The sequence below is a fragment of the Micromonospora violae genome, from assembly GCF_004217135.1.
GTDB lineage: Bacteria > Actinomycetota > Actinomycetes > Mycobacteriales > Micromonosporaceae > Micromonospora > Micromonospora violae.
Genome location: NZ_SHKK01000001.1, coordinates 6748012 through 6803539, shown reverse-complemented (window position 1 = coordinate 6803539; position 55528 = coordinate 6748012). Strand labels below are relative to the sequence as shown.

Below are 55528 nucleotides of genomic sequence, written 5' to 3'. Positions count from 1 at the left end.
CGAACAGGTACAGCCAGTAGGCGAAGCTGTTCAGGCGGGGGAAGGAGACGTCAGGGGCGCCGATCTGGATCGGCACGATGTAGTTCGCGAACGCGAACACGATCGGCGTCGCGAAGAACAGCAACATGATCGTGCCGTGCATCGTGAAGAGCTGGTTGTACTGCTCGGGCGAGAGGAACTGCAGCCCGGGTCGGGCCAGCTCAGCCCGCATGACCAGGGCCATCAGGCCACCGATCATGAAGAACACGAACGCGGTGATCATGTACATGATCCCGATTTGCTTCGCGTCCGTGGTTCGCAGCAGCCGCGCGATGGCCGACCCCTTGACCGGCTCCCGGACCGGCCAGGGCCGGGTCACGACCGGCTTGGGTGCGACGGTGGTCACGAGTGGCCTCCGGTTCTCGGTTGTCCCGCTCGGCACACGCTGGTTATCGGCGGGCCGTCATCCGCAAGGAGGATAGTCCCCGGCAGGTCGCAGCGCCGCGTGGGGTGGCGTGACACGATCTACAACGGGCCTACAGCGGGCCGAGCAGGAGCCGGTAGTGCTCCCCGAAGATCCGGTGGCCACGTCCGCGCAGCAGCGGGTCACGCAGCGCGGGCGGCACGTCCCGGGTCCGGTTGCGGTCCCGGGTCCGGTCCCGGACCCAGCGGGTACGCGGGCGACGTCGACTCTCGTACGCCACCAGCGCCGCCTCCACGCTGTTGGCGGCGCGCAGCGACTCGGCCAGCACCACGGCGTCCTCCAACGCCATGGCCGCGCCCTGCGACAGCGTCGGCGCGGTGGCGTGCGCGGCGTCGCCGACCAGCAGCACGCGCCCCCGGTACCAGCGACCCAGCTCCACCTCGTCGGTGATGCCGACGTGCACCTCGTCGAGGGCCGCCAGCACCTCGGGCACCGGGCCGCGGTAGTCGGCGAAGAGTTCCCGCAGCCGCGCGAGGGGGTCGGCGGGTTCCTCGGTGCCGGCCTCGTCGGCGTAGATGTGCAGCCGCCCGGCACCGATCGGCACCATGAGAAACCCGGACCGCTGGCCGAGCAGGGCGGTCCACTCGGTGACCGGTGGACCGTCGCGCAGGACGGCCCGGTAGACCACCTGCCCGACCGGGCGGGGCGGTCCGCCGAGTGCGGCCAGCGCCCGGACCGAGGAGCGTGGCCCGTCGGCGCCGATGACCAGGTCGTACTCACCGGTGGTGCCGTCGGTGAAGGTGACGCCGACGGCGCCCGGACGCAGGTCCAGGGTGCGGACCTCGGCGCCGTGCCGGACCGCCCCGCCGGCACCGCTGAGCAGCACCCGGTGCAGGTCGGCCCGGGGTAGCGCCCGGCACTCGCCGACGCCGGCCCAGAGGGCGTCGAGGTCGACCTCACAGAGTTGCGCGCCGGCGGCGTCGAAGAACCGCTGCCGGTGGATCACCTGGCCGACCGGCCGGACCGGGTCGTGCAGGTCGAGCCGGTGCAGCGCGCGGGCGGCGTTGCCGGGCAGGTAGAGACCGGCCTCGGTGGACTCCCCCGGTGGCAACTTGTCGGTGACGTCGGGCCGGAAGCCCGCGAGGCGCAGCGCCCGGGCTACGGCCAGGCCGGCGATGCCCGCGCCGACGACGAGGATGCGCAGGGGGGAGCCACCCATGGTGGTGTACGCCTCCGGAGGGGGAGCGGCACGCGTTGGAGGCAACACGCTACTCGGAGCTATTGCCCCACACCAGGCCCCAATCGGCCGTCCCGGCGGCGCCCGTCGGCGGTTCGCGGCGCTTAGCTGGCCGTCGGGCGACAGCCGTCCGGTCGAGGGCGTGGCAATCCTCACAATTCGCCAGTTTGACGCATGCGGTTGCGCCTCAATTTCAGGCATGTAAATGTGTCGTTGAGCGTGGGAGCGCTCCCGCACTGCCCCACCACATCCGGCGCCCGGGCATGCGCCGCAGTCAAGGAGCGTCATGAAACGTCAACTTCGGGCCCTGGCCGCCGCCGGGCTGCTCGTCGCCAGTTCGCTGGTGGCCGTCGCCCTCGGCGGCAACGCCTCCGCCGACACCCAGATCTGTGAGCAGTACGGCTCGACCACCATCCAGGGCCGGTACGTGGTGCAGAACAACCGCTGGGGCACCACCGCCCAGCAGTGCATCAACGTCACCAACAACGGCTTCGAGATCACCACGCTGAACGGCAGCAGCCCCACCAACGGGGCGCCCACGGCGTACCCCTCGGTGTTCTTCGGTTGTCACTACACCAACTGCTCCCCCGGCACGAACCTGCCGATCCAGGTGAGCCAGATCAGCAGCGCGACCAGCAGCATCTCCTACCGGTACGTCAGCGGCGCCACCTACAACGCGTCGTACGACATCTGGTTGGACCCGTCGCCCAAGCGGGACGGGGTGAACCAGATGGAGATCATGATCTGGCTCAACCGGCAGGGCCCGATCCAGCCGATCGGTTCGGTGGTCGGCAGCACGAACCTGGCCGGCCGCAACTGGGAGGTCTGGCGGGGCAGCAACGGCTCCAACAACGTCATCTCCTACGTCGCGTCGTCGGCGATCTCCAGCCTGAACTTCAGCGTGCTGGACTTCATCAACGACACCCGCAACCGGGGAGCGATCACCAACTCCTGGTACCTGACCAGCATCCAGGCCGGCTTCGAGCCGTGGCAGGGTGGCGTCGGTCTCGCGGTGACCTCGTTCTCGGCCAACGTCAACGGCGGTGGTAACCCCACCAACCCGACGACCCCGCCGCCGGGCGGTGGCTCGGGTTGCGCGGTGAAGTACACGCCGAACTCGTGGAACAACGGCTTCACCGCCGACGTGCAGATCACCAACACCGGGTCCAGCGCGATCAACGGCTGGACGATGAACTACAACCTGCCCAGCGGGCAGACGGTCACCAACGCCTGGAACGCCACGGTGAGCCAGAGCGGTTCCGCGGTGACCGCCCGCAACGTGGGCCACAACGGGTCCATCGCACCGGGAGGCACGGCCAGCTTCGGCTACCAGGGCACCCTGAACGGGTCGTACTCGTCGCCGACCAACTTCACGCTCAACGGGGCAACCTGCTCCCGCTCCTGAGCTGAGGGTGGGGGCGTGACCACCGGTCGCGCCCCCACCGCTCGCTTCAGACCTCGCCGAGCGCGTCGATGTCGCGCATCTCCTCGGCGGTCAACGAGAAGTGGAAGACGTCGAAGTTGGCGGTGATCCGCTCCGGGGTCACCGACTTCGGGATCGCCACGATCTCGTGGTCGATGTGCCAGCGCAGCACCACCTGCGCCGGGGAGACGTCGTGCGCCGCCGCGACCCTGGTCAGCACCGGGTCACTGAGGTCGCTGGTCTTGAACGGGCTGTACCCCTCCAGCACCACGCCCCGGTCCCGGTGCTCGGCGTGCCGCTTCCGGTCGTACAACGCCGGGCTCCACTCGATCTGGTTGACCGCCGGGTTCTCCTCGGTGGACTGGATCAGCTCGTCGATCTGCCCGGTGCTGTAGTTGCTCACCCCGACCGCCCGGGCGAGGTTCTCGTCGCGGGCGGCGAGCAGCTCACGCCAGAGCGGGATGCTGTCGGTCGGCGACGACGGCGGCCAGTGGATCAGCCAGAGGTCCACCTGGTCGACACCGAGCGCCTCCAGACTGGCCTCCAACGTCGCCCGCTCCTGGCCCACCCGGTTCGGCGGGAGCTTGGTGGTGATGAAGATGTCCTCGCGGCGCAGCCCGCTCTCCCGTACCGCCCGGCCGACCTCCCGCTCGTTGCCGTACACGGTGGCGGTGTCGAGGTGCCGGTAGCCGGTGTCGAGCGCGGCCAGCACGGCGTCGTAGCCGGCCTGGCCGGTGGCCTGCCAGGTGCCGAAGCCGAGCAGGGGCATCCGCACGTCACCGGGGAGCAGGACGGCGGGCTGGTCGGTGAGGTCCATGAGGTCCGTTCTACCCCGCCGAGCCCGCTACCGCCGAGCGAACCGGACACTCCGGCGTCCAGCGCACTGGTCTGGTTTGCCGGAGAATGCTGAGCATCGACGCGGTGTGACGGCGAGGAGCGACGTGTACCTGACCCACCTGGACTGCCCACGCTGCGGCAAGGAGTACGCCGCCGACCGGTTGCAGAACCTCTGCGAGTGCGGATCGCCGCTGCTGGCCCGCTACGACCTGCCGGCCGTGGCGAAGGCGGTCACCCCGGAACGGTTTCCGCTGCGCCCGGCTGACCTGTGGCGTTACCGGGAGTTGCTGCCGGTCGCCGACCCCCGGCACGTCACCACGCTGGGCGAGGGCTGGACGCCGCTGTTGCGCGCCCCGGCGTACGGCGCCGAGATCGGCGTCGCGGACCTGATGGTCAAGGACGAGGGGCTGATCCCCACCGGCTCGTTCAAGGCCCGGGGCGCGGCGGTCGGGGTGAGCCGGGCCCGCGAGCTGGGCGTCGAACGGATCGCGATGCCCACCAACGGCAACGCCGGGTCGGCCTGGGCCACCTACGCCGCGCGGGCCGGGATGGGCGCGACGATCGTCATGCCGCTGGCCGCGCCGAGCATCTGCCGGCGCGAGTGCGTCGCCGCCGGTGCCGACCTGCGCCTGATCGACGGGCTGATCGGCGATGCCGGTCGGCGGGTGGCGGAGCTGGTCGCGGAGTCGAACGGGGCGATCTTCGACGCCGGCACGCTGCGCGAGCCCTACCGGCTGGAGGGCAAGAAGACGATGGGGTACGAGATCGTCGAGCAGCTCGGCTGGCAGGCGCCCGACGTGATCATCTACCCGACAGGCGGTGGGGTCGGTTTGATCGGCATCCACAAGGCGCTGCACGAGCTGCGCGAGCTGGGTTGGATCGGTGACAAGCTGCCCCGGCTGGTGGCCGTGCAGTCCACCGGCTGCGCGCCGATCGTGCGGGCGTTCGCCGCCGGTGAGCATCGGGCGCAGCCGTGGGCGGACGCGCACACGGTGGCGTTCGGCATCACCGTGCCGGCGCCGCTGGGCGACGAGCTGATCCTGGCGGCGCTGCGGGAGTCCTCCGGCACAGCGGTCGCCGTCGACGACGCGGACATCCTGGCCGACCTGCGCGACTTCGCCGCCCGGGAGGGGCTGCTGCTCTGCCCGGAGGGGGCGGCGTGCCTCACGGCGGCGCGACAACTGCGCGCCGGTGGGTGGATCCGGGCCGGCGAACGGGTGGTGGTGCTCAACACCGGTGCCGGGTTGAAGTATCCGGACACGGTCGACGTGTCCGGCGTACCCGTGCTGGGGTGAGGCCGCTCAGAAGCTGTCCGGCTTGGTGATCCGCCACGCCGCGTTGATCAACCCGATGTGCGAGAGCGCCTGCGGGGTGTTGCCGAGCTGCACCCCGGTGGACAGGTCGATCTGCTCGCTGAACAGCCCCACGTCGTTGGCGTACCCGACGACCCGCTCGAAAAGCGCCTCGGCGCGCTGCATCTCACCCGTCATCACCAGGCACTCCACCAGCCAGAACGAACACAGCGGAAAAGCGGCCGGGTCGGTGCTCCACCGCCGCAGCAGCCCTTCGTCGGTGCCCAGGTCCCGTTCCAGCACGGCGATTGTGGAACGCATCCGCGGGTCGGTGGCGGGCAGGAAACGCGCCACCGGCAACGCGAGCACGGAGGCGTCCAGCTCCGGCGACCCGAACGCACCGGTGAACGCACCGATCCGGTCGTTCCACCCCTCGCGCAGCACCACCTCGCGGATCTCGTCGCGGATCGCGGCCCACCGACGCGGGTCGGCCCGATCGCCGAGCCGGTCGGCGAGCCCCACCGCCCGGTCCAACGCCAGCCAGCAGGACACCTTCGACCAGACGTAGTGGCGCTCATCGTCGCGGGTCTCCCAGATACCCCGGTCCGGCAGACGCCAGGTCGCGGCCACCTGCTCGGCCAACCCGAGCACCATCTCCCGCAGCTCGTCCTCGAACGTCGCGCCGAGATAGTCGCGTAGCCGCCACACCGCCGCCATCACCTCACCCGGCACGTCGAGCTGCCGCTGCCGCCAGGCGTCGTTGCCGACCCGTACCGGCTTGCTGTCGTGGTATCCGCGCAGGTGGTCGCAGTGGTGTTCGGAGACATCCCGCTCGCCCTCCAACCCGAAGAGCACCGGCACGGGTTCGGCACCGATCCGGCCGATCGATCGGGTGACCCAGGCGAACAGCCGGGACGTCTCGTCGGGACAGGCGGCCACCCAGAGCGCCCGCATCGTCAACGAGAAGTCCCGCAGCCAGGAGTAGCGGTAGTCGTAGTTCCGGTCGCCGCCGATCTGCTCCGGCAGCGAACTGGTCAGCGCCGCGGCGACCGCGCCGCTGCGGGCGTAGGTGAGGCCGGTCAGGACCGTCGAGCTGTGGGTGACGAGGTCGCGGTACCGGCCGGAGTACGTGTGCGTCTCCCGGAACGCCTGCCACGCCCGCGTCGTCTCGGCGAGGGCGGCCAGCGGGTCCACCCGGGCCGGCGGAGCCCCGTACGCCTCGCCGAAGGCGACGTCCATGCCGATCACCTGACCGGCGGAGACCTCGAACTCGTGGGTCACCCGGTCGGTGCCCGCCCGCAGGCGCAGCCCTCCGGCGCGCAACATCAGCACGATCGGGCCGGCTCCGGCCAGCACCCCGCCGTCCGGCTGCTCGTGCAGGTACGGCGTGAGCAGGCCGTACTCCGGGCGGGGCGCGAAGTCCAGGGCCATTCGTACCCGCCCGGACAACCCCTCGACCACCCGGATCAGCACGGCCGGTGAGTTCTTGCCCAACTCGTGCGCACGGGCGCCCTGCTCGGCGGCGAGGGCGTCGGTGACCGCCACGCTGCCGTGCGGGGTGTGGTGCACCGTCCGCAGCACCAACGTGTCCGGCTGGTACGCGCGCTCGACCCGGTAACCCGGGCCGCCGACCCCGATCGGCGCGAGCTGGAAGTGGCCCGCTTTCGGGTCGAGCAGCCGCGCGAACACGGACGACCCGTCGAACCGGTGCGGACACCACCAGTCGATCGAGCCGTCCTTGCTGACCAGGGCACCGGATCGGGAGTCCGAGAGGAACCCGTAGTCGGAGATCGGCGGCTGCTGCTCCACCCGCCGGGGGTACCCGGATCGGCCCGGATCAGACCGGGTGGATCACCCGGTCGGTGGCTCGTCCTCGCCCGCCGCCTCGGCCGCGTCGGCCTCTTCCTTGGTCTTGTGCACGGCCTGGTCGGCGTGCTCGGGCGGCCCGTAGACCGTGTAGAGCACCAGCGGGTTGGGGCCGGTGTTGACGAAGTTGTGTTTGGTGCCGGCCGGCACCACGACCAGGTCGCCGGCGGCTACCTTCCTCGTGTTGCCGCCGACCCGGGCTTCGCCGACACCGCTGACGAAGGTGAGGATCTGGTCGATGCCCTCGTGCACCTCCTCGCCGATCTCCCCATCGGCGGGGATGGTCATGATGACCAGTTGGGTGTGCTCACCGGTCCACAGCACCCGCCGGAAATCCGGGCTCTTCTCGGCGACGGTCGCGATCGTAAAATGCTCCATGCCCACGCTCATACCCCGTCCGGCCGCGCGCCACGCCGGGACTCGCAAATGGTGGAACTCGCCACGGTTGGCAGGTTTGGATGTGCGCGGACCGGGGATCGACAACGCTGACCGGCGCGAACGGCCGGTCGAGCCAGGTCCCCGCCGACGTACCGCCGAACGGCTGCGGTGGTGGGAGACGGCCAGAGCACGGCGACGTTCCGACCAGTGTCGAAACGGCGCCGTGCGCTCTTTGTCCGCCTCGCGGCGACGACGTGTCCGCCTCGCGGCGACGACCCCTCGGCGATCATGGGGTGACCGGTCAGCGGTGCAACCAGCTGAGCAGGTCGGGTGGGGCCAGCCCCGCCACCCGTTGCTGGTAGCGGGATCGCGCGGCCGCGTCCAGCAGGTCGCGGCCCTGCCCGGAGCCGCCTCGGCGGAAGAACGCCTGGCGGTCACGCAACACCCCGAGGGTGTCCGGGGCGAGCCGGTCGGCCTGCTCCCGCATCCGACCGAAGGTGGCCGCTTCGACCAGGTCCGGCCCCGGCGTCGGAAGGTCCCACCGGTCGGCGAGCCGGCGCATCGCACCGCCCAGGTCGGTCAGCAGGTCGTCGTAGTGCACCAGCTCCACGTTCGGCTCGTTGCGGCGGGCCCACGCGTCGCTCAGGTGCATCAGCACGCCGGGCAGCGAATCCAGCTCGGCGCGCGGGTCCACCTCCCGGTCGACCCAGCTCGTCAACCATTCCCGCACCGGTGGCCGCTCGCGCGGTGGCCCGGCCGGGGCGGGCTGGCCGGTCAGCTCGGCGAGGCGTGCCCGGTCCAGGTTGGCGCTCTGGTGGTAGAGGGAGACCGCCATGTCCAGCGGGTGCCGGGCCACCACCACGTACCGCACCCGGGGGTCGAGCGGCACCCCGTCCAGCGGTGTGTGCGTCTTGATGAACCGCCGGTGTGGCTGGGCGGCCAGCCGGTCGTACACCGTCTCCCGCGGTTCGCCCAACCAGTCCAGCCACGGCGACAGCACGCTCAGCGGCGCCGGCAGCTCCGGGGTGCCGAACACCAGGAGCGCGCAGATCATCTGCATCCAGGTGGTGCCGCTCTTGGACCGGGTGCTGATCACGATGTCGCCGTCGCGGAACGGGAAACCGGCCCACCGTGCGCTGTCCTCGTCGTCGGATCGGTACCGGTGAACTGGTGTGGGCATCGGGGGATGGTAGTCGTCGAACCGACAGCGGAGCAGCCGAATTCCGACTCACCTCCCTGTGACATATGCGCATGCTTGGCTAGATTGAAGTATGGTGCCCGCCCACGGGGGCCGGGCGGCGGCACCGGTCTACCGTCCCATCCTCGCCAGCCGACGAGGTGAGCTTGAGGCCCTGAGCCACCTCGAACCCGGGTACGCGGCACTGGTCGCCCCGGTCCTGGAAGTCAACGCGATCGAACGGTCCATGATGGATGCCATGCGCCGGTTCCCGCCCGGCCTGCTGCCCGCCGTCGACGTCAGCGCGCTGCCCGACCTCCCCGAGGCCGAGCTGGGCCGCTGGGGCGTACCGGTGGTGCCGGTGATTCGGCTCGCGGAGAGCGACCACCGGTTGGTCGCGCACGGCGCGGCGGCGCGGGCGTGCGGCCGGCGCGCGCTCATCCGGTTGCGGGCCGGCCAGGACCGGGCCGGGCCGGACGCGAGCACCACCGCCGTGGAACGGATCTGGCGGTTCACCGACCTCGCCCCGGAGGAGTGCGACCTGCTGGTGGACGCGGGCGACGTGTGCTGCCCGGCGGACGTGCGGACCGCCGAGGCCCGGATCCGCCACCTGCTGGACTGGGCACGCCGACACGCGTGGCGGTCGGTGACGGTGGCGGCGGGCGGCATGCCACCGACGCTGTCCCGGTTACCCACCGACGAACCGGTCCAGCTGGAGCGTTGGGACTGGCTGTTGTGGCGACGACTGGCCGACGCCGGAGTCGACTACGGCGACTACGGCGTCCACCCGGCCGGGCCCGCCACCGGAGACCCCGGCGATCGGTTACCCACCGTGCGGTACACCGACGACGACAGTTGGTGGGTCTACCGCTGGGCGCGACGCGGCGGCCGGGGCGACGACCGGTTCGCCGACCTCTGCCGCACGCTGGTGTCGGCACCACACTGGCCAACCACCGGGGCCGCCTTCTCCTGGGGTGACCATGAGCTGTTGCGCCGGGCCCGCCGGGGCGCCGGCGCGGGCTCGACCGCCAACTGGGCGGCGTGGAGCACCTCGCACCACCTGGCCCACGTGCTCGCCACGCTGGTGCATCCGGCCGTGGACGGCGCGCCGAGGTGGCACCCCGGGCAGGGGCCACCGCAGCGGGGGCGACCGCTGCGGTGAGGCCCGGCCTACTGCTTCTCGGTGAAGCCGAACTGGATGATGCCCTCGTCGTCGACGGTGGCGTCCACCGACGCGTCACCGAGCAGCTCGGCGGCGTCCTCGTCCAGGAAGATCCGGGCGCCCTGGTTGTCGACCACACGATCGCCCTGCGCCGGCTGGGGCACCAACTCGACGGTGAGCGAACCGGCCTCGGTGTCGGCGGCGATCCGCACTCCGCCGTCCTGGGCGACGTCCTGTTGGTTGGCGAGGTCACGAATGACGAGCACGGCGTTATCGGTCATGGTGAGCATGTGGCTGGAACTCCTCGTGGATTCTCGGCTCGCGGTCGGATACCGCACGGACCGGACAGTCGGCCCGCGTACGAGCACACGTGGGAGGCGACAGAAGGGGCGAACGGTCGTCGCCGTCGCATCAGTTTCGGGGCAGCTGACGGCCCCGCCACTCCCACCGTGCCCGCTGGCGGACCATCCGTCAAATAGAGCCGGATCAGTGGAGTGCGGCGGCCGGGGCCAGCCAGGCGCGAATCTCGTTGACCGCCGCGCGGCCGGCACGGTTGGCCCCGATCGTGCTGGCCGAGGGGCCGTAGCCGACCAGGTGGACGCGTGCGTCGGCGACCACCCGGGTGCCGTCCATCGTGATGCCGCCGCCCGGCGCGCGCAGGCCCAGCGGGGCGAGATGGTCGATGGCCGCCCGGAACCCGGTGCACCAGAGGATCACGTCCGCCGGCACGAATCGCCCGTCGGTCCAGGCCACCCCGTCGGGTGTGATCCGGTCGAACATGGGTAGCCGGTCGAGGACGCCGCGTTCGCGCAGTCGGCGTACCTCGGGGGTGACCGGGAGCCCGGTGACGCCCACCACGCTGCCCGGCGGTCGGCCGGCCCGGACCGCCTCGTCCACCCGGGCCACGGCGGCGCGACCCAACTCCGGGCCGAACTCCTCGTCCCGGAACTCCGGCGGCCGGCGGGTCACCCAACTGGTCGCCGCCGCAACGGTGGAGACCTCGCCGAGCAGTTGCACGGCCGAGGTGCCGCCACCGACCACCACCACGCGACGGTCGGCGAACTCGGCCGGCCCCCGATAGTCGGCGGTGTGCAGCTGCCGGCCACGAAACGTCGACCGGCCCGGGTAGTGCGGCCAGAACGGCCGCGTCCAGGTGCCGGTGGCGTTGATCAGGGCTCGGGCGGTCCACGTGCCGTTGTCGGTGTGCACATCCAGTCGACCGTCGGGGCGGGAGCGCACCGCCCGGACCCGCACCGGCCGTCGCACCGGCAGGTCGAAGGCCTTCTCGTACGCGGCGAAGTACGCGCTGACCTGCTCGGACGCCGGGCGTTGCGGTTCGGCGGGCGGGAAGGGCAGCCCGGGCAGGTCGGAGAAGCCGTGCACCCGGTCGAAGACCAGCGTGGGCCAGCGGTGCTGCCAGGCGCCACCGGGCCCGTGGTCGGCGTCGAGGATGACGAAGCCACTGCCGGGCGCGAAGCCGGTGCGGCGCAGGTGATAGCCGGCGCTCAGGCCGGCCTGCCCGGCACCGATCACCACGACGTCCACGGAGTGGGTGTCCACGTGGGGTGCAACGCCGTGACTGTCGCCCCGCTGCCCGTTCTCGGCCGTCGCGCCGGTCACAGCCGACCATTCCGGCTTCGACCACCCGACCTGCGCTTACGCTGAGTGAATGAGCGACTTCCGTCGGTACGGGGCAGAGCTCCTCGGCACCCTGCTGCTGGTGTTCTTCGGCGTGGGCAGCGCGGTGGCCGCGCGGGTGCAGGGCGGCGTGGTGGTGGTGGCGCTGGCCTTCGGGTTCGTGATGGTGGCTCTCGTCTACACGATCGGCCCGCTCTCCGGCAGCCACGTCAACCCCGCTGTGACGCTCGGCGTACTGCTCTCCGGAAAGATCTCGCTGCTCGGGGCGGTGGCGTACTGGATCGCGCAGTTCATCGGCGCGACCGTCGCGGCCTTCGTGCTCTGGGCGCTCACCCGGTGGGGTGACGTCGCGGACCAGACCGGGGCGCTGGGCTCGAACGGCTACGGCGCGCACATCAACCGGGGCGGCGCCGCCGTGCTGGAGGTCGTGCTGACCTTCCTCTTCGTGCTGGTCGTGCTGGTGGTGACCAGCCGGAGCGAGAATCCGGGCACCGCCGGGCTGGCCATCGGGTTGGCTCTGGCCGCGACCCAGCTGGTGGGCGTGACGCTGACCGGCGCGGCGGTCAATCCGGCCCGCGCGTTCGGCCCGGCGGTCTTCGAGGGCGGCGTGGCTCTGCGGCAACTCTGGGTCTTCATCGTCTTCCCGCTGCTCGGCGGGGCGCTTGCCGCGCTGGTCGCGCCCATGGTGATGGGGGCGCAACGGCACTACTGGGGCGGTCACGAGAAATCGGTCGGCGGGCCGAGGTAGCCCAGACGGCAATATCTTTCGCCTGAGGGCCTTTTCTGGCGAATATCTCCGTGGCAGCATCAACGCATGCATCGCCGTCACTTTCCCCGGGCCCTCGCGCTGCTCGCGCTGGTCGCCACCGCGGCCACCGCCGGCGCGCCCGGTGCCACGGCCGAGTCGCCCACCCCCGCGACGACCCAACTGCGCGCCACCATCGACACGATCCTCGCCGACAGCCGGCTGGCCGGCGCGCAGGCGTCGGTGGTCGTGGTCGACACCGGCACGGGGCAGACGCTCTACGACCGCAACGGCGACCGCCGGCTGATCCCGGCGTCCAACACCAAACTGCTGACCTCGACCGCAGCCCTTGAGCTGCTCGGCCCCGGCCACCGCTTCACCACCGACGTACGCGCCAGCGGCAAGCGCCGCGCCGGCCTGCTCTCCGGCAACCTCTACCTGCACGGCGGGGGCGACCCGACGATGCTCGCCGCCGACTACGACGCGCTCGCCGCGCAGGTCGCCGACGACGGCGTGCGGGTGGTCACCGGAAACCTGGTCGCCGACGACACCCGCTACGACCGCACCCGGCTCGGCCCCGACTGGACCTGGGACGACGAGCCCTACTACTACGCGGCACAGGTCTCCGCGCTGACCGTCGCCCCGGACACCGACTACGACGCGGGGACCGTGATCGTGAACGCCGCACCGGCTGACCGGGCCGGTGCCCCGCCGGTGGTCACCACCACCCCCGCCACCGGGTACGTCCGCGTCGACAACCGCGCCCAGACGGTCAACGACGGCGAGACCTCGATCTCGATCGAGCGCGAGCACGGCGGCAACACCATCGTGGTGACCGGTCAGATCGCCGTCGGCGACGAACCCGCCAGCGACTGGGTCACCGTCTGGGAACCCACCGGGTACGCGGCCGACGTGTTCCGGGCGGCGTTGCACCGACACGGCGTCCGGGTGCGCGGCCGGACGGTGCTCGGCCAGCCCACCCCGGAGACGGCCGACCCGGTGGCGCGACACGACTCGATGAGCCTGGGTGAGCTGATGACGCCGTTCCTCAAGCTCTCCAACAACGGGCACGCCGAGGTGTTGACCAAGGAGATCGGCCGGGTGCTCTCCGGCTCGGGCACGTGGACGGCCGGGCTCACCGCGATCAGCGAGTACGTCGCCGACACGGGAATGGACACCGGGAGGCTGCGCCAGCGGGACGGCTCCGGGCTGTCCCGACGCAACCTGGTCCCGGCGGCGGAGTTCGTCGAGCTGCTGAGCGCCGTCCGCGCCGAACCGTGGTTCGCGACCTGGTACGCGGCGCTGCCGATCGCGGGCGAGCCCGAACGGTTCGTCGGCGGCACCCTGCGCAGCCGGATGACCGGCACGCCGGCGGCGGGCAACGTGCACGCCAAGACCGGCAGCCTGACCGGTGTCTCCGGGCTCTCCGGTTACGTCACCAGCGCCGACGGTCGGGTGTTGGCGTTCTCCATCCTGCTGAACAACTACCTGACGGCGTCGGTGAAGTCGCTGGAGGACCAGATCGCGGTGGCGCTGGCCGGTTTCCGTGCGGGTGGCGCGTCGACGGCACGGGTGGCACCACCGGCGGTGCCGGAGACGCCGCGCACCCCGGAGGGGGTCGAGTGCGCCTGGGTCAAACCGATCACCTGCTGAGCGGCGGCCGGGAGGCGCGGGTGCGCCTCCCGGCCTGGCGAGCGCTCAGGCCGGACGGTTCGGTGGGGGGACCACCGCCGTCGGGTCGCCACGCTCGATCAGCGCGGCGATCTCCGCGGCCCGCAGCCCGCGCAGCGCCAGCACCCGGGTGCCCCAGCGGTGCAGGCGACACGGGTGCGGGCTGGCATCGTTGCGGCAGACCACTCCCCCGGACCACCGCTGGGGAGCGTGCACCACCACCGCCCGTACGGCGAACTGGGTGTCCTCGCCCGTCACGTACGGCGGCAGGGGGATGTCGCGAAGAACCTCCCCGGACGCTTCACCGGTGCCGGACGAAGCGACACGACGGACGCGGTGGACGGTGCTGCTACTCATCTCCGCTGCCTCCACACTGGATGGTCGGATGGGGACAGCAGAAAGTTATGACGCATTCGACGGTGCGCGACGGACAAACTGTCCTGCCGCGGCAACGCACAGCGATCGGTCAGTCAGTCAGCGCACCGTCACGGCCTGGAGGCCGACGTTGCCGCAGTGCGGCGTGAAGACCTTCTCGACGGTCCAGTTCAGCAGCAGCCTGGCGCCCTTGGGCAGCGTGAAGCGGATGGTGAACTGGGCGCTCTGACTGGTGTAGGGGTCTTCCAGTCGAGCGACTCTGGCGGGCCCGCCGGTGGACAGCCGCGCCTCCAGTCGCCCCCGCGCCATCCAGATGCCGGCGTAGACCTGGACCGTGCGCGGTGCACCGCTGCCGGCGATGGCGAGGCTGAACCCGTTCCCGGCGCCGCAGGTGTAGACGCCGTTGGAGGTGCCGTTCGCCGACCGCTCCGGCGTGCCGTCGGACCAGCGGACGTACTCCTGGTTGCCGTCCCAACCGACCCGCCGGCCGGCGCCACCCCCGTCGATGATCTCGCCGGAGCCGGAGCGCTTGCGGATCGTCGACCTGCCGTCGCGCTCCCCGAAGTGCACCCAGTCCCGGGTGCCCACGGCGGTGAGGTCGACGCTGGCCGGCATCTCCGCCCGGCTCAGTGACAGCGCCGTCGAACCGGGCCTGGCCGGCGGTGGAGCGGGCTCGCTGGCCGGCGGCGTCGGGTCGGGCGAGGGTGGGCGCTGACGCGGACGCAGGCCCGGCGTCGCCGGTCCCGCCTCGCCGGTGCGCCCGTCGGCCGCCGGGAGACCGGGGGAATGGGCGACCCCGGCGGGTACGCCACCCGGGCCCGCCTGGTCGTCGTCGGGCTCCGGACCGGACCGGGTGCTGAGGTACGAGATCAACACCACCAGGCAGACGAGTACGGCGGCACCCTCCACCGCCCAGCGTCGCCGCCGTCGGGCGCGGCGCGACACGCTGCGGGTCACCCCGGCGGTCATGGCACCCGGACGGTGCCTCGGCGGCGCGTCGCCAGCCCTCGAACCAGCCTGCGCGCGGTCTTCGTCCGCCACCGACCCCTCCCACTCCGCCGCCCGGCCGTCCTGGACCGCCGCGGGCCACACCGTCCACTGTGGGCCGTTTCACGTATACGCGGGCGTGGACGACACGCTAGATCCGGACTGCCGGACGTGTCCAGCCCACCACCGGACGCGGCCGGACAACTCAGACCCGACCACACGCACACGTGGGCAGAACGGCGCCTTCCGCGTCAGCCGATCCGGAAGCCGAGCAGCTGCGCGATGACCATGGCCTGCTCGGCGTCGATGACCGCGCCGGCCCGCTCGACGACCGTTGGGTCCAGCGCGGTGAGATCGCTGCCCCGCAGGTCGGCGCCGCCGAGCCGGACGTTGGTCAGCTGCGCGCCGGAGAGATCGACACCGGTGACGGTAGCACCGGTGAGGTTGGCCCTGGTGAGGTCCACCTCGCGCATCCGCACCCCGGTCAGCCGCACACCGCGCAGATCGGCGCCGGGCAGCGCGGCGAAGGACCAGTCGCCGCCGTCCACCGTCAACGGACGCAGGTCGCACTCGCTGAAGGTGCTGCCGACCAGTTTGCAGCCGGTGAACTCGGCCTCGAAGAAGTTGCACCGCCGAAAGACGCACCGGGTGAAGGCGGAGTCGACATGCCGGGAGGCGTTGAACGCCACGTTGCCGAACGTGCAGCCGGTGAAGACCGCGCCTCTGCTCACCGCCTCGGTCAGGTCCACCCCGAAGAACTCGCAACCCACGAAGTGCCGGTCGGTCAGCTCCTCGCCGTACCAGTCCTCGTTGCGAAAGGTCACGTCCTCGGTCAACTCCGGCATCCGGCCAGGCTAGTGGGCAGCCCCGACAGCCGGCGGCCGGCGGGCCGATGCCGACCCCCTTCCGGCGTCGGCGTACCGACAAGTAGGTTCGGCGGTGTGAGTGTGGCTCGGAACAGCGACCCGGATCAGATCGGTTTCGACCCGGCGCGGCTCGCGCGGATCGACGAGCACTTCGGCCGGTACGTCGACGACGGCCGGCTGGCCGGCTGGCAGGTGGTGGTCACCCGGCAGGGCAAGGTGGCGCACTCGTCGACGTACGGGCTGCGCGACCGGGAGTCGGGCGCGCCGGTCGAAGCCGACACGCTCTGGCGGATCTACTCGATGACCAAGCCGGTCACCTCGGTCGCGGCGATGATGCTGTGGGAGGAGGGCCGGTTCGAGCTGACCGACGAGATCAGTCGCTGGTTGCCCGAGTTCGCCGACCTGCGGGTCTACTCCAAGGGGTCGGCGCTCAAGCCGTACACCGTGCCGGCGGTCGAGCCGATCCGGGTCTGGCATCTGCTCACCCACACGGCCGGCCTGACGTACGGCTTCATGCAGACCTCGGTGGTCGACGGGCTCTACCGGGCCGCCGGCTACGACCTGTACCCACCGGCGGACGTCGACCTGGCCGGCGCCTGCGCGGCCTTCGGCGAGCTACCGCTGCTGTTCCAGCCCGGCTCGGCGTGGGGTTACTCGGTCGCCACCGACGTGCTCGGCCGACTCGTCGAGGTGATCTCCGGGCAGAGCCTCGACGCGTTCTTCGCCGACCGGATCTTCCAGCCGCTGAGCATGACCGACACCCGCTGGTGGGTGGAGGGCGACGAGGCCGACCGGTTGGCCGCGCTCTACGTACCGGAACCACGCAGCGGCCGGGCCGTCCGCTACGACAGCCTGGGGTCGCTGGCGTTGCGCAAGCCGGCGCTGCTCTCCGGCGGCGGCGGCCTGATCTCCAGCGCCGCCGACTACCACCGGTTCACGTCGATGCTGCTGCGCGGCGGCGAGCTGGACGGCGTACGGCTGCTCGGGCCCCGCACGGTGCGGTTCATGACCCGCAACCACCTGCCCGGCGGTCAGGACCTCGGCACCCTGTCCACCGGCGGCTTCGCCGAGACCACCCTGGACGGGATCGGCTTCGGCCTCGGCTTCGCGGTGGTCGACGACCCGATCCCCAGCCGGGTGCCGAGCAGCGTCGGCGAGTACTACTGGGGCGGGGTGGCCAGCACCGCGTTCTGGATCGACCCGGCCGAGGAGATCACCGCGCTGCTGTTCACGCAGTTGATGCCGTCGAGCACCTATCCGCTCCGCTCCCAGCTGCGCCAACTCGTCTACGCCGCCCTGGTCGACTGACCGCGGTTGCCGCTCGCGTGCGGGCGGTGATGATCCCCCGGCGGGCGGGTCAGTCGGCGAGCCGGGCCGGGAAGCCACCGGTGGCGATCGGACCCCAGGCGTCGATGGTGACCCGGATCAGCGACTTGCCCTGGCGCACCATGGCCGCCCGGTAGTCGTCCCAGTCCGGGTGCTCACCGGAGATGCTGCGGAAGTACTCGACCAGCGGCTCCAGCGCCTCGGGCAGGTCCAGCACCTCGGCGGTGCCGTCGATCTGCACCCAGGGGCCGTTCCAGTCGTCACTGAGCACGCAGGCCGAGACCCGGGGGTCGCGGCGGAGGTTGGTCACCTTCGCGCGCTCGGGGTAGGTGGAGACGACCAGCCGTCCCTGCCCGTCGACCCCGGCGGAGACCGGGGACGACTGCGGGCGTCCGTCGGCTCGGGTGGTCATCAGCAGGACGCGGTGTCGCGGCCGGATGAAGTCGAGCAGGCCGTCCCGGTCGACCCGGGTGTTCCTTGCGATGCTGCGTGCCATTCCTCGTTCCTACCAGGGCGCGGGCGCAGCGACGGCGGCGGGTCAGCGGGGTCGGGCCGCGGCGTGGCGCTCCGCCTGGGTGGGCACCCGGGGCCGGCTGGACGGACGCCAGGCCCGACCGTTGGCGTAGATCACCCGAAAACCGAGGTACGACGCGAGTGGCGCCCAGTGGGCGGAGCCCATCCGCAGTTCGGCGGCATTGTGTCGCTGGCCGTTGGTGAGCACGTCGAGAAGGACGGTTTCGAAGGCCGCCGATTCGACCCAGTCGACTTCTCGGGTGAAACCGCAGATCAGAGCGGCTCCGGTGACCTCCAGGAACTCGCGCAGCACGGCGTCCGAGGCGCGCAGCACCGAGCAGCTGCCGAAATAGAGTCGCCGCCCCTCGGCGCGGCCGGCCATCAGCTCGGCGACCTCGTTCAACTCCACGGACTGCCAGTCGGTGAGGCAGAGCCGGCTCGGTTCGCCGTGCATGGCGAAGAAGCCGACCCGGTGGTCGGCGTACTGCTTGAGCAGCCAACGGTCCAGGAAGTAGAACAGCTCGTCGCGGGTGGCCGCGTCCTTGTGGATGAAGCGGATCTTGCCCAGCCGCTCCAGCAGCTCCAGCGTGGGCAGCACCGAGCCCCGCTCGTTGAGGTCACGGTGCCACTGACCCTCGACACAGAAGACGCCACCGCGTGCCACGCGCACCTCCGCCAGTCCGCTGCCCGGGGCTGACGTTACCGGCCGCGATCACCCCGGGAACATCACCCTCCGTGTGGCGGATTGCGACGTTCGGTGTGCTTGACCTCGGAAGGGCCGATCAGGAGGGAATGGCTGTTTCGCAAATCAGCCGAATTACCAGCCAATACCCAGGTACAGCGGATTATGAGCATGATTCTCGTTAATCACCTCCAACGGCGCGGATCAGTGCGAGGGTAGAAATCACGGGACTTCTCGGTCGATGTCCCGGGAGCCACCCCATTCGCTCTCCTATCGGGAGGACTTCTGTGCGCGTAAACACCTTGAAGCGTGTCGCCGTCGCATTCGCCCTGGCACTACCCGGGGCCGCAATCGCCACGGTGGTCGCCGCACCGGCGGCGCACGCGGACGGCTGTTACACCTGGAACCGCACCCTGACCCAGGGGCGTTCCGGCGACGACGTCCGCCAGTTGCAGATTCGGATCGCCGGGTGGGCCGGCTACCGGGACATCGTGGAGAACGACGGTCGCTACGGGCCGAAGACCGCCGCCGCGGTCAAGCGGTTCCAGCAGGCGTACGGGCTGCGCGCCGACGGCATCGCCGGCCCGCAGACCTTCGGCAAGCTGTACCAGCTCCAGGACAACGACTGCACGCCCGCGCACTTCAGCTTCAGCGAACTCGACAACGGGTGCGGCGGAAGCGGGTGGAGCGGCGGCCCGCTCTCGGCAAGTCAGACGAAGCAGAACGCGCTGCGCACCATGTGGAAGCTGGAGGCGCTCCGCAAGAGCCTCGGCGACAAGCCGCTCTACGTGTCCAGCGGCTTCCGCAGCCGCGCCTGCAACAACCAGGTCGGCGGCGCGTCCGACAGCCAACACCTGTACGGCAACGCGGCCGACGTGATCTCTCGGACGTCGTCGCTGTGCCAGGTCGCCCGTAACGCCCGCAACAGCGGTTTCAGTGGGATCTACGGACCGGGCTACCCCGACCACGACGACCACGTGCACGTCGACTCGCGGCGGGAGAACAACAACGACCGCAGCTCGAACACGACCAGCTGGTCCGCTCCGGACTGCGGGGTCGGCAACTGAGCCGCCCGACCAGAGCGACGTCGGCCCGACGCGGAGGGGGAATCTTCGCGCCGGGCCGACGTCGTGTCGCCCCGGGTCGGGTGGGCGGAGGGGTCGCGCGCTCAGCTCGCCCGGGGCCAGCGCGGCGCGGTGACGGGGGGAGTCACCGGCCGGCCCGCAACGGTGGGCCGTACCCCCTGGGGGACGACCCGCGCGGCCGGTTGCCGCGACGGCCCAGTCGCCGTGAACGGGAAGGGTACGTGCACGAACGGATTGCCGTGCCGGATCAACGCCTCGATCTGCCGCTCGTTGAGCCCGTGCGCCTCCAACACCCGTCGCCCCCAGCGATGCAGGCGGCACGGGTAGGAGGCACCGTCGTTGCGGCACAGCGGCCCGGTCGGCCACTCCTCGGCGGTGTGTACGACCACCGCCCGGACCGCGAGCCGGACATCCTCCGGAGTCAGAGGTGCCGGCATTGGCACCTCACCCAGCACCTGGTCGATGGGATCCGTCGACTGCTCACCAACTCGCATGGCAGGCCTCCCGCAGTTCGGCAGCGGTACGGCGGACCCACCGCACCGACATCCTCGGCCATGGGTACGGCGGACACCGGACGAAAGTTCAATCCACCGGTCGGCACGATCACTTCTGGCACTACCAACGATGGAACAACCAGAAATGAGCGCAACCTCGTCCACGTTGGCGTGACAGATCAAGCGGCCCGACGACCCGCGACCGTCAGACGAGGCCGGCGTCGTGCACGAGCAGCGCCACCTGGACCCGGTTGTTCAGCTCCAGTCGGGTCAGCAGCCGGGAGACGTACGCCTTCACCGTCGCCACACTCATGAACAACTCCCCCGCGATCTCCGCGTTGGTGTGGCCCCGCCCCAGCGCGACCGCCACCTGCCGCTCCCGCTCACTGAGCCCGTTGAGCTGCCGCAGCGCCCGCTGCCGGCGCGGGTCCGGGCCGACCGGGCCGGGGGCGACCCCCGTCACGTGGGCGATCAACGTCCGGGTCACGGTCGGGGAGAGCGTCGCCTCGCCGGCCGCCACCCGGCGTACGGCGTGCACGATCTCCGCCGGTGGGGTGTCCTTGAGCAGGAAGCCGGCCGCCCCGGCGCGGAGCGCCCGCAGCACCTGCTCATCGGCGTCGAAGGTGGTCAGCACCAGCACCTCCGGCGGGTCCGGCTGGGCACGCAGCGCCTCGGTGGCGGTCAGCCCGTCGACCCGGGGCATCCGGATGTCCATCAGCACCACGTCCGGGGCGTACGCGGCGACTGCCGCCGGGACCTCGCCACCGTCGGTCGCCTCGCCGACCACGGTCAGGTCCGGTAGGCCGCCGAGGATCATCGAGAGCCCGGCCCGGACCAGCGCGTCGTCGTCCACGATCAGCACGCGCACCGGCGGCCGGGCGGCACCGGCGGGGCTGGTCACGCCGGCCACGGCAGCCAGGCGGCCAGCCGGAAGTCACCGGTGTCGTCGCGGCCGTAGGCGAGCCGGCCGCCGGCCAGGGTGACCCGTTCGCTGATGCCGACCAGGCCGGTGCCCGCGCCCGGCAGGGTGCCGCCGGCCGGCGTGCCGACCGGCCACCGGTTGCCGATCGCCACGGTCAGCCCGGTGCCCGGCCCACCGGCCACGTCCACGGTGACGGCCGCGCCGGCCGCGTGCTTGCGGGCGTTGGTCAGCCCCTCCTGCACGATCCGGTACGCGGCCCGACCCAGCGCCGCCGGCACCTGCTCCGGTGACGCGACGCTGTCGCTGACGTTCACCCGCACCCCGGCCGTGCGCGACTCGTCGATCAGGGCGGGCAGGTCGGCGAGGGTGGGCTGGGGCGGCTCCGGGGCGTCGCCGCCGCCGTCCTCGGCCCGGAGCACCCCGATCACCTCCCGCAGGTCCTGTAGGGCGGCGTGCGCGCTGCCCCGGATCACCCCGGCGGCGCGGGCCACCTCGTCCGCCGGCGCGTCCGGGCGGAACTCCAGCGCGCCCGCGTGCAGGCTGAGCAGCGAGATCCGGTGCGCCAGCACGTCGTGCATCTCCCGGGCGATGCGGGTGCGTTCGAGATGACGGGCCTGGGCGACCCGCAGCTGCTGCTCGGCCTCGGCCCGCTCGGCCCGCTCCCGCAGCGACACGACCAACTGCCGGCGGGCCCGGACGAACATCCCCCAGGCCAGCACGGTGAAGCTGAGCACCACGCCCCAGGACACGGTGGCCCAGTACGGCATGCTCGGGTCCGGACGGATCCAACTGAAGGCCAGGTTGGTGACGAGACCCGCACCGGTCACCGCGATCGCGATGACCGTCCGTCGGTGTACCACCACAGTGAAGTAGAAGATCAACAGCGGGATGGCGGCGGCCATCGAGAACAAGGTGAGCGGTGTCGTCGCCACCACCAGCCCGAGTGGCCATCGGCGGCGCAACCAGAGCAGCCCGCAGCAGACCAGCCCGATCACTGCGTCGGCGCCGGTCATCCAGTCGTGCGGGAGCGGGGCGGCCATCGCCGGGTCGGGCGACAGGGCGTCGGCGGTGGCGAACAGCACCCAGACCACGGAGACCAGGAACGCGAGGCTGTCCACGATCCAGTCGCGGGTGGTGCGGCGCGGACGCGTCCGCCCACTGTCGGCCGGCACCACCAGCTCCCCTGGCAGCAGCCAGGGGTGCTCCGGGACGGCGAGGCTGGTCACGACGCCATGCTAGGCAGCCGAAGGGCGACCCGACCAGCTACCAAAGTCGATTCCCGGCCGTCGACCAAGGTCGACACGGCACCGACCGCTGGCCGCAGCGGAGGGCCGGGTGGCGCGGGCAGGCTCGACCACATGATCACCGTGGAGAACCTCACCAAGCGATACGGACCACACCCGGCCGTGGACGACGTGTCGTTCCAGTGCGAGCCGGGCACCGTCACCGGCTTCCTCGGCCCCAACGGCGCCGGCAAGTCGACGACCATGCGCATGATCTGCGGTCTCACCACGCCGACCGCCGGCCGCGCCACCGTCTCCGGGCACCCGTACCGGGACCTGCCCAACCCGGGACGGGAGGTCGGGGTGCTGCTGGACGCCTCCGCCCAGCACGCCGGGCGCACCGGCCGCGAGGCGTTGACGCTGTCCGCGTACACCATGGGGTTGGACCGGCGCGAGGTCGCCGCGAAGCTCGACCTGGTCGGGTTGAACGCGGTGGCCGCGAAGCGTCGGGTCCGGGCGTACTCGCTGGGCATGCGCCAACGGCTCGGGCTGGCGCAGGCGATGCTCGGTGACCCTCGGGTGTTGATCCTCGACGAGCCGGCCAACGGCCTGGACCCGGAGGGCATCTTCTGGATGCGCGGCCTGCTGCGCGACTTCGCCGACCGGGGCGGCACCGTGCTGCTCTCCTCCCACCTGCTGCGTGAGGTGGAGGCGGTCGCGGACCGGCTGGTGGTGATCGGGGGTGGCCGGATCGTGGCCCAGGGCGACAAGAACGAGCTGCTGGCCGGGGGCGGCACGGTGGTCCGGGCCCGCGACGGCGCGGCGCTGCACCGGGCGCTGTCGGTGGCGGGTCTGACCGCCGCCGACAGCGCCGACGGTCTCCTGGTACAGGCCGACGCCGAGGCGGTCGGCCAGGCGGCGGCCGATGCCGGCGTCGCGCTGGCCGAGCTGCGTCCCGCCGGCGGCGGCCTCGAGCAGCTCTTCCTGACCCTGACCGCCGGCGAATCCACCAAGGAGGCCGTCCGATGACCACCACCACCGCGCCCGCCGCCGGTGCCGTCGCGCCCCGGCACCTTTCCCCGGTACGCCGTCCGTCGCTGCTCCGGCTCACCCACGTGGAGCTGCGCAAGCTCGTCGACACCCGCGCCGGTCGCTGGCTGCTGATCACCATCGGCCTGATCACCGCCGTGATCGTCACCCTGCAACTGGTCTACGCCGACGACACGGCACAGACCTTCGTCAACTTCTTCACCCCTTCGCTGCTGCCGATCGGGGTGTTGCTGCCGGTGCTCGGCATCCTGTCGATCACCAGTGAGTGGTCGCAGCGCACTGCCCTCACCACGTACGCGCTGGTGCCCCGCCGGGAGCGGGTGGTGGTCGCGAAGCTCATCGCCGTGTCGCTGACCGCGCTCGCCTCGGTGCTGGCCAGCCTCGCCGTCGCCGCCGTGGGGACGCTTCTCGCCGGAGCCCTCGGCGGCGCGGGCACCTGGCAGATCGACGGGTCACTGGTGCTGAACGCGGCGATCTTCCAGGTCACCGGTGTGCTGATGGGTGCCGCTTTCGGCCTGCTGCTCCTCAACCCGCCGCTGGCGATCGTCGGCTACCTGCTGCTGCCCACCCTGTGGGGGGTGCTCGGCGAGGTGGTCAAGCCCCTGCGCGGTCCGTCCGAGTGGCTGGACACCAGCAAGACCATGGAACCTCTGTTCGGCAGCGACGCGCTCACCGGTGAGCAGTGGGGGCGGATCGTGGTCTCGCTGCTCGTCTGGATGGTCCTCCCGCTGGCCGCCGGACTGGTCCGGACGCTGCGCCGCGAGGTGTCCTGACCATGGACGAGGCCGGTTACCGTCCGCGCACCGTGGTCAGCGGAGGCCCGCTGGAGCTGGCGGTCCTGTGGGGTGGCTTCCCGCTGCTCGGCGCGGGCGCCGGATGGCTCCTCGCGGCGACCACGGGCTGGCTCGCCCGGCTGCCCTGGGTGCCGTTCGGCTTTCTGTTCGAATGGCTGGACCGGCTGCCCGAACCGCAGGCCACCGGCGGCACCATCGCGGTGGGCGTGGTGGTCGGCCTCGTCATCGCCGGGATCGGCACCGCCGAACGGCTGATCGTCACCGTCGACGCGGCGCAGGTCCGGCTGCGCCGCTCCGACGAGAACCGGACGGTCGCACGGGTCGACACCCGGGTGGTCCTCCTCGCCGACAAGCACCTGGTGCTCCTCGACGCCGACGGCGCGGAACTGGTCCGGGAACCGACGGACCTGCCCGCCGCACACCTGGCGGCGGCGTTCCGGGCGCACGGCTGGGGATGGGCGGACGACGACCCGCACCGGTCGGCGTACCGGCTGTGGGTGCCCGACCTGCCCGGGTTGCCGGCCGGCGCGGACGCGTTGCTGCGGGCCCGGGACCGGGCGATCCAGCGGGACCGCCGCGACGACGCCCGGGAGTTACGCCGCGAACTGGGCCTGATCGGGGTGGTGCTCCGCGACGAGGACAAAAGGCAGTACTGGCGGTTGACCAGCCGGGCCGTCGCACCCGGGCCGGAGCAGCCGACTTCGACCGAGCGGGAGGCGAACGGGCGGTAGCGTCTGTCCCAGTAGACCCTGGGAGCCGCGCGATGACCGAACAGCAGCCGTACCGGGTGGTGTCCCGACACCCCGGTTTCGAGCTGCGTCGGTACCCCGCTCATCTGGTGGCCGAGATGCAGATCCAGGCCTCGTTCACCCGGGCGCCGATCGAGGCGTTCCGGCCGCTGGCCGCGTACATCGGGGGCGCCAACCGGGCCCGGCACCCGATCGGTTCGGCCGCGCCGGCGATGGCGGCGGCCGGCGGCTCGGAGAAGATCGCCATGACCGCGCCGGTGGTCCAGGTCGAGGGCGAGCAGCCGGGGGCGTACCTGATCCAGTTCGTCATGCCGGCCACCGCCACCACCGCCACCCTGCCCGAGCCGGTGGACGCCCGGATACGCATCCGCGAGGTGCCGGCGCAACTGGCGGCGGCGATGCGCTTCTCCGGGCGGTGGACGGAGCAGGCGTTCGGCCAGCGGGCCACCATGCTCGGCCGGTCGGTGACCGCGGCTGGGCTGCAACCCACCGGCGCCATCCGGTACGCGCGTTTCGACCCACCGTGGAAGCCGTGGTTCCTGCGCCGCAACGAGGTCGTGCTGCCGGTCGTCGAGTGAGCTACCGGAGCTGCCGACGGTCGTCGACGCTCGGCCGAGCCAGCAACACGGCCATTCCCAGCCCGGCGAGCAGCCCGGCCAGTGAGAACAGCAGATCGGAGTCGGCGGCGTGGATCGGGCTGTTGCCGGCCAGCGCGGTGAACGTCGCGCCGACCGGCAGCACCAGCATGGGCAGGGCCGTGGCCACCAGGAACACCATCGGTCCCACCAGCGCGAGGAGAGCGGCCAGGGCGTGGTGCCACCAGATCGGCCGGCCACCCGGCCAGTCCCAGGCCAGCAGGGTGACCCCGGTGAGCAGCACCGCCCCGAGCGCGGCCTCCGGCAGCAGGCGCGTGCCCGGCTCGGCGGCACGGACCAGCCCGACGCCGAGCAGGGCCACCACGGTGAGGCCAGCCGCCAGCCCGACGCGAGCCCAGGTCCGCGCCGGAGCCGCCGCCACCGCGGCGACGACGGTCAGGACCACCAGCAGCGCCGCGGTGAGCAGGGCACCCTGGTTCAGCTCCGGCTCCCGGTCGGTCGGTGACTCGATGGCGGCCGCCACCAGCGTCAGCACCCCGGCCACGCAGGCGGTGCCGGTCAGCACCCGCCGGTCGGCGGCCGGCGCGGTGCCCGGCTCCCCCGTTCGCGGCCGGCGGCGCTCCCACCACAGCAGCACCGCGGCGAACACGCCGAGCACACCACACCCGGCGACCGCGAGCAGCACCGTCGCGTCGACGCCGATCGGATCGGCCCGGTCGATCGCCAGGTCGGCGGCGACCCAGCAGCCGCCCAACACCACCGCCGGGCCGCCCCACCGCAGCTGCCCCCGACCGGCCAGCACCAGCCCGAGCGGCACCGCCATGATCGCCATGAACCGCAGGTCGCGCGCCCAGTAGGTGTTGTTCCCCGGCAGGGTCTCCGACCACGGGCCGAGCGGTTCGGTCAGCGGTTGCCACCAGGTCATGCCGTACGCCCAGAGCACCACGGCGGCGGCGGAGAGCAGCAACCCGAGCGGGCGCGCGTATCGCATCCGTGGACGGTATCGGCTCGCTCGCCTTCGCGGGGGGCGCGGTCAGCCGACCAGGCCGACCGGTGACCGTGCCGGACGGTGACGCAGCAACCGCCACGTCGGCAGCACGCTGGACAGCACCGCGAAGAGCAGGCACAGCCCCACCACCCCGGCGACCACCGGCCACGGCATCACCAGGTCGACGGGGGCGCCGACCTGCTCGGCGAGGCCGGCGCTGATGCTGAGCAGCCCGACGAACGCCACGGCCCCACCCAGCAGCGAACCGATCAGCACCACCAGGGCCGACTCCGCCGTGACCAGCCAGATGACCTGCCGTCGGGTCGCCCCGGCCAGCCGGATCAGGCGGAGATCGGCGGCTCGGCCCGCCGCGGCCAGCAACAGCGTGTTCGCCACCGCGATCGCCCCGTAGCCGGCGGACACACCGATCAGCAGCAGGGTGAAGAGCCAGACGAGGCGGTCCTCGGCGGCGTCCGCCTCGGCCGCCCAGGCCGGGACGTCGAGGATCCGCGCGCCGACCGGCGGATCGATGCGGTCCCGGACGTACACCGTGGATGTCAACGCGGACGGGTCGTGCGCTCGCACCACGGCCCGGGGTACGAGCAGGTCGCCGGGGATGGAGGTGTCGGTGACCACGGCGACGACGCGCAACGACACCGACGTCCCGTCGGCGAAGACCACCGGGTACGGCTCGGACGGCAGTCGGTTCGCCGAGGCGGTGACCACCACCGTGTCGTCGCCGGTCAGGTCGTTCAGCGTACCGGCGACGACGGTGAGCACCCGGTTCGCGGCGGCGAAGCCCTCCGGTTCCACGCCGAGCGCGGTCATCGGCTGGTTCTCCGGCGACGTCCCGGGTTCGGTGCGGTAGACGGTGGTCGGCAACAGGGCGGTGCCGCCCGTCGCGGCGACGGCCTGGTCGGAGAGGCCGGGCGCCCGGTCCGGTACGACGATCCAGCCGGCGTTCACATTGTCCACCCGACCGGCCGCGTACGCGGCGCTGGTGGTGCGCACCATTCCGGACACCAGCACCGCGAACGCGACCGTGAGCAGCACCGGTGCGGCGATGGCGGCGGTCCGCCGGGTCGCGGTCAGCGCCCCGCTGCGCACCAGCATCCCGATCGCCCCACCGGGCCGACGCACCGGCGAGCGCAGCACCCGCACCAGCGGCCCGACCACCACCGGGGCGAGCACGGTGGCACCGGCCACCAGCGCCATCACCGCGTAGAGCGCGTACTGCCCGGCCACCCGAGCCTCGTCGGCGGTCGCCGTGCCCAGGCTGAGAGCGGCCCCCGCCGCGACGAGCAGCACCCCGGTGGCGGCGCGCAGCCGCCCGATCGGTCGCTGTTCCACCGCGGCGTCACGCAGCGCCTCCAACGGGCGGACCCGCGCCGCCCGGCGCGACGCCGACCAGACGGCCAGCACCGCGATGACCGGCCCGGCCGCCAGCGAGACCGCGATCGGCCAGAGGTCGTAGCCGACCCGGAACGTCGACGGTTCGTAGCCGAAGTCGACGAGCAGCCGACCCAACGACGGGGCGAGCGCCGCGCCCAACAGCAGGCCGACCAGCCCCGCCGTGGCACCGACGGCGAGCGCCTCCGCGTAGACCATCCGGCGGACCTGGCGTCCGGTGGCGCCGACGGCGCGCAGCAGGCCCAGCTCACGGCGGCGCTGCGCGATGGTGAACGCGAAGGTCGAGGCGACCACGAACACCGTGACGAAGCTGGCGAGGGCCACCGTGGCGCTGAGCACCTGGAGACCGATCCAGCGGGTGCGGGCGTCACCGCGAGGCTCCAGCGCCCCCCGGGCGTCGCCGGTGAGCACCCGTCCGTCACCGCCGACGACTCCACGAGCCGCCGTGGCGACCCGCTCGGCGTCGGCCCCCGGCGCGAGCATCAGCCCGATCGCCCGGACGCCGGGCGCGAGCGCGGCGGCGACCTCGTCGGCGACGTGCACGCCAGGCCCGTCGACCAGACCACTGACGGTGTACGGTTCCGGCCCCGCCGCGGTCAGCAGGGTCACCGGCGCGCCGGCGCGCAGGCCGAGCGCCCGGTCGACGACCACCTCGCCGGGCCCACGCGGTGGCTCGCCGGCGGTGAGGCGGACCCCACCCAGCTGGGCGCTGGACCAGCCGTGCCCCTGGTAGGCGTCCTCCCGCCGGGTGTCGACGGCTGCGGGCCGGCCGTCGACGAGCGGCTGCGCGTAGAAGGTGCGGTCCGGCACCGCCGCGACGACGTCCGGCAGAGCGGCCAGCCTGCCGACGTACTCCGCCGCCGCGCTGGCCGACCAGGGCCGGGTCGGCACGAACTCGTCAGCCGACGCGCCCGCCTCGGGGCTCTGCACCACCACCGCCGCCCGGGTCAACCGGTCCGGCACCTGCGGACGCCCGGAAGCGAGCAGCAGGGTGGCCGCCGCGACCAGCATGACCCCGATGGCGACGGCCACGAACGCGCTGGCCGACCGCCGGACGCTCAGCACGACGACTCCGCGACGGCTTCCCGCTCGGCGATCCGGGCGGCGACGGCAGTGGCGGTGATCTCGCCGGTCAGCTCGTCGACGACCCGGCCGTCAGCCAGCAGCAGGACCCGATCGGCGTACGCGGCGGCGGCGGGATCGTGGGTCACCATCACGACGGTCTGCCCGTGGTCGTCGACGAGCGCGCGCAACAGCCGCAGCACCTGCCGGGAGGACGCGCTGTCCAGTGCCCCGGTCGGTTCGTCGGCGAAGACCACCGCCGGGCGGGTGATCAGCGCTCGGGCCACGGCGACGCGCTGCTGCTCGCCGCCGGACAGCTCACTGGGCCGGTGCCCGGCCCGGTCGGCGAGTCCGACGGCGTCGAGGGCGGCGGCGACCTCGTGGGCCGGCGGGCGGCGGCGGGCCAGCCGTGCCGGCAATTCGACGTTCTGCGCGGCGGTCAGGGTGGAGACCAGGTTGAACGCCTGGAACACGAAGCCGATCCGGTCCCGCCGCAGCCGGGTCAGCTCGTCCTCACCGAGGTCGTTGAGGCGGGTGCCGTCGATCGTGACGACCCCCTCGGTCGGGCGGTCCAACCCCGCCGCGCAGTGCAGCAGGGTGGACTTTCCCGAGCCCGAGGGGCCCATCACCGCCGTGAACGTACCGCTCGCGAAGTCGGTGGTCACGCCGTCGAGCGCCGTCACCCGCCGGCTTCCGGTGCCGTACACCGCGCGCAGCCCCACCAGGGTCACCGTGTGTGTGGTCATGACCGTTACCGTGCCGAATGCCGGGGCTGCGGCGCGTCGTGCCGGGGCGGGCACTTTCCGGCCCTCCCCCGGGTGGAGTCGGAGGCCCGGAGGCACCGGCGCGTCGTCCTGTGGGATGACCGCCCACAGGCGGACGCGGCCGGCCCCGACGGCCGATACCGTTCGACGGGTGACCGCTCTCCTGCTGACCCGACGGATGCGGCCGGCGGACCTGTACACCGTGGACGCTCTGCTGGCGGTGGCCGTCGGTGGCCTGCTCTGCCCGTACGCGGCGTTGGAGTCGCCGCTGCACGGTGGCGTACGCGAGCCGCTCTGGGTCTCCGTGCTGGTGGGGCTGGCCCTCGGGCTCCCGTTGGCAGTGCGGCGACGGTGGCCGATGACGGTGGCCGCCGTGATCAGCTCCGTCGCCACCGTTGCCCTGGTCACCGGTGTGATACCCAACTTCGCAGCCGCCGCGCCGGCGCTCGCCATCGGCCTGTCCTTCTACACGGTGGCGGTGTCGACACCCACCCGCCGGTCGATGCTCTGCGCCGCCGGTTGTCTCGCGCTGGTGAGCGTCGCCCTGGTGCTGACCGCGGGTGACCTCTGGTCGCGGACCGGCGCGGTCGTCTACGCCGCTGTCATGGTCGCGCCGGCCTGGGTGATCGGATGGCTGATCCGGGAGCGCCGCGCCCTCGCCGTCCGGCAGAGTGACCACCTGGTCCGTCAGGCCGCCACCGAGGAACGGTTGCGGGTGGCGCGCGAGCTGCACGACGTGGTCGCGCACACGTTGAGCCTCATCGTGGTGAAGGCGGCCGTCGCCAACCACGTCGCCGAGGCCGACCCCCGCGAGGCGGGCGCCGCGCTGCGGGTGATCGAGCAGACCGGCCGTACGGCGCTGACCGACGTGCGTCGCGTGCTCGGCGTCCTGCGGGAGGACAGCCCGTACGCGCCGACGCCCGGGTTGGACGAGTTGCCGGTCCTCGCCCGGCAGGCCGCGATCGGCGGCGTCGACGTGCAGCTCGACGTACGGCGGGAGGAACCGGCCGGCGCGGTGCCGGAGTCGGTGGGCCTCGCGGTGTACCGGATCGTGCAGGAGGCGGTGACGAACGTGGTGAAGCACGCGGCACCGGCCGCCTGCCGGGCTACGGTGACCGTCCTACCCGACGAGGTGCGGGTGGAGGTGACCGACGACGGCCAGCGGCCGGTTCTGCTCGGCGGGGAGGGGCACGGGTTGATCGGCATGCGGGAACGGGTGGCGTTGCACGGCGGGGAGTTCCGTGCCGGCCCCCGCGCCGACGGTGGTTTCGCGGTGACGGCCAGCCTGCCCTACCGGGTGGCGGCGTGATCCGCGTCCTGATCGCCGACGACCAGGCGCTGCTGCGCGGCAGTTTCCGGCTGCTTGTCGACCTCAGCCCGGACTGCACCACCGTCGGCGAGGCGGGCACCGGCGCGCAGGCCGTCGCGTTGGCCGAGCGGCACCGGCCGGATGTGGTGTTGATGGACGTCCGGATGCCGGAGATGGACGGCATCGAGGCGACCCGGCGGATCTGCGCCGACCCGGCGACGGCCGGCAGCCGGGTCATCATCCTGACGACGTTCGACCTCGACGAGTACGTCTACGGCGCGCTGCGCGCCGGGGCCAGCGGGTTCCTGCTGAAGGACACCCCACCGGCGGACCTGCTGACCGGGATCCGGGTGGTCGCCGCCGGGGAGGGGCTGCTCGCGCCGACGGTGACCCGCCGGCTGATCGACGAGTTCGCCCGGCAGCCGGAGCCGACCCGTCCGCTGCCCCGGCAGCTCGACGGGGTGACCGACCGGGAACGGGAGGTGCTCGCGCTGATCGCCCGGGGCCTGTCCAACGCGGAGTTGGCCGCGCACCTCAACCTCAGCCAGGCCACCGTCAAGACGCACGTCGGGCGGCTGCTGACCAAGCTGGCGGTACGCGACCGGGCGCAACTGGTCATCGTCGCGTACGAGACGGGCCTGGTGGGGCCGGGCGGCCTACGCTGAGCCGGTCGGCCCGGACCCGAGGAGGAGCCGTGACCCGGTACGTCGCCCTGCTGCGTGGGGTCAACGTCGGCGGCAGCACCCGGCTGGCGATGGCCGACCTGCGCCGGATCGTCACCGACCTCGGCCACGAGGACGTCAAGACGTACCTGCAGAGCGGCAATGTGGCCTTCGGCAGCACGGTGCGCGACGCGGAGAAGCTGGCCGCCGGGATCGAACGGGCGCTCACCGACGAGTTGGCGTTGACGGTGCCGGTACTGGTGCGCAGCGGCCGGGAGTTGGCGGCGATCGCCGGCGGCAACCCGTACGCCGACCGGGAGGACGACCCGACGCGACTGTTGGTGGCGTTCCTCGCGACCGCGCCGAAGGCGTCCATGGTGGACGCGCTCGCCGTGCCCAACGGCGAGAACGTGTCGTTCACGGTGACCGGCCGGGAGGTGTTCCTGCACTACGTCGGCGGCGGCTACGGGCGCTCGAAGTTCACCAACGCGTACCTGGAGAAGAAGCTGGGCGTGGTGGCCACCACCCGCAACTGGAAGTCGGTGCGGGCCCTGGCCGAGCTGACCGCCGGCTGAGCACGGTGGGGGCCGCGGCCAGCGACCCCCACCGGCGCGGCTCAGAAGTGGTACGCGGTTTCGTACTCGGGCACCAGCACCCGGCTGCGCGGCGAGATCCGGCGGATGGCCGCGATCATGTCGTTCAACCGGGCGCGGTCGGTCTCGGCGACCGTCGGCGGGTTCTGCAACGCCGTCTCGAAGTTGTCGTAGTGCACCGGCACCACGACCTTCGGGTAGTCGAGGCCGGCCAGCAGCCGGGGCAGGTAGTCGCCGGTGGTGGTGGCGTTCTGCATGGCCACCATCGCCACGTCGGGCGCGAGCCCGGTGAGGTTCCGCTCAGCGACGTCGCTGGCCCCGGTGAAGTAGACCGACGGGCCGCCGTCGACCCGCAGCAGGTAGCCGAGCGTGTCGCCCTCGGGCAGGTCGGCGATGGTGGCCGGCTGCGGTGGCGGGGTCACCCGCACCCCGGGAAAGGCCACCGAGTACGACGGGTTACGGCTGTGCAGTGAGCCGACCACCTCGACGCTGTGGTCGCCGAAGTCCAGCACCTCCCCACCCTTCACGGCGCTGAGCTGCGTCGACGGCAACCCGTAGGCCAACCCCAGGTGGTACGCGGTCAGCGTGCCGAACACCCGCGCGCCGGTGCGCCCGGCGATGTACGGCACGTCCATGAAGTGGTCCCAGTGGGTGTGCGTGACCAGCACCGTCATGGCCCGGTCGACGCGCGGGTCGATCACGTCGGGGCGCACGGTCAGCGGGGTGTCCGTCCGGAACGGCCCGGTGAACAGCCCGGTGTCGATCCGGCTGAGGAACGGGTCGACGAGGACGGTGCGGTCGCCGATGTCGACGCGCCAGCCGGCCGTACCCCACCAGCGGAAGCTGACCGCCCGCTTCGGGCGAGCGGTCGGTGCGGGTGCGGCGGTCGAGGGTGCGGCCTGCGCCGGGGTGGCGACGCCGGCGGCGAGGCCACCGGCGGAGACCAGTGCGGTGGTGGCGGCGGCGTCGCGCAGGAAGCGTCGGCGGTCGAGACTGGGCATGCGGTTCCACTCCCCGTGGTCGGGCGTCTGGGTCGACCACGAGCCAAGCAGCGCCACCGGGCCGCAGTCCAAGATCGAAGGCCGTCGGCTCCGATATGCCCGCGGATATCGGTGCTGCCCGGTGGGGGTGCCACGGCGTTCGGACGGGCGCGAAATCAGTCGCCGCGCAGCGCCTCGACGGCCGTCCGGGCCGCCTCCCCCATCGCCAGGTCCACGTCGATGCGGCGCGGAGTCAACTGTTCGGCACGGGCGAACACGGCTATCGCGTACCGGCCCCCGTCGGGGTATTCGGCGACCCCGGCCTCCAGGTGGAACCCGGGCAGGGTGCCGGTCTTTCCGGAGACCCGGACGCCGGGCGGGAAACCGGCGGCCAGTCGGGTCCAGAAGATCTGCCGGGCCATCCAGGTGCGGACCATCGCGCAGGCCGCCGCTGGTCCGGCCTCGTCCCGCCAGATCAGCGTGAGCAGCCGGGTGATCTCCCGGGCGGTGCTGGACGTGGTGTGCGCGGGGTCGAAGACCCGCATGGCCCGGACCTGGTCCGCCGGCAGCGTCGGGAAGATCCGGGCGAACTCCGCCTCGGTCCGGGCGCCCACGTCGGCGAGCATCATCTCGACCAACTCCCGGGGACCACCGAGAAGACGGGTGCGGGTCAGTCCCAACTCGGCGGCGAGCATCGGCAGCAGGTCCGGGCCGACCCGGCGCAGCAGCAGGTCGGCGGCGGTGTTGTCGCTGACCGACATGGCGAAGTACGCGAGGTCGCGCAGCGACACCTCGGCGTCGTCGGCGCAGCCGGCCAGACCCCACCCACCGAGCCGGTCGGCGGCGGTGACCACCACCCGCTCGGTCGGGTCCAGCTGACCGGCCTCCACCTGCCGGGCGAACTCCAGCACCAGCAGGATCTTGAAGATCGAGGCGATCACCGCCTGCTCGTCGGCCCGTACCCCGACCTCGCGGAGGCCGCCGCCGACCGGGCCGCCGCCGTCAGTCGTGCCGCCGCCCTCGACGGCGCTCAGGTCGACGGCGTCCAGGTCCACGACGTGCAGGCTGGCCGTCACCCCGACGGCGGCGAAGATGGCCTCGATGCGTTCCCCCACGTCCACCCCGGCACGGTATCCAGCGGCGCCGGGGCGGCGCTGGCGTAGGGTCCCGGCCGTGGATCTGCTCCGGCACCTGCGGCACTTCGTGGTGGTCGCACACGAACTGCACTTCGGCCGGGCCGCGGAGCTGCTCGGGATGGCCCAGCCACCGTTGAGCCAGTCGATCCAGCGGCTGGAGCGGGAGTTGACCGTCGAGCTGTTCGACCGGTCCCGCCGCCAGGTCCGCCTCACCACCGCCGGTGAGCTGCTGCTCGGCGAGGCGGAGGAACTACTCGCCGGTGAGGGTCGACTGCGCAGCCTGATGGGGCAGGTGCGCGCCGGTGAGCTGGGCGTACTCCGGGCCGGGGTGCCGCCGGAGACACCCGCCGTGACGCTGCGCTCGCTGCTGGACGGCCTCAACGACCGGGCGCCCGGGCTGGACGTGGAACTGCACGAGCTGACCACTGCCGAGCAGGTGCGGATGCTCGCCGAACGGACCCTGGACGTGGGGCTCGTTCATCACCCGGTGGCGGCGGACGGGCTGCGTTTCGGCGCCCCGGTCGACGTACCCCTGGGGGTGCTGCTGCCGCGCACCTCGCCGCTGGCCCGCGGCCGTACGGTGTCACTCGCGTCGCTCTCCGGCCGGGATCTGGTGGCCGCGCCCCGCGCCACCGCCCCCGGCTGGCACGACCACCTACTGACGGTGTGCCGGCAGCACGGTTGGCGCCCGACCCGGGTACGCCCGGCCCGCAACCCGGAATTCCTGTGCGGGTTGGTGCTGGCCGGAGGCGGGGTGGCCGTGGAACCGGCGGCGGTGGCCCGCCGGGAACCCCGGATCGCGTGGCGGCCGATCGTCGACGCGCCGCTGGCGAAGCGCACCTCGGCGGCCTGGCCGGACCGGTCGGCGCACCCTGCGGCGGCGATGTTCGGCCAGCTCGCCGCGGAGGTGCTGGCCGACGCCGAGCCCACCGCGCCCGCGCCGCCCGCGACGTCGGTGCCGGCGGCACGCCCCTGGCCGGTGCTGTTCGACACGACCGGGTGAACCGATTCGCCGTTGCGTTCGTCACGCGCGGTTGGGCGGTGATTCGTCCACCCGCCCGGGTATGGATGACAGGTAACAAAGACGCGAAGGAGCTGCAGTGGCAATCACGATTCCCGACATCAGCCTGAACGACGGCACCACCATTCCGCAGCTCGGTTTCGGGGTGTTCCAGATCGAGCCGAAGGACACCGTCGCGGCGGTGACCACGGCGCTGGAGATCGGCTACCGGCACATCGACACCGCCCAGATGTACGGCAACGAGGCCGAGGTCGGCGAGGCGGTACGCGTCTCCGGTCTCGACCGGGGCTCGGTCTACGTGACCAGCAAGCTGAACAACGCCTTCCACCGCCCCGACGACGCCCGCAAGGCGTTCGACTCGACGCTCGCGGCGCTGAAGATGGACTACATCGACCTGTTCCTGATCCACTGGCCGCTGCCGACCCTGTACGACGGCGACTACGTCTCGACCTGGAAGGTGCTGGAGGAGATCCAGCGCGACGGCCGGGCCCGCTCGATCGGCGTGTCGAACTTCCAGGTGTCGCACCTGAAGCGACTGGCCGACGAGGCGAGCGTCGTGCCGGCGGTCAACCAGATCGAGGCGCACCCGTACTTCACCAACGACGAGGTCCGCGCCTACGGCCGCGAGCACAACATCCTCACCGAGGCGTGGTCGCCCATCGCGCAGGGCAAGGTGCTGGGCGACCCGACGGTGGTCGACATCGCCGAGCAGGTCGGCCGGACCCCGGCGCAGGTGGTGCTCCGCTGGCACGTGCAGCGCGGCGACATCATCTTCCCGAAGTCGACCACCCCGAAGCGGATCGAGGAGAACACCCGGATCTTCGACTTCGAGCTGGACGACGTGGCGATGGAGCGGATCACCGAGCTGGACAAGGGCGAGGCCGGCCGGCAGGGCCCGCACCCGGACACCTTCGCCTACCTGCCCAACTGAGCCGAACCGCCGGGTCTCCGGCGGCTATCCGGCGGTGATGTTCCCGCGAGCGCCATACCGCACAGTCATAACGATGACTGTGCGGTATGGCGCTCTTCGGTGAGGTCAGGAGCCGACACGTTCGGCGACCCGGCGGAACGCCGCCTGGGTCGGCGAACCGGGCTCGGGAACGTAGACGATCATCCGCTGGTCGGTCTCCGGCACCAGCAGCACCCGGCACTCGAACTCCAACAGCCCCAGGTCCGGGTGTGGCACCCGCTTCACGATGGGCCGGCGTTCCTCGACGTCGTGCTCGGCCCAGAGCTGGGCGAACCGCGGCGAGGTGCCGAGCAGCTCGGTCACCAGCTCACGGATCGCCGGGTCGGCCGGATAACGACCGTAGGCGGCCCGCAGGTCCGCCACGGTGCTACGGACGAACCGGAGGGTGTCGGCATCGGTCCAGCGGCTGCTGGTCGCCGGCTGCCGGAACGCCCAGCGGATCATGTTGCGGTCCGCGTCCGGCACGGCCGCGAGATCCCCCACGAAGTAGGTGGCCAGCCGGTTCCAGGCCAGCACCTGGTACGCGGCGTCGACGAGGTACGCCGGCGTCTCGGTCATCGCGTCGATCAGGTGCCGCAGCCCGGGTGGCACCACCCGGCTCGGCCCGCCGGCCGGCGGCGCGGTCTCCCCGGCGACCCGGAACAGGTACTCGCGCTCGTCCCGGCTCAACAGCAGCGCCCGGGCCATTGAGGCGAGCACCTGCCGGGACGGGTGCGGCCCGCGGCCCTGCTCCAACCGGATGTAGTAGTCGATCGACATCCCGGCGAGTTGGGCTACCTCCTGCCGGCGCAGCCCGGGGGTGCGCCGGCGTTCGCCCTCGGGGAGCCCGACCTCGGCGGGGCGCAGCCGGGCGCGGCGGGTGCGCAGGAACGCCGCCAGTTCGTCACGACGCAGGTCGGTCATGTGTCAAGCGTGCCTCAGCCGGTGGCGGCGAGGGTGGTACCGCCGATCCCAGCCTCGGCCGGTCTCTCCCGCCGGGCGGGCCGGACGGGCACCGTCGAGGGCATGACCACGAACAGGATCGCCCTGATCACCGGGGCCAACAAAGGAATCGGCTTCGCCACCGCCCGACAGCTCGGCGCCCTCGGAATGACGGTGCTGGTGGGCGCGCGGAACGCCGAGCGGGGCCGAGCCGCCGAACGGGAGCTGCGCGACGGCGGAGCGGACGCCCGGTTCGTGCCGCTGGACGTCACCGACGCCGAATCGGTGGCAGCCGCCGCAAAGCTGGTGGAATCGGAGTACGGCCGGCTGGACGTGCTGGTCAACAACGCCGGCATCTTTCTCGGCGACGGCCCGCGGGCGCTGCCCAGCGCGACGACCGTGGCGACGCTGCGCCGGGTGTACGAGACGAACGTGTTCGGGGTGGCGACGGTGACCAACGCGCTGCTGCCGCTGCTGCTGCGGGCCCCCGCGGCCCGGATCGTCAACGTCTCCAGCGAGGTCGGCTCGATCGCGGTGATGACCAACCCGGACGGCGCGCTGTTCGAGCTGGCCTCCGTGCCATACCCGTCGTCGAAGGCGGCGCTGAACATGCTCACCGCGATGTACGCCAAGGAGCTGCGGGACACCCGGATCAAGGTGAACGCGGCGAACCCGGGCTACTGCGCCACCGACTTCAACGGCAACAGCGGTTTCCGCACCGCCGAGCAGGGCGCCGAGGTGAGCGTGCACCTTGCGACGCTGCCGGCCGACGGACCGAACGGGCTGCTGTGGGGCTTCCAGATGGACGCCGGCGGTGGGTACGGCGTGCTGCCCTGGTGACGATGAGCGCTTGACCTGGAGCGCGCTCCAGGTTGCAGGGTGATCGGTGCGCCCACCGGTAGGGCGCGCGAGAGGAGACCCCCATGCGGTACCGCACGATCGGCACCGACCCGGCGACCCGACGCGAGGTGAGCGTGCTCAGCCTCGGCGCGATGCTCTTCGGCAGCGCCACCGACGAGGCCACCTCGTACGCGATCCTGGACCGGTACGTCGAGGCCGGCGGCACGTTCATCGACACGTCCGACAACTACGCCTTCTGGGTGGACGGCGGGCAGGGCGGGCAGAGTGAGGAACTGCTCGGCCGGTGGCGGCGCAGCCGGGGCGTCGGCACCGAGATCGTCATCGCCACCAAGGTGGGTGGCCGGCCGTTGGCCCCGGGGACCAGCTACCTGGACAACGCCGAGGGCCTCTCTGCCAAGGTGATCCGCGAGTCGGCGGAGCGCAGCCGGGAACGGCTCGGTGTGGAACGGCTGGACCTGCTCTACGCGCACATCGAGGACCGGACGGTGCCGCTTCAGGAGACCGTGGAGGGCTTCGCCGACCTGGTCGCCGAGGGCACGGTGGGCCTGCTGGGGGCGAGCAACCACCGGGCCTGGCGGGTCGAGCGCGCCCGCGCGTTGGCCGCCGCCGCCGGCCTGCCCGGGTACGAGGTGCTCCAGTACCACCGCAGCTACCTGCCCAACCGCACCGACCTGGCCAGCGCGCTGGACCCGGACGGCGAGCCGGGCGGTGTCAGCGGTGACCTGCTCAGCTACCTGCGTGCCGAACCCGCGCTGACCCTCGTGGCGTACTCGCCGCTGCTCAAGGGGGCCTTCACCCGGGCGGACAAGCCGCTCAGCGAGGCGTACGACCTGCCGAGCGCGCCGCGCCGGATGGCCGCGCTGCGGGAGGTGGCCGGGCAGACCGGCGCGACCGTCAACCAGGTGGTGCTCGCCTGGTTGCTGGGCGGCGACCTGCCGTCCATCCCACTGGTGGGCGCCTCGTCGGTGGCTCAGCTCGACGAGAGCCTGGCCGCCGTGGACCTGGAACTGACCGCCGAGCAGCGGCACCGCCTCGACACCACCTGGTGACCTGCCACCAGCCGCCCCGCCGACCTCAGCTCCCGGTCGGTGGGGCGGTCAGGTCCAGTCGCCAGTCGTTGGCACGCATCATCCGCCCCGGCGGGTATTCGAAACCGGTCTCGCCCAGCAGCGTGAACCCCGCCTTGCGGCACACCGCGTTCGAGGCGGGGTTGTCGACCGACGGGTACGCGTGCGCGTGACGCCGGTCCCGTCGGGCGCGGGCCACGTCGAGGGTCGCGAGCACCGCGTCGGTGGCCAGCCCCCGCCCCCGGTACGCGGGCAGCACCGCCCAGCCCAGCTCGTACACCGGTTGGTCGCGCCACTCGCGGGCCCAGTAGCCGACGCTGCCCGCCCGTGTCCCGTCCGGCAGCACCAGCGTGAACATGCAACCCTGCCCGGTGTCGGCGAAGTGCACATAGCGGTCGTGGCGGGCGAGCACCTGCTCGTCGGTCTCCGGCCCGCCGGTGTGCTTGCGGGTGTCCGGTGAGTTGAGCTGCCGCAGCAGGTCAAGGTCGTCCTCGCGCCACGGCTCAATGCGTACCTGGGTCATTGCGCTCCCTTGTTCGTCGAGCCCAGTCAAGCCGATCCCACCGACATCGCGCCCGAAACCGCGCCCGCTAGATCAGATCTAGCGGGTTTCTGTCGTCACCTCGCGCCTTCACCATGGGAGGGGGTGGTGGTCATGACACCGTTGCGGATCGCCGTGATCGTCGGCAGCACCCGGGAGGGGCGGGTCGGCGACCGGGTCGCCGGCTGGTTCGTCGAGCAGGCCGCGCGGCACGACGACCTGGCGGTGACGGTCGTTGACCTGACCGAGTACGACTTCCCGGCCAGCTATCCCGCCGAGCCGACCGCGTCCATCCGGGCGTTCGTCCACGAGGTGGGCCGGGCGGACGCATTCGTCGTGGTCACCCCCGAGTACAACCACAGCTTCCCGGCCCCCTTGAAACAAGCCATCGACTACGCGTACGACGAGTGGCAGGCCAAACCGGTCGGCTTCGTGTCGTACGGCTGTCGGTCCACCGGCCGGCACGCCGTCGACCAGTTGCGCACGGTCTTCACCGCGCTGCACGCGATGACGGTGCGCGACGTCGTCGGGATCGACCTGCTCGCCTCAGGGCCGACCCCGCAGTGCACCGACGAGCTGCGCCGCGACGCCGGCGTCCTGCTCGACCAGGTCCGCTGGTGGGGCCTGGCCCTGCGAGCCGGCCGGGCGGCTCGCCCCTACGTCTCCTGAACACGTCCGACGGAAGGTAAGAATCATGAGTAGACGCACCACCGGGCTGGCCATCGAGGCCGACGGGTTGACCCGCTCGTTCGGGGACACCCGGGCGCTGGCCGGGATCGACCTCCAGGTGCCGGCCGGCACCGTCTACGGCCTGCTCGGGCCGAACGGGGCGGGCAAGACCACCGCGGTCCGGGTGCTCGCCACGTTGCTGCGCCCCGACGGCGGGTCCGCCCGGGTGTTCGGCCACGACGTGGTCGCCGAGGCCGACAAGGTCCGCTCCCGGGTCAGCCTCACCGGCCAGTACGCCTCGGTCGACGAGGACCTGACCGGCACGGAGAACCTGGTCCTCCTCGCCCGCCTGCTCGGCCTGCGCAAGCCGGCCGCCCGGGAGCGCGCGGCCGCCCTGCTCGCCGCGTTCGGCCTGACCGAGGCGAGCGACCGCCAGGTGAAGAAGTACTCGGGTGGAATGCGGCGGCGCATCGACATCGCCGCCAGCATCCTCAACACACCCGATCTGCTCTTCCTCGACGAGCCGACGACCGGTCTCGACCCGCGCAGCCGCAACCAGGTGTGGGAGATCGTCCGGGCGGTGGTGTCGCACGGCACCACGGTGCTGCTGACCACCCAGTACCTCGACGAGGCGGACCAGCTCGCCGGCCGGATCGCGGTCGTCGACCACGGCCGGGTGATCGCGGAGGGCACCCCGGGTGAGTTGAAGTCGTCGGTCGGCTCCGGCACCGTGCACCTGCGACTGCGCGACCCCGGTCAGCGACCCGAGGCGGAACGGGTGCTCCGGGAGGCGTTGGACGTACCGGTGCAGCTGGCCGCCGACCCGGTGGCGTTGACCGCCCGCGTCGGTGAGGCCGGCACCGACCTCGACGCCAGCGCCCAGGCCGCTCGCGTGCTCAGCGACCTGGCCCGCGCCGGCATCGCGGTGGACAACTTCTCCCTCGGCCAGCCCAGCCTGGATGAGGTCTTCCTGGCCCTGACCGACCACCCGGCGGTGCCGGCCGACGAGCGCGGCGACGAACTGGAGGTTGCCCGATGAGCGACACCACGACCACCACCACCGAACGGGCGCCGTCCGTCTACGTACCGTCCGCCGAGGCGCTGGCGACAGTCCTCGCGCCCGGTGCCCGACCGCCCCGGCCGAGCGCGCTGGGCGCGTCGCTCACCTTCGGTTGGCGGGCCATGCTGAAGATCAAGCACGTGCCGGAGCAGCTCTTCGACGTGACCGCGTTCCCGATCATCATGGTGCTGATGTTCACGTACCTGTTCGGTGGCGCTCTCGCCGGCAGCCCGCGCGACTACCTGCAGTTCTTCCTGCCCGGCATCATGGTGACCAGCGTCGTCATGATCACCATGTACACCGGTATCGGCCTCAACACCGACATCGAGAAGGGCATCTTCGACCGGTTCCGGACGCTGCCCGTCTGGCGACCGGCCGCCCTGGTCGGCATGATCTTCGGCGACGTGCTGCGCTACATCCTGGCCGCCCTGGTGATCCTGGGCCTCGGGCTGGTGCTCGGGTTCCGGCCCGAAGGCGGGGCGCTCGGTGTCGCCACCGGGATCGGGCTGCTGGTGGTCTTCTCGTTCGCGTTCTCCTGGGTGTGGACGTTCTTCGGGCTGATCCTGCGCAGCGAGAAGTCGGTGATGGGGGTCAGCATGATGGTGCTGTTCCCGTTGACGTTCCTCAGCAACGTCTTCGTCGAGCCGAGCACCATGCCCGGCTGGCTCCAGGCGTTCGTGAAGGTCAACCCGGTGACGCAGCTGGTGGCCGCGATCCGAGGCGCGATGAGCGGCGAGTCGGACCCGTCGGCCACGATGTGGCTGCTGCTGTGGAGCGCCGGTTTCGTGCTCATCTTCGGCACGCTGACCATGTACAGGTACAACCGCCGCTGACCTGCTCCGACCCCGATTGACGGGTGCCGCCACCTGTGGCGGCACCCGTCGGCTGTGGCGGCACCCGTCGGCTGTGGCGGCACCCGTCGGCTGTTCGGTTGTCGATCAGACGACCGCCGGCACCTCGACTCGGGTGATGCCGCGCAGGCGGCTGGCGTCCTGGCTGGGCGGCGCGCCGAACTGGCGACGGTACTCACGGCTGAACTGCGAAGGACTCTCGTAGCCGACGCGGATTCCCACCCCGGTGACGTCGTTGGGATGGGTGGCGAGAAGGAGCCGGGCCTCCTGCAACCGGATCTGCTTCTGGAACTGGATCGGGCTCATCGCGGTCACCGCCTGGAAGTTGCGGTAGAACGCGGACACGCTCATCCCGGACAGCCGGGCCAGATCCTCCACCCGGAACGCCTGCGCGTAGTGGTCGCGGATCCACCGCACCGCTCGGGCGATGTGACTGAGGCTGCTGTCGGCCAGGCCGAGCTGCCGGACCGCGGCCCCCTGCTCCCCGGTGAGCAGCAGCCAGAGAATCTCCCTCTTGATCAGGGGCGCGAGCACCGTGACGTCCCGGGGCCGGTCCAGTAGCCGAAGCAATCGGACCACCGCGTCGCCGAGCTCGGCCGGAGCGTCGCTGACCACCATCCCGGAGGGCGTCCCGCCCGACAGGGGTGGGAGATCGCCCGGTGCCGCCTGCAACAGCAACTCCGCGACCGTGGCCGGGTGCAGCACCAGCCCGAACCCCAGCGCCGGCGTGTCGGCGCTGGCCTGGGTGAACCGGCCGGTGACCGGCAGATCCACCGACGCCACAAGGTACTGGCCCGCGCGGTACTCGTACACACGGTCACCGAGCGCCATCCGCTTCGCGCCCTGGGCGATGAGCGCCAGCACGGTGCCCGACATCGACGTGGTTGGCCCGGTCTGCTGGTCGACCTTCGAAATCAGCACCCCCTGGATGGGTGTGGACATGTCCGGGCGGGCATGGCGGGACAGCAACGTCCGCAGCTCGTCGAGGTACACGGCCCGATTGAAGCACATGACCGATGCTCGCCACAACGAGAGGATCAGGCAAGTACGGGAGAGCATTCTTCTAACGTTTCCGCAGGTGACGATGCTCTTATTGAAGAGTCAGTTTTCCGGAGCCGCAGCAAGAGCTCGACGATTAGGAGTCACTTCGATGACCGTTCACCACGGGTTCCAGGCCACCATGACCGCCCAGCCGGGAAAGGCGGACGAGCTGATCCACCTGTTGCTCGACGCGCCGTCCCTGCCGCACGACGACTGCCTCGTCTTCCTGGTGTCCCGCTCGGCCTCGAACCCCGACGTCGTCCACGTCACCGAAGGCTGGACCAGCGCCGAGGCGCACAGCGCGTTCTTCGCCGGGGAGCAGGCGCAGGCCCTGGTCACGAAGCTTCAGCCGCTGCTGGCCGGCGACTCGACGTACACCGACGCCGTGCCGGTCGGCGGCAAGGCGACCTTCTGAGCCGGCGACCGCACCCCCTCACCCCGCACCCGCACCCCGCACCCCGCACCCGCGAAAGGACCCACGATGAACCTCCCCCGACCGGGCATCGACCCCGAATTGCTCGTACCCCTGACCGAACTGCCGCCCATGCCGCCCCTCGGCCCCGAGGTGATCGACCAACTGCGCCACTTCCCCCAGCCGTCGATCGAGACCCACCTGGAAGGCCGCGCGGTCTCCCGGCGCGAGGTCACAGTGCCCGCCGGTGACGGAACGCCGATCCCGCTGTCCATCCTCAGCCCCACCGATCGGGCCGCCGGCGCGCCCTGCGTCTACTGGATCCACGGCGGCGGGATGATGTGGGGCGACCGATTCTCGAACATCGACGTTCCGCTGGAATGGCTCGACCGGTTCGGTGCCGTCGTGGTTACCGTGGATTACCGGCTGGCCCCGGAGGCAACCGGCACAACCCTGGTCGAGGACTGCTACCACGGTCTGCTCTGGGTCGCCGAGAACGCTGCGGATCTCGGCATCGACCCGGCCCGCATCGTCGTGGCCGGCGCCAGCGCCGGAGGTGGCCTGGCCGCAGGGGTCACTCTCATGGCCCGCGACCGCAACACCCCGACCATCGCCGCCCAACTGCTGTCCTGCCCCATGCTCGACCACCGCAACGACACCACCTCCAGTCGCCAGTACAGCGGGCTGGACGGCGTGTGGACCCGGGAGATGAACGAGTTCGGGTGGCGCAGCGTCCTCGGCGAGCACCCCGACCAGAACGTCTCCGCGTACGTCTCACCCGCGCTGGCGGACGACCTGTCCGGTCTGCCGACCACGTACATCGACGCCGGGACCGCCGAGGTGTTCCGCGACGAGGACGTCGCCTACGCCACCCGGATCTGGTCCGCCGGCGGCCAGGCCGAACTGCACCTGTGGGCTGGCGGCTTCCACGGATTCTCGGCGCTGTTCCCGCACGTTCGCGTCTCCGACGCGGCACGGCGCACCCAGGCCGACTGGCTCGCCCGGGTCCTGGAACCCAGCCCCGATCTCAAGGACTGAGCCGGGCCCGCGGCCGGCGCCGACCATCTGTCGCGCCGGCCGTGGGTTCAGAGCCGCCAGGGCAGCGGCTCGGCGGGTCGGTAGCAGCAGGTGGTGCCGGTGGAGACGGAGTCGCGCAGGTGGCTTGCCAGTGCCGGGTGCCGGTCGTCGAGCTTGCGGAGCGTGTCGCGGATTCGCGCGGTCACCGTTTTGCGGGCCCGTTCGGCCTCGTCGCCCAGGCGGCGGCTCCGACCGGCCAGCCCCGCCGCCGCACGCAACTCGTCGAGCAACGCGCCCCGCTCGGCGTCCAGCTTGGACACCTTCTCGTCGTCATCGCGGGCAGCGGCCCGGTCGATCTCTTCGTCAAGACGGGCCAGGTGCCGCCGGTAACGGGCCTTCGCCTCGTCGTCGAGGACCGGGTCGGCCCCCATCCGGCGGGCGGCGACCAACTCCGGCCCGGCGGCCGGGTCGAGCAACTCCACCGCCGGCACGTCGCTGCCCGGCCTACTCAACAGCAGGTGCAGGTCGTGCAGACCCTTGGCGTCGGGCAGATGCACCACGACACCGTCGTACGCGAGCTGCCAGACCGGCCCGTCGCGCCGAAACTCGTACCCCTCGATGGCCGGCACGCCCGGCACGGCCTGGCCCGGCGCGACGGTCTGATCTGGGTGGTCGGCGTCGGGAGCGGTCGGGGCGGCGAGCCGGTGCAGCACCTGCGTCATGCCGAGAGCCGCCGCGTGTTCGACGGTGGTGGCGCGCAGCGCGGCCGCCGTCGCGGCGTCGCCCGGGTGACCCCGGCCGGCGAGGGCGTTCACGAGACCGGCACGGGCGATGAGCGACCAGGGGCGGGCGCCCAACCGCTCGGCGGACTCACGGGCGGCGGTGAAGCCGGCGATGGCGTCGTCCCAGCGTTGCTGGGCGGCGTCGATCAGTGCCAACCAGTGGTCGACCGGGCCGCTGATGTCGCAGCCGAAAAGCCCCACGGTCCACTCTCCCCGGTGCGGGGCGAGTGCGGCCCGCGCGGCGTCGCAGCGCCGCGGGTCGGCGGATGCGGCGGCGACCTGCGCCCGTAACCGCAGCCAGAGCGGCGACACCGGACGCGGGTACCGGATCGCCGCGGCCTCGATCCCGGCGGTCAGCCGGATCGCCGTCGCGCTGTCGCCCCGCTCCGCCGCGGTGATCGCCCGCAGCAACTCCTGGTAGGGGTAGTCGACCGGGGCCAGCCCGTCCAGCAGCGTCTCGGCTTCGGCGAACCGACCCTGGAGCAGCAGCCGGGACCAGCGCAGGTGATGGCCCATGAACCCGAACTCGGCATGGCTCGGGTCGGAGGAATCACCGAGGAAGGCGAACCGCTCGTCGGCCTCCGCGAAGTCACCCCGGAAGGCGGCGATGATCCCGCTGTCGACGGTCGCCGCCACGTGGTGCCGGGTGGAGTCGCCGTGCTGGTCCACGGTGACGAACGTGGCGAACTCCTCGTTGAAGTGCGGGTCGCCCAACTCGAGCAGCGCCACCCAGCGCAGCGAGGTGGCCCAGAGCTCGGTCTCCCGGTCTCCGGTGCGGCGGGCCACGTCCCGGATCTCGGTGGTCAGCGCGGCGCGGGCCGCCGCCGTGCCCAGCCCCCAGGTGGTGTCGTGGCGGGCCCAGAGGCTGAAGGTGAGCGCCTCGTCGTCCTGCCCTCGACGGGCGATGGTCTCGGTGGCGGTGATCAGGTCGGCGACCAGCGTGCCGACCGACGCGTCGGCGGCCGGTTCGCCGATCAACTTCCGGTACGCGTCACGCAGCAGCTCCGCCGCGTCGACCGAGTGGGTGGTCTCCACCTGACGGGCGCGGTTCACGATGAGGGCGACGCGGGCCAGCAGCACCGGGTCGTCGAGTGTGCGCGCCAGCGCCCCGGCCTCGATGAGCAGTGCCGTGGCCTCTTCCCGGCCGGCGTGGTGATATTGCGCCTCGCCGAACTCGACGAGGATCCGCACCCGTTGCTCCCGGTCTTCGACGACCTCCAACGCCCGGCGGAAGTGCACCGCCGCCTCGTCGGCGGCCAGCCGGCTGAATGCGTCCCGCCCGGCGGCGACCAGCAGCGTGGCCACCCGGGCGCGGTCGAGTGCGGGGCCGGCGAGGTAGGCGTGCCGGGCGAGGTCGGCCGGGACCAACTGATCGGTGAGCTCCCGCAGGTCGTCGACCGCCCGGACGACCGCGCCGTGCCGCGCCTGCCGTTCGTCGTGGGACAGCCCGTCGTAGAGGGTCTCCCGGACCAGGTCGTGCGCGAAGGCGAACCGGCCGCCGCCCCGGGCGATCACCAACCGGGCGCTCACCGCGCGGTCGAGCAGCCGATCGACCTGTGCCACCGGGGCGGCGTCGCAGGCCGCCAGGACCTGGCGGTGGAACTCGCGGCCCAGCACGGCCGCGACGGTGAGCGCCTCGACCACGGCCGGCGGCAACTGGGCCAGGCGGAGACGCACCGCTTCCCGTACGCCGGGTGCGATCGCGCCGGCCGCGTCGTCGGCGTGCCACAGCCGGGCGGTCTGCTCGACGAAGAACGGGTTGCCCCCGGTACGCCGGTGCACCTCGTCGACGAGGTCGCCGTCGGGTTCCCGCCCGGCGGTGCGTGCCATCAGCGCGGCCACCTCGTCGCGGGCCAGACCGGTGAGGGTGATCGTGGTGGCCTTCGCGACCAGCGGCATCAGGAGGGGGCGCAGCGGGTGCTGCTCGCCCGCCTCGACCTCGGCGTCGCGGTAGGTGCCGACCAGCAGCAACCGTTCGAACCAGGTGTGCTGGGCGGCGAAGCTCAGCAACCGCAGGGAGGCCGGGTCAGCCCAGTGCAGGTCGTCGAGGACGACCACCACCGGCCGCTGCTGGGAGACCGAGACCAGCGCGGCGGTCACCGCGTCGTACAGCGCGAACGCCTCCTGGTCGACGCTGTCCCCACCGGTGTCGACGCCGGCCCAACTGGCGGCGCGCACGGCCTGTTCGCTGCTGGTGTCGGCGTCGCCGAGCAGCGCCGCGAGGGCCGGCTCGGCGTCCGCCCGCGCCACCGCCCAGTCGTCGGCGGATCGCCGCAGGCCGCGCAGCACCTGCACCCACGGCCAGTAGCCGGGAGCGCTGTCGGAATCCCAGCACGCGGCGCCGAGCACCAGCGCGCCGCGTTGCCGGGCCTCGCGGGCGGCCGACGTGACGAGGGTCGTCTTGCCGATGCCCGGCTCGCCGGTGACCAGGACGAGCCCGCCGTGGCTGGTGGTGGCGCGATCCAACTCGGCGCGCAACAGGCCCGCAGGATGATCCCGCCCGATGATGGCGTCGCCGCGCCGCGCGTCCATGGTTTCCAGACGGTACGGCAACCGTCCGACAGCGCGAGCGAGTTAGCCGGCCGACCCCCTCTCCTGGACGTGGGAGCGCATGCGTTGTCCGGGCGCTTGAGAGCTGATGTCGTCAACAAATCATCCCCCATCTGTCCCTAACCTTCCCTATGCGCGTACGATAGGGAGTGATGACGGAGGACATGTATTCAGTTGAGCAGGTCGCCGACCGGCTTGGGCTGCACGTAAGGACGGTGCGCAGCTATATCCGCTCGGGCCGGCTGCGGGCGGTGCGGATCGGCAAGCAGTACCGGATCGCCGCCAGTGATCTCGACGCGCTCACCGGCCACGCCCCGACCACGCCCAGCGTCGCCAGGCAGGCGGAGGTGTCGAGCATCGTCCAGATCGACGGTGTCGACAGAGCCGCCGCCGACCGGCTCGGCACGCTCGTGCTCACCAGCGCCAACACCGGCCACGACCAGGCCAACCCGCTGCGGGTGCAGACCGTGTACGACGAGCAACGCCACCGCATGAAGATCATCATCCTGGGTGACCCGGCTGCCACCGCTGAATTGCTACACCTGCTCGACGCCGTACTCAACGCCGACAACGGCCTGCTCGACCGGGAGGTCCACGATGCCTGACGAGATCCAGGAGCGCGCCGGAGTGCCGGTGCTGGTCTGCGACCCGGCGGGGCCACCGGTGGCTACCGAGCAGGATGCACTGGACCTGATCGGGGCTGCTTTCCTCGGCGCGCAGGTGGTCGCCGTGCCGGCCAACCGGCTCGACGACCGCTTCTTCTCGTTGGGCACCCGCTTCGCCGGGGACGTGATGCAGAAGTTCGTCAACTACCGGGTGCGGCTGGCAGTCGTCGGCGACATCTCGGCGCAGCTCGCGGAGAGTTCCGCGCTGCGCGCGCTGGTGCACGAGTCGAACCAGGGTGGGCACATCTGGTTCGTCCCCGACCTCGACGCACTGGACGCCCGCCTGCGCGCCGGAGGATAGCCACCTCACCGGTCGGGCGCGAGCGCCATCTCCACCGCGTCCGGCTCCACTCCCCTGACCCGAGCCTGCTCGGCCGCCCACCGCAGGTAGGCCAACCACTCCTCGGACGACCAGCCGTTGCGCCGGCCGACACCCGCCTCGGCCGGGAGTCGGCTGGCCACGACACGGTCGAGGATCAGGGGCTGCACCCCGCCCACCCCGCCCGTCCCACGCCGGTAGCCGACGAAGTAGAGGACCTTCGTGACCAGGCCCGGCCCCAACCAGGGCAGACGGGCCTGGTCGGGGTCACGGAAGCGGCGGTACGCCGTACAGAGCGCGTCCTCGTCAGGCGATGGCGTGGACACCCCTTCCAGCGCGCACGCCAGGCGTTTGCCCTCCGGGTCGGCGTCGAGCGACCTGGCGGCGCGCCACGGGCCGTACCCGATGGGTCCGTAAGCCCAGACCAGCACGGCCGTCAGTAGTTGCCGCGGGCTCGCGACACCCGCGCGGCATGCCTCGCTCACCGCGAAGACGTCATGCCGCCAGATCTCACCGCTGGCCGGAAGAGTGTCCGGCCACGCGTCCGGCGGCAGCCCCGCCCGCCACCGGTCGACGTTCACCGTGACCGGGGCCCGCTCGCCGGGTAACACCACACCTTCGGTCGTCTGCATGGTCGCCTCCATCAGGTCGCGCGCTCGCGGAACCCAGTGGGTCGGACGCTATGGGCGGGCGCTTCCCGGCGCCGCCCGCCGACGGCAAACCGCGGTATCGGTGGCATGGGCGTGGCTCCATCGGCGGCGTCACTGGACTGACGGACGATGCGCAGGCATCGACGCTGGTGCATATCATTCGGCTATGTCTGCTCGCCGCGTCACCGCCACCATCGCCCTCGCCGCGCTGGCGAGCCTGCTCGCCGTCAACGCCGCCCGGGCCGACGGCCCGGCGATCAGCACCCCCGGCACCCCCACCGTGGTCGTCAACGAGCCGCATCAGCTCACGCTCAGCTGGGCACCCTCGGCCTGGGTGGAGCCCGGCGCGGAGCAGCCGATCAACTACGAGGTGCAGGTGCCGCTGGGGCCGAACACGTACCGCTTCCTCGGCTCCACGACCGACACCACGATCACGCTGACCGACCTCGCGCCCGGCACGACGTACCGGATCGGGATTGCCGCCCGCGCGCTCGGCGGCTACTCCGACACCTCGCCCACCACCACCGTGCGCACCGCAGCGGGCCGCGCGACGGTCAGCTACCTCAACCTCGACTGGTCGCCGACCAACAGTCAGATCCAACACCTTCTGAAGGTCACCAACACCGGCGCCGGGCCGCTCGACCTGAGCACCGTGCAGGTGCGCTACCACCTGATCTTCGAGGGCGGCAACACCTCGCTGGTGCCGAACTGCGACTGGGCGGCGCTGGGCTGTGACCGGATCCAGCAGACCGTGCAGTTCTTCGTCCCGCCGGGCGGGCCGCCGCCCGGGGCGTTGACGACGCCAGCTCCGCCGGGTTACCCGCTCCCGGGAACGCCGGTCCCCGGCTGGGTGGAGCTGACCTTCACCGACGGCACGCTCGCGCCGGGCCAGTCGACCGGGCCGATCCAGCTACGGCACCACCGGCACAGTTGGAGCGCCATCGACGAGCGCGACGACCCGAGCTGGCTCGCCGCGACCGGGCAGTGGACCTCGAACGACCGGATCACGCTTGATGTGGACGGCGTACGCGAGTTCGGCGACACCTACTCCTGACCGCTCCCAGCCACTCCCGACCATGCGCCGGGCGACCGGCGCGCCCCGGGTCCGGATGGCCTTGTCCTGATGAGCGTGATGTCTGTGGGTCATCACGATGACTCACAGACATCAACCTTCTCGGGGAACTGCACCCCACCGCCCGGCACCCCGGGCGCTGGGGCGTGGGGCAGGTGGATGCGGGTGGCGGGGACGCCGAGGGCGCGCAGCCGTGGCCGCGCGGCGGCCAGCATCGCCTGTGGGCCGCAAAGGTAGATCTCCTGGTCGGGCTGGTGACAGTCGAGGGCGATGGTCAGGGCGTCGCCCCGCTCGGCGGGCTCGGCGCAGGGGTCGTCGGAGAGCGCCGGCACGACGGTCAGCCAGTCGTGGGCGCATTGCAGCTTGTCGAGGGCGATCGGGTCGTACAGGTCGGTGAAGGTGCGCGCACCGACGACGAGCGTCACCCGCCGGCCGTCCGGTGCGGCGGCGACCTGCTCGACCAGGGCGCGCAGCGGCGCCAGGCCGGTGCCACCGGCGACGAGCAACAGATCGCCCGTGCTCGCCGGGTCGAGGCTCAGCCCGGTGTCGGCGGGTGGGCCGAGCCAGAGCGGCTCTCCGGCGCGTACCTCATGGACCAGGCGGTGGGAGACGGTGCCGGCGGGTACGGCGCGGACGTGCAGCTCGACGGTGCCGTCGGGGCGTGGGGCGTTGGCCGGCGAGAGCCAGCGCCAGTGACCGGGCATGCGCGGCGTGCAGACCGGCAGGGCCTGACCTGGCTGGAAGGGCAGCCGCCGCCAGGGACGTACCGTCAGAATGGCGATGTTGGGCGACGGCCGGTCATGGCCGATCACCTCGACGTGCCACCAGGCCGGGCCGGCGTCGGCCTGCGCGGCGGCGCGGCGGATGGCGCGCGTGGCGCGGCACAGGGCACGCTCGGCGGCGGTGGCGAGCTGCGGGGTCCACAGCGGACGGGCATGGCGGGCCACGGTGGCGAGCAGCGCGTCGCCGATGGTGCTGGTGTGCGGGAGCAGGTCGAAACGACGGTACGCGCGGCCGAGCAGCAGGAGCAGCGCCGCCCGGTTCGCCGGGGCGTCATCGCCGATCAGGAGGCAGCCCAGCGCGGTGAAGAACAGCGGCGCGTCGCGCTGCGGGAGCAACCCGGGTCGGCGGTCTTCGACTGTGCACCAGAAGTCCCCGGCGGCCCGGACGTCGACCGACTCCCAAGCGGCGGCCAGGCTCGCACGAGTCGCGTGGTCGTCGTTCACGGTGCGCATGCCGGCTCCAAGTGGTTGATTCCTGGGCTGGCACCGGGGCGGGCGGGGCGGAGCTGCGCCGTTGAGGGCCGGCGCAACTCCGGGACAAGGCACCCGCCCCGGGCCATGCGTCGACTGTCGCGCTTGACCAGGCACAACGGCATGCCGCGGTGATCGTTGCCGGCATGTGTGACCGGTATGTGCGCCACGCGGCGACTGTCTAATCGGGCAGACTGCGGGCATGACGGAACGCCCGGTGCTGTATCTGGTCGTCTGCGCCGCAGGCCCGGCGGAGCACATCGACGAGCTGGTCGACCTCCTGATCCACGACGGGTGGCGGGTCTGCATGATCGTCAGCCCCACTGCCGTGCGGTGGCTCGACCGTCAGGCGTTGCAGGACAAGACCGGCTATCTGGTACGCGTGGAGTGGCGGATGCCCGGCGACCCCGAGCCGCACCCGCCGGCAGATGTGGTGCTGGCCGCCCCGGTCACGTTCAACACGGTGACGAAGTGGGCGCTGGGCATCAACGACACGCTGGCGCTCGGCGTCCTCAACGAGTCACTGGGCGCGGGCCTGCCGATCATTGCCTTTCCGCACGTCAAGGCGGAGTTGGCGGCGCATCCGGCGTACGCGGGTCACCTGGCGGTGCTGCGCGCCGCCGGCGTGGCCGTGGCTGACGGGAAACCATTGAACTCGGTGGACGGGCCGGAACGTTGGGGCGTGGTCATCGAGGCGCTACGGGCGGCGCGACCGTCCTGAGCAACTGCCGTTCGTTCCGCTTGTCCGGCGGTTCTTTGACGATATGCGTCGCGCGTATACCAGTGCTCTACCCAGCGTGTTCAATGGATAGGCTCGATGAAGCTGGATGGACGGAGCCGCCGGTGACCCACGCGAACTGCCCCCGGTGCGGCGGCCGGCTGGCCCGGGACAACGACAGCGGACGGTGTACGCCGTGCCAGGCCGCCGAACGGGACCGGTTGAGCGCACCGCCCATGGTGCCGGCGAGCTTCTGGCAGCACGAACCGCTGCGACAGGCCCTCGCCGAGCGGCATCTGGGGCGGGTGATCCGGGCGTACCGCTGCCATCCGTATCACGGGCGGGTCGCCTTGCCGCAGACCGTGGTGGCGGGGTGGTTGGGGATCACGCAGGCGCAGTTGAGTCGGGTTGAGAACGGCCCACCGATGGTGCACCTGGACCGACTGACGCACTGGGCGCGGCTTCTCCGGATTCCTGCTTCCTGTCTCTGGTTCGCTCTCCCCGGACAGCCTCAGCGATCAGTCGAGAAGGCCAAGGCAACCACCACCTCAGCCGATCCGGATGGTGCCGGGCCGGACGAGGGTCGGCGTGCCTTGTTGGCCGGGATCGCCGCTGTCGCTGCCGGCGCCGGGCTGCTGGGTGGCAGCGAACTGGTCCACCCTCGGCGAATCGGCACAGCGGATATCGCTCGATTGAACGCGGTGCTGGAGCTTTACCGGTCCGTGGACCGGGAATCTGGTGGTGGCCTGCTATATCGGGAGGTGGCCCGGTTCGCGGAGTCGGTATACCGGATGCTCGACTGGTCGCATCCAGCCGGGCTCACACCGCCCCTCATCACAGCGGTGGCGACAGCCCGGCAACTGGCCGGCTGGACCGCGCTCGACGCAGGCCGCCATGACGACGCCCAACGGCACTTCGTCGCTGGGGAGCGCGCAGCCTTGGCTGCTGACAATGCGCCGCTGGTCGCGATGATTCGGTACGCGCAGGCGAAGCAGCTTCAACACCTTCGGCACAACCGGGATGCCCTCGCGACACTGCAACTCACCTACGCCCAGCTTGGGTCACACGCGACCCCGGCGACCAAAGCCCTGCTGTGGGGCGCGGAGGCAGCCTCAGTCGCGGCACTTGGTGACGGCCAAACCGCTGTGAGAACCCTCGGGAAGGCGAGCGACCAGTTCGAGCGCATCGACAAGGAGCGCGAGCCGAACTGGATGGGCTTCTACGACCGCGGCGAACTGCTCGCTCAATACGGGCGGGTGTACCGGGACATGGCACGGCGAGATCGCAGGCACGCGTCGGAGGCGGTGCGTTGGGGCAGGGATTCCATCGCGGCGTTGAGCTCGGCGAACGTACGCAGCACAGTGCTCAACGAAGTCGGGCTGTGCAGCGCGCTGTTCCTGGCCGATGAGCCCGAGCAGGCCGTCGCGGTCGGCAATCGGGTTCTGGAGAAGTCGCAAATGATGATTTCTAAGCGGATCATCGATCGGGTGATCAACCTTCGTCGAGATCTCACTCGGTATCGGGAGGTTCCGGAGGTAGCCGCGTTCGGCCGGCGCATCACCGATTGGACCACGGACGCCGCATGACCGGGCGCTTCTCCGAGGCCGTGATGACGGAAGCCCTGCGGAACATCGCTGCCGCCCTTGGCGTCTCTCCTGAGGCTGCTCAACTGTTGCAGTTGACCAACAACGCCGTCTTCGCATTGCCTCGATCTGGACTCGTCATCCGGATCGCGCGAACTCATCAACTCCGCAGCCGGGTGACCAAGGTAGTTCAGCTTGGGCGTTGGTTTGCTCGGATCGACGCGCCGACGATCCGGCTCGCGCCGGATGTCAACCAACCGGTGCGAGTCGGCGGCGTCGTCGCCTCAGTCTGGTCCTACGTAAAACCGACACCGCCTGCTCCAACGGTGGAGGATCTCGGGCATGTTCTGCGTGAGTTCCATGCTCTCGACGCGGCGTCCATTGCACTACCGGCTTGGGATCCGGTCGGCGACGCCCGACGACGCCTGGTTGACGCCGAGGGTCTCGATGCGAATGACCGCGACTTTCTCGTGAAGTGGTGCGATCGATTGGAACCGCAACTCGTTGCGCTCAACCACCAGGAGGAGCCAAAGCTCGTCCACGGGGATGCGCATGTCGGCAACCTGCTGCGAGAGCCATCGGGCCGGCCGGTGATGTGCGACTTCGATGCCACGTGCATCGGGCCATGGCAGGTTGACCTGGCAGCGGTGGCGGTAGGTGAAGCACGGTTCGGAGGCACGGGCCTACACGAACGGCTGGCTAACGCCTACGGCTACGACGTGACCTCGGACCAGTCATGGACAGTCCTGCGCGAAGCCCGCGAGTTGAAGATGATCGCAGCCGCCGTGCCGCTCATTAGCAACTCGGCCAGTGTCGCGGAAGAGTTCATAAACCGCCTCCAGTCAGTGCGAAACGATGACCCGGCGGCCCGTTGGACACCCTTCGCCAATCTCTCGCCAAGCCACCAGGAAGTACGTCTGTCGGCGAACCGACACACCTGAAGAGACAGGAGACAGGGACGACAGCAAAGCGCCGGTACCGATTAGATTGCGTGGATGACGGATCTTGAGCGGGGTGTTTACGAACACCTCATCACTCGCGAGCTGGCTAACCAGCTCCAACACGTCGACCCCGCCCTGGTCCAGCACCACAAACTCGACCCCGCCGACG

General features: G+C 71.8%; 57 protein-coding genes (2 of these 57 running past the window's edge). 30 read left to right on the top strand and 27 right to left on the bottom strand.

What is annotated here, in order from left to right; translation table 11 throughout:
• Both ctaD and EV382_RS30910 read right to left on the bottom strand, forming a co-directional pair.
• A protein-coding gene (gene ctaD / locus EV382_RS30915; protein ID WP_130407726.1) for an aa3-type cytochrome oxidase subunit I crosses the window boundary here: on the bottom strand, positions 1-385 show its beginning. Its footprint begins 1373 nt before the window's first position; 385 of the gene's 1758 nt are visible here — the first part of the coding sequence; the start codon lies at positions 383-385; its stop codon lies beyond the left edge, outside the window.
• A 130-nt stretch (positions 386-515) separates the two neighbouring features.
• Positions 516-1622, bottom strand: a complete 1107-nt coding sequence (locus EV382_RS30910) for an FAD-dependent monooxygenase (protein WP_130407724.1) — start codon at positions 1620-1622, stop codon at positions 516-518.
• Between the two features lie 304 nt (positions 1623-1926).
• Between EV382_RS30910 and EV382_RS30905 the strand changes: the two genes are divergently transcribed.
• The gene (locus EV382_RS30905; RefSeq protein WP_130407722.1) at positions 1927-3045 is read left to right on the top strand and encodes a glycoside hydrolase family 12 protein; all 1119 of its coding nucleotides are present in this window, start codon (positions 1927-1929) and stop codon (positions 3043-3045) included.
• Positions 3046-3091: 46 nt separating this feature from the next.
• Here EV382_RS30905 and EV382_RS30900 read toward each other — a convergent pair whose 3' ends face one another.
• On the bottom strand, positions 3092-3880 hold the full coding sequence (locus EV382_RS30900) for an aldo/keto reductase (protein ID WP_130407720.1): 789 nt from the start codon (positions 3878-3880) through the stop codon (positions 3092-3094).
• Positions 3881-4004: 124 nt separating this feature from the next.
• Here EV382_RS30900 and EV382_RS30895 point away from each other — a divergent pair, with 124 nt between their 5' ends.
• Positions 4005-5195, top strand: coding sequence for a threonine synthase (locus EV382_RS30895; RefSeq protein WP_130407718.1), 1191 nt, complete (start codon positions 4005-4007; stop codon positions 5193-5195).
• A 6-nt stretch (positions 5196-5201) separates the two neighbouring features.
• Here the strand turns inward: EV382_RS30895 and EV382_RS30890 are convergent, their stop codons facing one another.
• The 3 genes from EV382_RS30890 to EV382_RS30880 form a co-directional block, all read right to left on the bottom strand.
• Complete coding sequence (locus EV382_RS30890; RefSeq protein ID WP_130407716.1) at positions 5202-7001, bottom strand: glycoside hydrolase family 15 protein; 1800 nt, start codon at positions 6999-7001, stop codon at positions 5202-5204.
• 42 nt (positions 7002-7043) lie between these two features.
• Positions 7044-7436, bottom strand: coding sequence for a cupin domain-containing protein (locus EV382_RS30885; RefSeq protein ID WP_130407714.1), 393 nt, complete (start codon positions 7434-7436; stop codon positions 7044-7046).
• Positions 7437-7737: 301 nt separating this feature from the next.
• A complete protein-coding gene (locus EV382_RS30880; RefSeq protein ID WP_130407712.1) occupies positions 7738-8616 on the bottom strand; it encodes a sulfotransferase domain-containing protein in 879 nt (292 codons plus the stop codon).
• A 91-nt stretch (positions 8617-8707) separates the two neighbouring features.
• On the opposite strand from EV382_RS30880, the gene EV382_RS30875 reads away from it, so the two are divergent.
• On the top strand, positions 8708-9775 hold the full coding sequence (locus tag EV382_RS30875; RefSeq protein WP_208758521.1) for a beta family protein: 1068 nt from the start codon (positions 8708-8710) through the stop codon (positions 9773-9775).
• 8 nt (positions 9776-9783) lie between these two features.
• Here the strand turns inward: EV382_RS30875 and EV382_RS30870 are convergent, their stop codons facing one another.
• Positions 9784-10065, bottom strand: a complete 282-nt coding sequence (locus EV382_RS30870; protein WP_130407710.1) for an adhesin — start codon at positions 10063-10065, stop codon at positions 9784-9786.
• A 196-nt stretch (positions 10066-10261) separates the two neighbouring features.
• Complete coding sequence (locus EV382_RS30865; protein WP_130407708.1) at positions 10262-11335, bottom strand: NAD(P)-binding domain-containing protein; 1074 nt, start codon at positions 11333-11335, stop codon at positions 10262-10264.
• A gap of 109 nt (positions 11336-11444) precedes the next feature.
• On the opposite strand from EV382_RS30865, the gene EV382_RS30860 reads away from it, so the two are divergent.
• The gene (locus EV382_RS30860) at positions 11445-12161 is read left to right on the top strand and encodes an MIP/aquaporin family protein (protein WP_130407706.1); all 717 of its coding nucleotides are present in this window, start codon (positions 11445-11447) and stop codon (positions 12159-12161) included.
• Positions 12162-12227: 66 nt separating this feature from the next.
• Positions 12228-13811, top strand: a complete 1584-nt coding sequence (dacB, locus tag EV382_RS30855; protein ID WP_130407704.1) for a D-alanyl-D-alanine carboxypeptidase/D-alanyl-D-alanine endopeptidase — start codon at positions 12228-12230, stop codon at positions 13809-13811.
• 45 nt (positions 13812-13856) lie between these two features.
• On the opposite strand, the gene EV382_RS30850 is transcribed toward dacB, so the two are convergent.
• The 3 genes from EV382_RS30850 to EV382_RS30840 all read right to left on the bottom strand — a co-directional run bounded on the left by EV382_RS30850 (position 13857) and on the right by EV382_RS30840 (position 16036).
• Positions 13857-14186 carry a hypothetical protein gene (locus EV382_RS30850; protein WP_130407702.1) on the bottom strand — a complete coding sequence of 110 codons (330 nt, stop codon included), beginning with the start codon at positions 14184-14186 and terminating at the stop codon, positions 13857-13859.
• A 117-nt stretch (positions 14187-14303) separates the two neighbouring features.
• Positions 14304-15245, bottom strand: coding sequence for a hypothetical protein (locus EV382_RS30845; RefSeq protein ID WP_130407700.1), 942 nt, complete (start codon positions 15243-15245; stop codon positions 14304-14306).
• A gap of 197 nt (positions 15246-15442) precedes the next feature.
• Positions 15443-16036 carry a pentapeptide repeat-containing protein gene (locus EV382_RS30840; RefSeq protein ID WP_130407698.1) on the bottom strand — a complete coding sequence of 198 codons (594 nt, stop codon included), beginning with the start codon at positions 16034-16036 and terminating at the stop codon, positions 15443-15445.
• A gap of 96 nt (positions 16037-16132) precedes the next feature.
• On the opposite strand from EV382_RS30840, the gene EV382_RS30835 reads away from it, so the two are divergent.
• On the top strand, positions 16133-17365 hold the full coding sequence (locus tag EV382_RS30835) for a serine hydrolase domain-containing protein (protein ID WP_130407696.1): 1233 nt from the start codon (positions 16133-16135) through the stop codon (positions 17363-17365).
• Between the two features lie 49 nt (positions 17366-17414).
• On the opposite strand, the gene EV382_RS30830 is transcribed toward EV382_RS30835, so the two are convergent.
• Together EV382_RS30830 and EV382_RS30825 are read right to left on the bottom strand one after the other, a co-directional pair.
• Positions 17415-17879: a PPOX class F420-dependent oxidoreductase gene (locus EV382_RS30830; protein WP_130407694.1), complete on the bottom strand. Its 465-nt coding sequence runs from the start codon at positions 17877-17879 to the stop codon at positions 17415-17417.
• Between the two features lie 42 nt (positions 17880-17921).
• A complete protein-coding gene (locus tag EV382_RS30825) occupies positions 17922-18560 on the bottom strand; it encodes a DUF6642 family protein (RefSeq protein ID WP_130407692.1) in 639 nt (212 codons plus the stop codon).
• A 305-nt stretch (positions 18561-18865) separates the two neighbouring features.
• Here EV382_RS30825 and EV382_RS30820 point away from each other — a divergent pair, with 305 nt between their 5' ends.
• Positions 18866-19645 (top strand): D-Ala-D-Ala carboxypeptidase family metallohydrolase, encoded by a 780-nt coding sequence (locus tag EV382_RS30820; protein ID WP_130407690.1) that lies wholly within the window; start codon positions 18866-18868, stop codon positions 19643-19645.
• A 101-nt stretch (positions 19646-19746) separates the two neighbouring features.
• Here EV382_RS30820 and EV382_RS30815 read toward each other — a convergent pair whose 3' ends face one another.
• The 3 genes from EV382_RS30815 to EV382_RS30805 form a co-directional block, all read right to left on the bottom strand.
• Positions 19747-20157: a hypothetical protein gene (locus tag EV382_RS30815; RefSeq protein WP_130407688.1), complete on the bottom strand. Its 411-nt coding sequence runs from the start codon at positions 20155-20157 to the stop codon at positions 19747-19749.
• A 205-nt stretch (positions 20158-20362) separates the two neighbouring features.
• Positions 20363-21076 (bottom strand): response regulator, encoded by a 714-nt coding sequence (locus tag EV382_RS30810; protein ID WP_130407686.1) that lies wholly within the window; start codon positions 21074-21076, stop codon positions 20363-20365.
• Positions 21055-22305 (bottom strand): sensor histidine kinase, encoded by a 1251-nt coding sequence (locus EV382_RS30805; protein WP_130407684.1) that lies wholly within the window; start codon positions 22303-22305, stop codon positions 21055-21057. Before EV382_RS30805 ends, EV382_RS30810 begins: the two co-directional genes overlap by 22 nt.
• A gap of 132 nt (positions 22306-22437) precedes the next feature.
• On the opposite strand from EV382_RS30805, the gene EV382_RS30800 reads away from it, so the two are divergent.
• From EV382_RS30800 to EV382_RS30785, 4 genes are read left to right on the top strand one after another with little or no spacing between them, the layout of a single operon-like run.
• On the top strand, positions 22438-23331 hold the full coding sequence (locus EV382_RS30800; RefSeq protein ID WP_130407682.1) for an ABC transporter ATP-binding protein: 894 nt from the start codon (positions 22438-22440) through the stop codon (positions 23329-23331).
• Positions 23328-24125, top strand: coding sequence for an ABC transporter permease (locus EV382_RS30795; RefSeq protein WP_130407680.1), 798 nt, complete (start codon positions 23328-23330; stop codon positions 24123-24125). The genes EV382_RS30800 and EV382_RS30795 overlap by 4 nt, the downstream gene beginning before the upstream one ends.
• A 2-nt stretch (positions 24126-24127) precedes the next feature.
• Positions 24128-24877, top strand: coding sequence for a YqeB family protein (locus tag EV382_RS30790; protein ID WP_130407678.1), 750 nt, complete (start codon positions 24128-24130; stop codon positions 24875-24877).
• 32 nt (positions 24878-24909) lie between these two features.
• Complete coding sequence (locus tag EV382_RS30785) at positions 24910-25473, top strand: SOUL family heme-binding protein (protein WP_130407676.1); 564 nt, start codon at positions 24910-24912, stop codon at positions 25471-25473.
• Position 25474: 1 nt separating this feature from the next.
• Here EV382_RS30785 and EV382_RS30780 read toward each other — a convergent pair whose 3' ends face one another.
• Genes EV382_RS30780 through EV382_RS30770 form a run of 3 tightly spaced genes read right to left on the bottom strand, consistent with a single transcriptional unit; the run spans position 25475 to position 29697 of the window.
• On the bottom strand, positions 25475-26482 hold the full coding sequence (locus tag EV382_RS30780) for a hypothetical protein (RefSeq protein WP_130407674.1): 1008 nt from the start codon (positions 26480-26482) through the stop codon (positions 25475-25477).
• 42 nt (positions 26483-26524) lie between these two features.
• Positions 26525-28954, bottom strand: a complete 2430-nt coding sequence (locus tag EV382_RS30775; protein ID WP_244236865.1) for an ABC transporter permease — start codon at positions 28952-28954, stop codon at positions 26525-26527.
• Positions 28948-29697, bottom strand: a complete 750-nt coding sequence (locus EV382_RS30770) for an ABC transporter ATP-binding protein (protein WP_130407672.1) — start codon at positions 29695-29697, stop codon at positions 28948-28950. Before EV382_RS30770 ends, EV382_RS30775 begins: the two co-directional genes overlap by 7 nt.
• 169 nt (positions 29698-29866) lie before the next feature.
• Between EV382_RS30770 and EV382_RS30765 the strand changes: the two genes are divergently transcribed.
• From EV382_RS30765 to EV382_RS30755, 3 genes are read left to right on the top strand one after another with little or no spacing between them, the layout of a single operon-like run.
• The gene (locus EV382_RS30765) at positions 29867-31024 is read left to right on the top strand and encodes a sensor histidine kinase (RefSeq protein WP_244236864.1); all 1158 of its coding nucleotides are present in this window, start codon (positions 29867-29869) and stop codon (positions 31022-31024) included.
• Positions 31021-31689, top strand: coding sequence for a response regulator (locus tag EV382_RS30760; RefSeq protein WP_130407668.1), 669 nt, complete (start codon positions 31021-31023; stop codon positions 31687-31689). The genes EV382_RS30765 and EV382_RS30760 overlap by 4 nt, the downstream gene beginning before the upstream one ends.
• A 29-nt stretch (positions 31690-31718) precedes the next feature.
• Positions 31719-32261 (top strand): DUF1697 domain-containing protein, encoded by a 543-nt coding sequence (locus EV382_RS30755; RefSeq protein WP_130407666.1) that lies wholly within the window; start codon positions 31719-31721, stop codon positions 32259-32261.
• Positions 32262-32302: 41 nt separating this feature from the next.
• Here EV382_RS30755 and EV382_RS30750 read toward each other — a convergent pair whose 3' ends face one another.
• Together EV382_RS30750 and EV382_RS30745 are read right to left on the bottom strand one after the other, a co-directional pair.
• Positions 32303-33280, bottom strand: a complete 978-nt coding sequence (locus tag EV382_RS30750) for an MBL fold metallo-hydrolase (protein ID WP_130407664.1) — start codon at positions 33278-33280, stop codon at positions 32303-32305.
• Between the two features lie 155 nt (positions 33281-33435).
• Positions 33436-34380: a serine hydrolase gene (locus tag EV382_RS30745; protein WP_130407662.1), complete on the bottom strand. Its 945-nt coding sequence runs from the start codon at positions 34378-34380 to the stop codon at positions 33436-33438.
• Between the two features lie 52 nt (positions 34381-34432).
• Here EV382_RS30745 and EV382_RS30740 point away from each other — a divergent pair, with 52 nt between their 5' ends.
• Entirely contained in the window at positions 34433-35398 is a 966-nt protein-coding gene (locus EV382_RS30740) for a LysR family transcriptional regulator (RefSeq protein WP_130407660.1), read from the top strand.
• 97 nt (positions 35399-35495) lie between these two features.
• On the top strand, positions 35496-36347 hold the full coding sequence (locus EV382_RS30735) for an aldo/keto reductase (RefSeq protein ID WP_130407658.1): 852 nt from the start codon (positions 35496-35498) through the stop codon (positions 36345-36347).
• Between the two features lie 105 nt (positions 36348-36452).
• Here EV382_RS30735 and EV382_RS30730 read toward each other — a convergent pair whose 3' ends face one another.
• On the bottom strand, positions 36453-37289 hold the full coding sequence (locus EV382_RS30730) for a helix-turn-helix transcriptional regulator (protein ID WP_130407656.1): 837 nt from the start codon (positions 37287-37289) through the stop codon (positions 36453-36455).
• 102 nt (positions 37290-37391) lie between these two features.
• Between EV382_RS30730 and EV382_RS30725 the strand changes: the two genes are divergently transcribed.
• Both EV382_RS30725 and EV382_RS30720 read left to right on the top strand, forming a co-directional pair.
• A complete protein-coding gene (locus EV382_RS30725) occupies positions 37392-38147 on the top strand; it encodes an SDR family oxidoreductase (RefSeq protein WP_130407654.1) in 756 nt (251 codons plus the stop codon).
• Positions 38148-38230: 83 nt separating this feature from the next.
• Positions 38231-39217 carry an aldo/keto reductase gene (locus tag EV382_RS30720; RefSeq protein WP_130407652.1) on the top strand — a complete coding sequence of 329 codons (987 nt, stop codon included), beginning with the start codon at positions 38231-38233 and terminating at the stop codon, positions 39215-39217.
• Positions 39218-39242: 25 nt separating this feature from the next.
• Here EV382_RS30720 and EV382_RS30715 read toward each other — a convergent pair whose 3' ends face one another.
• Positions 39243-39758 (bottom strand): GNAT family N-acetyltransferase, encoded by a 516-nt coding sequence (locus EV382_RS30715; protein ID WP_130407650.1) that lies wholly within the window; start codon positions 39756-39758, stop codon positions 39243-39245.
• A gap of 132 nt (positions 39759-39890) precedes the next feature.
• Here EV382_RS30715 and EV382_RS30710 point away from each other — a divergent pair, with 132 nt between their 5' ends.
• Genes EV382_RS30710 through EV382_RS30700 form a run of 3 tightly spaced genes read left to right on the top strand, consistent with a single transcriptional unit; the run spans position 39891 to position 42338 of the window.
• Positions 39891-40445 carry an NADPH-dependent FMN reductase gene (locus tag EV382_RS30710; RefSeq protein ID WP_130407648.1) on the top strand — a complete coding sequence of 185 codons (555 nt, stop codon included), beginning with the start codon at positions 39891-39893 and terminating at the stop codon, positions 40443-40445.
• A gap of 25 nt (positions 40446-40470) precedes the next feature.
• Positions 40471-41484 (top strand): ATP-binding cassette domain-containing protein, encoded by a 1014-nt coding sequence (locus tag EV382_RS30705; RefSeq protein WP_130407646.1) that lies wholly within the window; start codon positions 40471-40473, stop codon positions 41482-41484.
• The gene (locus EV382_RS30700; protein WP_130407644.1) at positions 41481-42338 is read left to right on the top strand and encodes an ABC transporter permease; all 858 of its coding nucleotides are present in this window, start codon (positions 41481-41483) and stop codon (positions 42336-42338) included. The genes EV382_RS30705 and EV382_RS30700 overlap by 4 nt, the downstream gene beginning before the upstream one ends.
• 105 nt (positions 42339-42443) lie before the next feature.
• Here the strand turns inward: EV382_RS30700 and EV382_RS30695 are convergent, their stop codons facing one another.
• Positions 42444-43349 carry an AraC family transcriptional regulator gene (locus EV382_RS30695; RefSeq protein WP_130407642.1) on the bottom strand — a complete coding sequence of 302 codons (906 nt, stop codon included), beginning with the start codon at positions 43347-43349 and terminating at the stop codon, positions 42444-42446.
• Between the two features lie 157 nt (positions 43350-43506).
• On the opposite strand from EV382_RS30695, the gene EV382_RS30690 reads away from it, so the two are divergent.
• A complete protein-coding gene (locus tag EV382_RS30690; protein ID WP_130407640.1) occupies positions 43507-43812 on the top strand; it encodes a putative quinol monooxygenase in 306 nt (101 codons plus the stop codon).
• 66 nt (positions 43813-43878) lie between these two features.
• Positions 43879-44847, top strand: coding sequence for an alpha/beta hydrolase (locus EV382_RS30685; protein ID WP_130407638.1), 969 nt, complete (start codon positions 43879-43881; stop codon positions 44845-44847).
• A 47-nt stretch (positions 44848-44894) separates the two neighbouring features.
• Here the strand turns inward: EV382_RS30685 and EV382_RS30680 are convergent, their stop codons facing one another.
• The gene (locus tag EV382_RS30680; RefSeq protein WP_130407636.1) at positions 44895-48140 is read right to left on the bottom strand and encodes an ATP-binding protein; all 3246 of its coding nucleotides are present in this window, start codon (positions 48138-48140) and stop codon (positions 44895-44897) included.
• 170 nt (positions 48141-48310) lie between these two features.
• On the opposite strand from EV382_RS30680, the gene EV382_RS30675 reads away from it, so the two are divergent.
• Positions 48311-48763: a helix-turn-helix domain-containing protein gene (locus EV382_RS30675; protein WP_130407634.1), complete on the top strand. Its 453-nt coding sequence runs from the start codon at positions 48311-48313 to the stop codon at positions 48761-48763.
• On the top strand, positions 48756-49124 hold the full coding sequence (locus tag EV382_RS30670; RefSeq protein WP_130407632.1) for a DUF4180 domain-containing protein: 369 nt from the start codon (positions 48756-48758) through the stop codon (positions 49122-49124). Before EV382_RS30675 ends, EV382_RS30670 begins: the two co-directional genes overlap by 8 nt.
• 5 nt (positions 49125-49129) lie before the next feature.
• Here the strand turns inward: EV382_RS30670 and EV382_RS30665 are convergent, their stop codons facing one another.
• Positions 49130-49774, bottom strand: coding sequence for an 8-oxoguanine DNA glycosylase OGG fold protein (locus EV382_RS30665; RefSeq protein ID WP_130407630.1), 645 nt, complete (start codon positions 49772-49774; stop codon positions 49130-49132).
• 184 nt (positions 49775-49958) lie between these two features.
• Between EV382_RS30665 and EV382_RS30660 the strand changes: the two genes are divergently transcribed.
• A complete protein-coding gene (locus EV382_RS30660; RefSeq protein ID WP_130407628.1) occupies positions 49959-50846 on the top strand; it encodes a fibronectin type III domain-containing protein in 888 nt (295 codons plus the stop codon).
• Positions 50847-50938: 92 nt separating this feature from the next.
• Here the strand turns inward: EV382_RS30660 and EV382_RS30655 are convergent, their stop codons facing one another.
• The gene (locus tag EV382_RS30655; protein WP_130407626.1) at positions 50939-52099 is read right to left on the bottom strand and encodes an FAD-binding oxidoreductase; all 1161 of its coding nucleotides are present in this window, start codon (positions 52097-52099) and stop codon (positions 50939-50941) included.
• Between the two features lie 220 nt (positions 52100-52319).
• On the opposite strand from EV382_RS30655, the gene EV382_RS30650 reads away from it, so the two are divergent.
• From EV382_RS30650 to EV382_RS30635, 4 genes are all read left to right on the top strand, one after another.
• A complete protein-coding gene (locus EV382_RS30650; protein WP_130407624.1) occupies positions 52320-52838 on the top strand; it encodes a flavoprotein in 519 nt (172 codons plus the stop codon).
• A gap of 122 nt (positions 52839-52960) precedes the next feature.
• Positions 52961-54421 (top strand): helix-turn-helix domain-containing protein, encoded by a 1461-nt coding sequence (locus tag EV382_RS30645; RefSeq protein WP_130407622.1) that lies wholly within the window; start codon positions 52961-52963, stop codon positions 54419-54421.
• Entirely contained in the window at positions 54418-55359 is a 942-nt protein-coding gene (locus tag EV382_RS30640; RefSeq protein ID WP_165435888.1) for an aminoglycoside phosphotransferase family protein, read from the top strand. The genes EV382_RS30645 and EV382_RS30640 overlap by 4 nt, the downstream gene beginning before the upstream one ends.
• 54 nt (positions 55360-55413) lie before the next feature.
• Positions 55414-55528: the 5' portion of a DEAD/DEAH box helicase gene (locus EV382_RS30635; RefSeq protein WP_130407620.1), read on the top strand. 2969 nt of this gene lie beyond the right edge of the window; 115 of the gene's 3084 nt are visible here — the first part of the coding sequence; the start codon lies at positions 55414-55416; its stop codon lies beyond the right edge, outside the window.

What these genes read in the sequence shown, in the direction of transcription:
- EV382_RS30910 (WP_130407724.1), bottom strand. Translation starts at nt 1,622, where the DNA reads ATGGGTGGCTCCCCCCTGCGCATCCTCGTCGTCGGCGCGGGCATCGCC.
- EV382_RS30905 (WP_130407722.1), top strand. Translation starts at nt 1,927, where the DNA reads ATGAAACGTCAACTTCGGGCCCTGGCCGCCGCCGGGCTGCTCGTCGCC.
- EV382_RS30900 (WP_130407720.1), bottom strand. Translation starts at nt 3,880, where the DNA reads ATGGACCTCACCGACCAGCCCGCCGTCCTGCTCCCCGGTGACGTGCGG.
- EV382_RS30885 (WP_130407714.1), bottom strand. Translation starts at nt 7,436, where the DNA reads ATGGAGCATTTTACGATCGCGACCGTCGCCGAGAAGAGCCCGGATTTC.
- EV382_RS30880 (WP_130407712.1), bottom strand. Translation starts at nt 8,616, where the DNA reads ATGCCCACACCAGTTCACCGGTACCGATCCGACGACGAGGACAGCGCA.
- EV382_RS30875 (WP_208758521.1), top strand. Translation starts at nt 8,708, where the DNA reads ATGGTGCCCGCCCACGGGGGCCGGGCGGCGGCACCGGTCTACCGTCCC.
- EV382_RS30870 (WP_130407710.1), bottom strand. Translation starts at nt 10,065, where the DNA reads ATGCTCACCATGACCGATAACGCCGTGCTCGTCATTCGTGACCTCGCC.
- EV382_RS30860 (WP_130407706.1), top strand. Translation starts at nt 11,445, where the DNA reads ATGAGCGACTTCCGTCGGTACGGGGCAGAGCTCCTCGGCACCCTGCTG.
- dacB (WP_130407704.1), top strand. Translation starts at nt 12,228, where the DNA reads ATGCATCGCCGTCACTTTCCCCGGGCCCTCGCGCTGCTCGCGCTGGTC.
- EV382_RS30850 (WP_130407702.1), bottom strand. Translation starts at nt 14,186, where the DNA reads ATGAGTAGCAGCACCGTCCACCGCGTCCGTCGTGTCGCTTCGTCCGGC.
- EV382_RS30840 (WP_130407698.1), bottom strand. Translation starts at nt 16,036, where the DNA reads ATGCCGGAGTTGACCGAGGACGTGACCTTTCGCAACGAGGACTGGTAC.
- EV382_RS30830 (WP_130407694.1), bottom strand. Translation starts at nt 17,879, where the DNA reads ATGGCACGCAGCATCGCAAGGAACACCCGGGTCGACCGGGACGGCCTG.
- EV382_RS30815 (WP_130407688.1), bottom strand. Translation starts at nt 20,157, where the DNA reads ATGCGAGTTGGTGAGCAGTCGACGGATCCCATCGACCAGGTGCTGGGT.
- EV382_RS30800 (WP_130407682.1), top strand. Translation starts at nt 22,438, where the DNA reads ATGATCACCGTGGAGAACCTCACCAAGCGATACGGACCACACCCGGCC.
- EV382_RS30795 (WP_130407680.1), top strand. Translation starts at nt 23,328, where the DNA reads ATGACCACCACCACCGCGCCCGCCGCCGGTGCCGTCGCGCCCCGGCAC.
- EV382_RS30790 (WP_130407678.1), top strand. Translation starts at nt 24,128, where the DNA reads ATGGACGAGGCCGGTTACCGTCCGCGCACCGTGGTCAGCGGAGGCCCG.
- EV382_RS30785 (WP_130407676.1), top strand. Translation starts at nt 24,910, where the DNA reads ATGACCGAACAGCAGCCGTACCGGGTGGTGTCCCGACACCCCGGTTTC.
- EV382_RS30780 (WP_130407674.1), bottom strand. Translation starts at nt 26,482, where the DNA reads ATGCGATACGCGCGCCCGCTCGGGTTGCTGCTCTCCGCCGCCGCCGTG.
- EV382_RS30770 (WP_130407672.1), bottom strand. Translation starts at nt 29,697, where the DNA reads ATGACCACACACACGGTGACCCTGGTGGGGCTGCGCGCGGTGTACGGC.
- EV382_RS30750 (WP_130407664.1), bottom strand. Translation starts at nt 33,280, where the DNA reads ATGCCCAGTCTCGACCGCCGACGCTTCCTGCGCGACGCCGCCGCCACC.
- EV382_RS30730 (WP_130407656.1), bottom strand. Translation starts at nt 37,289, where the DNA reads ATGACCGACCTGCGTCGTGACGAACTGGCGGCGTTCCTGCGCACCCGC.
- EV382_RS30725 (WP_130407654.1), top strand. Translation starts at nt 37,392, where the DNA reads ATGACCACGAACAGGATCGCCCTGATCACCGGGGCCAACAAAGGAATC.
- EV382_RS30720 (WP_130407652.1), top strand. Translation starts at nt 38,231, where the DNA reads ATGCGGTACCGCACGATCGGCACCGACCCGGCGACCCGACGCGAGGTG.
- EV382_RS30715 (WP_130407650.1), bottom strand. Translation starts at nt 39,758, where the DNA reads ATGACCCAGGTACGCATTGAGCCGTGGCGCGAGGACGACCTTGACCTG.
- EV382_RS30710 (WP_130407648.1), top strand. Translation starts at nt 39,891, where the DNA reads ATGACACCGTTGCGGATCGCCGTGATCGTCGGCAGCACCCGGGAGGGG.
- EV382_RS30705 (WP_130407646.1), top strand. Translation starts at nt 40,471, where the DNA reads ATGAGTAGACGCACCACCGGGCTGGCCATCGAGGCCGACGGGTTGACC.
- EV382_RS30700 (WP_130407644.1), top strand. Translation starts at nt 41,481, where the DNA reads ATGAGCGACACCACGACCACCACCACCGAACGGGCGCCGTCCGTCTAC.
- EV382_RS30690 (WP_130407640.1), top strand. Translation starts at nt 43,507, where the DNA reads ATGACCGTTCACCACGGGTTCCAGGCCACCATGACCGCCCAGCCGGGA.
- EV382_RS30685 (WP_130407638.1), top strand. Translation starts at nt 43,879, where the DNA reads ATGAACCTCCCCCGACCGGGCATCGACCCCGAATTGCTCGTACCCCTG.
- EV382_RS30680 (WP_130407636.1), bottom strand. Translation starts at nt 48,140, where the DNA reads ATGGACGCGCGGCGCGGCGACGCCATCATCGGGCGGGATCATCCTGCG.
- EV382_RS30675 (WP_130407634.1), top strand. Translation starts at nt 48,311, where the DNA reads ATGACGGAGGACATGTATTCAGTTGAGCAGGTCGCCGACCGGCTTGGG.
- EV382_RS30670 (WP_130407632.1), top strand. Translation starts at nt 48,756, where the DNA reads ATGCCTGACGAGATCCAGGAGCGCGCCGGAGTGCCGGTGCTGGTCTGC.
- EV382_RS30665 (WP_130407630.1), bottom strand. Translation starts at nt 49,774, where the DNA reads ATGCAGACGACCGAAGGTGTGGTGTTACCCGGCGAGCGGGCCCCGGTC.
- EV382_RS30660 (WP_130407628.1), top strand. Translation starts at nt 49,959, where the DNA reads ATGTCTGCTCGCCGCGTCACCGCCACCATCGCCCTCGCCGCGCTGGCG.
- EV382_RS30655 (WP_130407626.1), bottom strand. Translation starts at nt 52,099, where the DNA reads ATGCGCACCGTGAACGACGACCACGCGACTCGTGCGAGCCTGGCCGCC.
- EV382_RS30650 (WP_130407624.1), top strand. Translation starts at nt 52,320, where the DNA reads ATGACGGAACGCCCGGTGCTGTATCTGGTCGTCTGCGCCGCAGGCCCG.
- EV382_RS30640 (WP_165435888.1), top strand. Translation starts at nt 54,418, where the DNA reads ATGACCGGGCGCTTCTCCGAGGCCGTGATGACGGAAGCCCTGCGGAAC.